The sequence below is a fragment of the Acinetobacter gyllenbergii CIP 110306 = MTCC 11365 genome, assembly GCF_000413855.1.
Classification (GTDB): Bacteria; Pseudomonadota; Gammaproteobacteria; order Pseudomonadales; family Moraxellaceae; genus Acinetobacter; species Acinetobacter gyllenbergii.
Genome location: NZ_ATGG01000027.1, coordinates 1 through 57,671, shown reverse-complemented (window position 1 = coordinate 57,671; position 57,671 = coordinate 1). Strand labels below are relative to the sequence as shown.

General features: G+C 40.3%; 54 protein-coding genes and 2 pseudogenes (1 of these 56 running past the window's edge). 17 read left to right on the top strand and 39 right to left on the bottom strand.

The features are described from left to right. A protein-coding gene (locus F957_RS04600) for an NUDIX hydrolase (protein ID WP_016542052.1) crosses the window boundary here: on the top strand, positions 1-159 show its end. Its footprint begins 462 nt before the window's first position; 159 of the gene's 621 nt are visible here — the last part of the coding sequence; its start codon lies off the left edge, out of view; the stop codon is at positions 157-159. A gap of 180 nt (positions 160-339) precedes the next feature. Continuing rightward, positions 340-1,161, top strand: coding sequence for an SDR family NAD(P)-dependent oxidoreductase (locus F957_RS04605; RefSeq protein WP_016542051.1), 822 nt, complete (start codon positions 340-342; stop codon positions 1,159-1,161). A gap of 93 nt (positions 1,162-1,254) precedes the next feature. On the opposite strand, the gene F957_RS04610 is transcribed toward F957_RS04605, so the two are convergent. The 4 genes from F957_RS04610 to F957_RS04625 form a co-directional block, all read right to left on the bottom strand. Next, on the bottom strand, positions 1,255-1,830 hold the full coding sequence (locus F957_RS04610; RefSeq protein ID WP_016542050.1) for a hypothetical protein: 576 nt from the start codon (positions 1,828-1,830) through the stop codon (positions 1,255-1,257). Positions 1,831-2,046: 216 nt separating this feature from the next. Further along, positions 2,047-3,501, bottom strand: coding sequence for an NAD(P)(+) transhydrogenase (Re/Si-specific) subunit beta (locus tag F957_RS04615; RefSeq protein ID WP_005291783.1), 1,455 nt, complete (start codon positions 3,499-3,501; stop codon positions 2,047-2,049). A 3-nt stretch (positions 3,502-3,504) separates the two neighbouring features. Continuing rightward, the gene (locus F957_RS04620; RefSeq protein WP_005051598.1) at positions 3,505-3,828 is read right to left on the bottom strand and encodes a proton-translocating transhydrogenase family protein; all 324 of its coding nucleotides are present in this window, start codon (positions 3,826-3,828) and stop codon (positions 3,505-3,507) included. Positions 3,829-3,840: 12 nt separating this feature from the next. Further along, positions 3,841-4,968: a Re/Si-specific NAD(P)(+) transhydrogenase subunit alpha gene (locus tag F957_RS04625; protein ID WP_016542049.1), complete on the bottom strand. Its 1,128-nt coding sequence runs from the start codon at positions 4,966-4,968 to the stop codon at positions 3,841-3,843. A gap of 866 nt (positions 4,969-5,834) precedes the next feature. On the opposite strand from F957_RS04625, the gene F957_RS04630 reads away from it, so the two are divergent. Next, entirely contained in the window at positions 5,835-6,242 is a 408-nt protein-coding gene (locus tag F957_RS04630) for a RidA family protein (RefSeq protein ID WP_016542048.1), read from the top strand. Between the two features lie 19 nt (positions 6,243-6,261). Then, positions 6,262-7,455 (top strand): MFS transporter, encoded by a 1,194-nt coding sequence (locus tag F957_RS04635; RefSeq protein ID WP_016542047.1) that lies wholly within the window; start codon positions 6,262-6,264, stop codon positions 7,453-7,455. Between the two features lie 111 nt (positions 7,456-7,566). On the opposite strand, the gene F957_RS04640 is transcribed toward F957_RS04635, so the two are convergent. The 14 genes from F957_RS04640 to F957_RS04710 form a co-directional block, all read right to left on the bottom strand. Continuing rightward, positions 7,567-7,851: a hypothetical protein gene (locus F957_RS04640; protein WP_016660517.1), complete on the bottom strand. Its 285-nt coding sequence runs from the start codon at positions 7,849-7,851 to the stop codon at positions 7,567-7,569. 769 nt (positions 7,852-8,620) lie between these two features. Continuing rightward, positions 8,621-12,232 carry a transporter substrate-binding domain-containing protein gene (locus tag F957_RS04650; RefSeq protein ID WP_016660515.1) on the bottom strand — a complete coding sequence of 1,204 codons (3,612 nt, stop codon included), beginning with the start codon at positions 12,230-12,232 and terminating at the stop codon, positions 8,621-8,623. 8 nt (positions 12,233-12,240) lie between these two features. Continuing rightward, on the bottom strand, positions 12,241-12,876 hold the full coding sequence (locus F957_RS04655) for a response regulator (RefSeq protein WP_016542045.1): 636 nt from the start codon (positions 12,874-12,876) through the stop codon (positions 12,241-12,243). A gap of 1,301 nt (positions 12,877-14,177) precedes the next feature. Next, the gene (locus F957_RS04660) at positions 14,178-15,365 is read right to left on the bottom strand and encodes an MFS transporter (protein ID WP_016542044.1); all 1,188 of its coding nucleotides are present in this window, start codon (positions 15,363-15,365) and stop codon (positions 14,178-14,180) included. Positions 15,366-15,441: 76 nt separating this feature from the next. Beyond that, positions 15,442-16,509: an ArsO family NAD(P)H-dependent flavin-containing monooxygenase gene (locus F957_RS04665; RefSeq protein WP_016542043.1), complete on the bottom strand. Its 1,068-nt coding sequence runs from the start codon at positions 16,507-16,509 to the stop codon at positions 15,442-15,444. 101 nt (positions 16,510-16,610) lie between these two features. Beyond that, on the bottom strand, positions 16,611-17,564 hold the full coding sequence (gene trxB, locus F957_RS04670) for a thioredoxin-disulfide reductase (protein WP_016542042.1): 954 nt from the start codon (positions 17,562-17,564) through the stop codon (positions 16,611-16,613). 17 nt (positions 17,565-17,581) lie between these two features. After that, the gene (arsH, locus tag F957_RS04675) at positions 17,582-18,286 is read right to left on the bottom strand and encodes an arsenical resistance protein ArsH (protein ID WP_000174605.1); all 705 of its coding nucleotides are present in this window, start codon (positions 18,284-18,286) and stop codon (positions 17,582-17,584) included. 5 nt (positions 18,287-18,291) lie between these two features. Further along, a complete protein-coding gene (arsB, locus tag F957_RS04680) occupies positions 18,292-19,335 on the bottom strand; it encodes an ACR3 family arsenite efflux transporter (RefSeq protein WP_005206994.1) in 1,044 nt (347 codons plus the stop codon). 7 nt (positions 19,336-19,342) lie between these two features. Then, a complete protein-coding gene (locus tag F957_RS04685; protein ID WP_005206993.1) occupies positions 19,343-19,816 on the bottom strand; it encodes an arsenate reductase ArsC in 474 nt (157 codons plus the stop codon). Between the two features lie 6 nt (positions 19,817-19,822). Next, positions 19,823-20,143, bottom strand: coding sequence for a metalloregulator ArsR/SmtB family transcription factor (locus F957_RS04690; RefSeq protein WP_005206992.1), 321 nt, complete (start codon positions 20,141-20,143; stop codon positions 19,823-19,825). Between the two features lie 60 nt (positions 20,144-20,203). Then, entirely contained in the window at positions 20,204-20,638 is a 435-nt protein-coding gene (arsC, locus tag F957_RS04695) for an arsenate reductase (glutaredoxin) (RefSeq protein ID WP_004699732.1), read from the bottom strand. Positions 20,639-20,852: 214 nt separating this feature from the next. Beyond that, positions 20,853-22,682: a ferrous iron transporter B gene (gene feoB / locus F957_RS04700; protein ID WP_016164803.1), complete on the bottom strand. Its 1,830-nt coding sequence runs from the start codon at positions 22,680-22,682 to the stop codon at positions 20,853-20,855. Further along, complete coding sequence (locus tag F957_RS04705; RefSeq protein WP_007481186.1) at positions 22,672-22,929, bottom strand: FeoA family protein; 258 nt, start codon at positions 22,927-22,929, stop codon at positions 22,672-22,674. The genes feoB and F957_RS04705 overlap by 11 nt, the downstream gene beginning before the upstream one ends. Before the next feature lie 10 nt (positions 22,930-22,939). After that, positions 22,940-24,235: a cation transporter gene (locus tag F957_RS04710; protein ID WP_016660513.1), complete on the bottom strand. Its 1,296-nt coding sequence runs from the start codon at positions 24,233-24,235 to the stop codon at positions 22,940-22,942. An 86-nt stretch (positions 24,236-24,321) separates the two neighbouring features. Here F957_RS04710 and cadR point away from each other — a divergent pair, with 86 nt between their 5' ends. Further along, entirely contained in the window at positions 24,322-24,714 is a 393-nt protein-coding gene (gene cadR / locus F957_RS04715) for a Cd(II)/Pb(II)-responsive transcriptional regulator (protein WP_004655749.1), read from the top strand. A gap of 135 nt (positions 24,715-24,849) precedes the next feature. On the opposite strand, the pseudogene F957_RS04720 reads toward cadR, so the two are convergent. From F957_RS04720 to F957_RS04730, 3 genes and pseudogenes are all read right to left on the bottom strand, one after another. Then, positions 24,850-25,648: pseudogene (locus tag F957_RS04720) on the bottom strand (recombination directionality factor); the annotation flags it as partial. 130 nt (positions 25,649-25,778) lie between these two features. Beyond that, positions 25,779-26,930, bottom strand: coding sequence for a YqaJ viral recombinase family nuclease (locus F957_RS04725; protein WP_016542036.1), 1,152 nt, complete (start codon positions 26,928-26,930; stop codon positions 25,779-25,781). Between the two features lie 122 nt (positions 26,931-27,052). After that, on the bottom strand, positions 27,053-28,102 hold the full coding sequence (locus F957_RS04730) for a DUF932 domain-containing protein (protein ID WP_016542035.1): 1,050 nt from the start codon (positions 28,100-28,102) through the stop codon (positions 27,053-27,055). A gap of 800 nt (positions 28,103-28,902) precedes the next feature. On the opposite strand from F957_RS04730, the gene F957_RS04735 reads away from it, so the two are divergent. Together F957_RS04735 and F957_RS04740 are read left to right on the top strand one after the other, a co-directional pair. Then, positions 28,903-29,538 carry a DUF805 domain-containing protein gene (locus F957_RS04735; RefSeq protein WP_016542033.1) on the top strand — a complete coding sequence of 212 codons (636 nt, stop codon included), beginning with the start codon at positions 28,903-28,905 and terminating at the stop codon, positions 29,536-29,538. A gap of 88 nt (positions 29,539-29,626) precedes the next feature. Next, on the top strand, positions 29,627-30,361 hold the full coding sequence (locus tag F957_RS04740) for a hypothetical protein (RefSeq protein WP_016542032.1): 735 nt from the start codon (positions 29,627-29,629) through the stop codon (positions 30,359-30,361). Positions 30,362-30,461: 100 nt separating this feature from the next. Here F957_RS04740 and F957_RS04745 read toward each other — a convergent pair whose 3' ends face one another. Beyond that, the gene (locus F957_RS04745) at positions 30,462-30,734 is read right to left on the bottom strand and encodes a hypothetical protein (RefSeq protein ID WP_016542031.1); all 273 of its coding nucleotides are present in this window, start codon (positions 30,732-30,734) and stop codon (positions 30,462-30,464) included. Between the two features lie 97 nt (positions 30,735-30,831). Beyond that, on the bottom strand, positions 30,832-31,710 hold the full coding sequence (locus tag F957_RS04750; protein WP_016542030.1) for a YagK/YfjJ domain-containing protein: 879 nt from the start codon (positions 31,708-31,710) through the stop codon (positions 30,832-30,834). Between the two features lie 626 nt (positions 31,711-32,336). Here F957_RS04750 and F957_RS04755 point away from each other — a divergent pair. Continuing rightward, on the top strand, positions 32,337-33,185 hold the full coding sequence (locus tag F957_RS04755) for a hypothetical protein (protein ID WP_228129645.1): 849 nt from the start codon (positions 32,337-32,339) through the stop codon (positions 33,183-33,185). A 98-nt stretch (positions 33,186-33,283) separates the two neighbouring features. Here F957_RS04755 and F957_RS04760 read toward each other — a convergent pair whose 3' ends face one another. After that, positions 33,284-34,255: a hypothetical protein gene (locus F957_RS04760; protein ID WP_016542028.1), complete on the bottom strand. Its 972-nt coding sequence runs from the start codon at positions 34,253-34,255 to the stop codon at positions 33,284-33,286. A 208-nt stretch (positions 34,256-34,463) separates the two neighbouring features. Here F957_RS04760 and F957_RS04765 point away from each other — a divergent pair, with 208 nt between their 5' ends. The 3 genes from F957_RS04765 to F957_RS04775 are packed head-to-tail and all read left to right on the top strand — an operon-like array spanning position 34,464 to position 35,321. Next, a complete protein-coding gene (locus tag F957_RS04765) occupies positions 34,464-34,754 on the top strand; it encodes a pyocin activator PrtN family protein (protein WP_016660511.1) in 291 nt (96 codons plus the stop codon). Positions 34,755-34,773: 19 nt separating this feature from the next. Further along, complete coding sequence (locus F957_RS04770; protein ID WP_016542027.1) at positions 34,774-35,052, top strand: helix-turn-helix transcriptional regulator; 279 nt, start codon at positions 34,774-34,776, stop codon at positions 35,050-35,052. After that, a complete protein-coding gene (locus F957_RS04775; RefSeq protein ID WP_005206962.1) occupies positions 35,049-35,321 on the top strand; it encodes a pyocin activator PrtN family protein in 273 nt (90 codons plus the stop codon). The genes F957_RS04770 and F957_RS04775 overlap by 4 nt, the downstream gene beginning before the upstream one ends. Here the strand turns inward: F957_RS04775 and F957_RS04780 are convergent. Next, positions 35,305-36,453, bottom strand: coding sequence for a tyrosine-type recombinase/integrase (locus F957_RS04780; protein ID WP_016542026.1), 1,149 nt, complete (start codon positions 36,451-36,453; stop codon positions 35,305-35,307). The genes F957_RS04775 and F957_RS04780 overlap by 17 nt on opposite strands. A gap of 133 nt (positions 36,454-36,586) precedes the next feature. Here F957_RS04780 and dusA point away from each other — a divergent pair, with 133 nt between their 5' ends. Continuing rightward, entirely contained in the window at positions 36,587-37,603 is a 1,017-nt protein-coding gene (dusA, locus tag F957_RS04785; RefSeq protein ID WP_016542025.1) for a tRNA dihydrouridine(20/20a) synthase DusA, read from the top strand. A gap of 176 nt (positions 37,604-37,779) precedes the next feature. Here the strand turns inward: dusA and F957_RS04790 are convergent, their stop codons facing one another. Further along, entirely contained in the window at positions 37,780-38,259 is a 480-nt protein-coding gene (locus tag F957_RS04790) for a copper resistance protein NlpE N-terminal domain-containing protein (protein ID WP_016542024.1), read from the bottom strand. Between the two features lie 671 nt (positions 38,260-38,930). Here F957_RS04790 and F957_RS04795 point away from each other — a divergent pair. Continuing rightward, positions 38,931-39,410, top strand: coding sequence for a CHAP domain-containing protein (locus tag F957_RS04795; protein ID WP_016542022.1), 480 nt, complete (start codon positions 38,931-38,933; stop codon positions 39,408-39,410). A gap of 16 nt (positions 39,411-39,426) precedes the next feature. Here F957_RS04795 and F957_RS04800 read toward each other — a convergent pair whose 3' ends face one another. From F957_RS04800 to F957_RS04830, 7 genes are all read right to left on the bottom strand, one after another. Then, positions 39,427-40,191: a tRNA threonylcarbamoyladenosine dehydratase gene (locus F957_RS04800; RefSeq protein WP_016542021.1), complete on the bottom strand. Its 765-nt coding sequence runs from the start codon at positions 40,189-40,191 to the stop codon at positions 39,427-39,429. A 61-nt stretch (positions 40,192-40,252) separates the two neighbouring features. Beyond that, complete coding sequence (locus F957_RS04805) at positions 40,253-41,440, bottom strand: MFS transporter (RefSeq protein ID WP_016542020.1); 1,188 nt, start codon at positions 41,438-41,440, stop codon at positions 40,253-40,255. A gap of 110 nt (positions 41,441-41,550) precedes the next feature. After that, positions 41,551-44,307, bottom strand: a complete 2,757-nt coding sequence (gene acnA / locus F957_RS04810; RefSeq protein ID WP_016542019.1) for an aconitate hydratase AcnA — start codon at positions 44,305-44,307, stop codon at positions 41,551-41,553. 126 nt (positions 44,308-44,433) lie between these two features. After that, positions 44,434-45,249, bottom strand: coding sequence for a TatD family hydrolase (locus tag F957_RS04815; protein WP_016542018.1), 816 nt, complete (start codon positions 45,247-45,249; stop codon positions 44,434-44,436). Beyond that, a complete protein-coding gene (locus F957_RS04820) occupies positions 45,249-46,166 on the bottom strand; it encodes an RsiV family protein (protein ID WP_016542017.1) in 918 nt (305 codons plus the stop codon). Before F957_RS04820 ends, F957_RS04815 begins: the two co-directional genes overlap by 1 nt. Before the next feature lie 119 nt (positions 46,167-46,285). Next, the gene (locus F957_RS04825) at positions 46,286-47,113 is read right to left on the bottom strand and encodes a hypothetical protein (protein WP_016542015.1); all 828 of its coding nucleotides are present in this window, start codon (positions 47,111-47,113) and stop codon (positions 46,286-46,288) included. A gap of 69 nt (positions 47,114-47,182) precedes the next feature. Further along, positions 47,183-48,772: a peptide chain release factor 3 gene (locus tag F957_RS04830; RefSeq protein WP_016542014.1), complete on the bottom strand. Its 1,590-nt coding sequence runs from the start codon at positions 48,770-48,772 to the stop codon at positions 47,183-47,185. 273 nt (positions 48,773-49,045) lie between these two features. Between F957_RS04830 and F957_RS21805 the strand changes: the two genes are divergently transcribed. Together F957_RS21805 and F957_RS04840 are read left to right on the top strand one after the other, a co-directional pair. Further along, positions 49,046-49,279, top strand: a complete 234-nt coding sequence (locus F957_RS21805) for a hypothetical protein (RefSeq protein ID WP_016542013.1) — start codon at positions 49,046-49,048, stop codon at positions 49,277-49,279. A 122-nt stretch (positions 49,280-49,401) separates the two neighbouring features. Further along, positions 49,402-50,094 (top strand): alpha/beta fold hydrolase, encoded by a 693-nt coding sequence (locus F957_RS04840; RefSeq protein ID WP_016660510.1) that lies wholly within the window; start codon positions 49,402-49,404, stop codon positions 50,092-50,094. Between the two features lie 16 nt (positions 50,095-50,110). Here the strand turns inward: F957_RS04840 and F957_RS04845 are convergent. Then, a pseudogene (locus tag F957_RS04845) lies at positions 50,111-50,998 on the bottom strand (methylenetetrahydrofolate reductase C-terminal domain-containing protein); the annotation flags it as partial. Positions 50,999-51,047: 49 nt separating this feature from the next. Here F957_RS04845 and F957_RS0120640 point away from each other — a divergent pair. Then, positions 51,048-51,233: a class I SAM-dependent methyltransferase gene (locus F957_RS0120640; RefSeq protein ID WP_016542010.1), complete on the top strand. Its 186-nt coding sequence runs from the start codon at positions 51,048-51,050 to the stop codon at positions 51,231-51,233. A gap of 76 nt (positions 51,234-51,309) precedes the next feature. On the opposite strand, the gene F957_RS04850 is transcribed toward F957_RS0120640, so the two are convergent. Next, positions 51,310-52,272 (bottom strand): bifunctional helix-turn-helix transcriptional regulator/GNAT family N-acetyltransferase, encoded by a 963-nt coding sequence (locus F957_RS04850; protein WP_228129646.1) that lies wholly within the window; start codon positions 52,270-52,272, stop codon positions 51,310-51,312. Between the two features lie 214 nt (positions 52,273-52,486). Here F957_RS04850 and F957_RS04855 point away from each other — a divergent pair, with 214 nt between their 5' ends. Further along, positions 52,487-52,870 carry a carboxymuconolactone decarboxylase family protein gene (locus tag F957_RS04855; RefSeq protein ID WP_004804368.1) on the top strand — a complete coding sequence of 128 codons (384 nt, stop codon included), beginning with the start codon at positions 52,487-52,489 and terminating at the stop codon, positions 52,868-52,870. Between the two features lie 117 nt (positions 52,871-52,987). On the opposite strand, the gene F957_RS04860 is transcribed toward F957_RS04855, so the two are convergent. The 4 genes from F957_RS04860 to F957_RS04875 form a co-directional block, all read right to left on the bottom strand. Next, complete coding sequence (locus F957_RS04860) at positions 52,988-53,872, bottom strand: LysR family transcriptional regulator (RefSeq protein ID WP_016542008.1); 885 nt, start codon at positions 53,870-53,872, stop codon at positions 52,988-52,990. A 21-nt stretch (positions 53,873-53,893) separates the two neighbouring features. After that, positions 53,894-54,619 carry a helix-turn-helix domain-containing protein gene (locus F957_RS04865; RefSeq protein WP_016542007.1) on the bottom strand — a complete coding sequence of 242 codons (726 nt, stop codon included), beginning with the start codon at positions 54,617-54,619 and terminating at the stop codon, positions 53,894-53,896. Between the two features lie 191 nt (positions 54,620-54,810). After that, entirely contained in the window at positions 54,811-55,200 is a 390-nt protein-coding gene (locus tag F957_RS04870; protein ID WP_016542006.1) for an outer membrane protein assembly factor BamE, read from the bottom strand. Positions 55,201-55,263: 63 nt separating this feature from the next. After that, a partial coding sequence (locus tag F957_RS04875) for a YadA-like family protein (RefSeq protein ID WP_016660509.1) occupies positions 55,264-57,671 on the bottom strand: 2,408 nt, incomplete at its 5' end.

The following is a 57,671-nucleotide window of genomic DNA, read 5'->3' as shown; positions in this document are numbered from 1 at the left end:
ATTGGTGGTGAACTCAAGCCAAGCATCGAAACCTCTGAGGTGGCTTTCTTTGGCAAGGATGAATTACCTCCAATTTCGACGGCGCGTGTTACAGAAGCACAAATCCACCAATTTTTTGAGTTATTACAAGGACTACCCGAGAACACTTATTTTGACTAAGCCCTAACTCAACAAGCTCATAAAAAACAAAAACTTAAAAAATGACACTTGTATCATCTAAAGATGAGCAAATACCAGTCATCTCCCATCTTTAAATTTGACATGACAAATTGTCAAAATTGCAGCACTATACAGATTCTTGCAATCCCACTAAGAAATAGCATAACTGGAGTACAGGAAGTGAAAATACTGATTACAGGTGCCAATACAGGCATTGGTTTTGCCACAGCAGAACAGTTGGTTAAACAAGGGCAACACGTCATTCTAGCCTGCCGAAATCCACAGAAAGCGCAACAAGCACAAAACAAATTACGTGCACTCGCTCAAGGTCAAGTTGACCTCATCTCCCTCGACCTCAGCAGCCTTGAACTCACCCGAAAAGCCGCAGATGAAATTGCAGATCGTTATGGCAATCTGGATGTGTTGATCAACAATGCAGGCTTATTTGCCAAAACAAAACAACTGACTGCGGATGGTTTTGAGCAACAGTTTGGCGTCAATTATTTGGGTCATTTTTTATTAACCCAAAAATTACTTCCTGTTTTAAAACAATCGCCTCAAGCACGTATTGTCCATTTGGCTTCGATTGCACATTGGGTCGGTTCAATAAAACCCAATAAATTCCGCGCAGAAGGCTTTTACAATCCGTTGTTTTATTATGGACAATCCAAGCTTGCCAATTTACTGCTCAGCAATGCATTGGCAGAACAACTCGCTGATAGCTCAATCACCAATAATGCCCTACACCCTGGGGGTGTCGCTTCGGATATTTATCGCGATCTGCCTAAGCCTGTCTATGCGGCAATGAAACTAGGTCTCGTCCCAACCTCTGTTCCTGCAAACCTGATTACCCAAATGGCAATTGGCGATGAATGGAAAAACCGCAATGGAGAATATGTCAGCGCCCATATGCCGGATTGGAAATCTTCACATGCCAAAAATCAGCAATTGGCACGTGATCTTTATCAACAATCTATGCAACTGGTCGAAAAGTTTCTTTAAAGAATAAGCCAAATAAAAAGCCACCCGAGGGTGGCTTTTACAATCCTGATTAGGGTCAGATTAGTGACCACCACCATTGATTGCTTTAGAGTTTTAATCATTAATTCTATATTTTTCAATTACAGCCTGTTCTAACTCACGAGTTACACTACCTGTAGTTCTATAAATATCTTCATGCTCCATAAAATGCAAATTCCAATATCCCAACTCTTTATCGTCTTTGTCGTACTCTTTATGGGATTCAGGAGGGGGTAGATCAAAATTAGCAATTCGATAAAAATACAAGTTTCCATTTCTGTCGAAATGATTGGTTCTACCGCCCTTTAGATCATATTCATCTACATCTCTAGCCATCAATACAAATTGATTATTGATTAAAATATAATGATCCACGGTGGAACCAACGCTATTCTTTACTTCTCGACCTGAATACTGCTCAGTATAAGCCACTAAGTTATATTTTTCTCCAGCGTAGAGAGAGGTGGTGATAACTCGATTTAAACGATTAATTATGCTTATTTCTTCATAGATAAAATTATTATCTTTATCTAAGCAGGTAATTTTGGAAGACACCCAAATAGATCGTTCCATACCAACATCTAAATCATTCAATATAATCTTTTTTATTGGATAATCTTCGTGTGCTTCTTGAACTGTGACTTCAATCATGATGCAAAGATATGCATGAGTGCATTATTATCAGTATTTTTAGTCTATAAGTTATTTTTATTTTTTCAAGCAATAAAAATCTTACCCCTATTAACCTAAATCAATTCAGAGTAATCGCATCACTTTATTCTTAGATAAATTCAACGTTACGACAACATAATATCTTTATAAAAAAGCCACCCGAGGGTGGCTTTTACAATCTTGATTGAGGTCAGTTTAGTGACCACCACCATTGATTGCTTTGGTCATATCTTCCACAACTTTCTTGGCATCACCGAAGATCATCATGGTTTTTTCATTGTAGAACAAGTCATTGTCTAAGCCAGCATAACCTGTTGCCATAGAACGTTTGATCACCATGATGGTACGTGCTTTATGCGCTTCAAGAATCGGCATACCATAAATCGGTGAGGTCGGATCATCTTTCGCCGCAGGGTTAACCACGTCGTTTGCACCAATCACCAGTACCACATCTGTTGCAGGGAAATCTGAGTTAATCTCATCCATTTCCAAGATGTCTTCATAGGCAACATCTGCTTCTGCTAACAATACGTTCATGTGACCAGGCATACGACCAGCAACTGGGTGAATTGCGAAGCGAACTTTTACGCCCTGCTCTTTCAAGATTTCACACAATTCTTTCACCGCATTCTGTGCACGACCTTGCGCCATACCATAACCTGGTACAATCACAACGCTGTCTGCATTTGACATCAGGAAGCCTGCGTCATCTGCTGAACCAGAACGATGGTTACGTTGAACTTGCTCACCCTTATCTGCCGATGCAACTGCTGCACCACCCATTGCACCACCAAACAAAACGTTGATGATTGAACGGTTCATCGCCTTACACATGATGTAAGAAAGAATCGCACCAGAAGAACCTACAAGCGAACCTGCAACGATCAACATATTGTTTTCAAGTGTGAAACCAATACCTGCCGCAGCCCAACCAGAGAATGAGTTCAAAAGTGATACCACAACTGGCATATCACCACCACCGACTGGTGCAATCCATACCCAGCCAAATGCAAGTGCAAGTGCTGTCATTGCCCAGAATGCAGTCATATTATTCGTTAAGAAGAACATGATGCCTGCTGCAAGCATTGCAATAAAGATAAGCGCTTGAACAGGTTTAACCCATGCACCAGAAATGGTTTTTGCCCATTTCTTCGCAGCTAATTTACCGTAAGCAAATACAGATGCAGTAAATGTGATCGCACCCACGAAGCAGCCAACAAACAATTCAAATAAATGAACCTTACTCATATGAGCATGTTGTACGCCAGCAGCAGTTAAAGCAGCTTCATTTTCAGCAAATAATGCCGTCAATTGGTTGTTATGCAAAATTGCAGCAATTGCAATTAATACCGCAGCCAAACCGACCAATGAGTGCATCAATGCAACTGTTTCAGGCATTTGCGTCATTGGAACTGTTCTCGCACGAGCGATACCAACAATACCACCTAATACCATTGCACCAACGATCATCCAAACCACAGGATGTTCTGCAACAAAGAACGTTGTTGCTACAGCAATCGCCATAGCGATCATACCGTAACGGTTACCTGCAATCGCAGTCTTAGGACCTGACAAACCACGTAAGGTTAAGATAAAAAGGACGGCACCGATCAGGTAGAACCATTCCGCATAGTCTCGAATAAATTCCATCGATTAGCCCTCTTTTTTCTTTTGCTTTGGCTTGAACATTTCAAGCATACGCGCAGTTACAGCAAAGCCACCAAAGATATTGATACTTGCCAAGAACACAGCAATCGCACCAAGGACACTGACTACGTTTACGCTTTGAAATGCAACATTTGCATCTAATCCAATCACTGGCATACCCACAGTTTGGATCATTGCCCCAACAACAATAATTGAAGACAACGCATTGGTTACTGCCATAAGTGGTGTATGTAACGCAGGTGTTACACCCCAAACCACGTAATAACCCACGAAGATGGCAAGGACGAAAATTGTAATCGTTTCAACCATGAGAACTCTCCCTTAACCGCGCTTGAGCAGTACTTGACCGCCATGTGTCACAAGTAACGCTTTTTGGATTTCTTCTTCTTGATTGATCGCAAAAGCTTTATCTTTGTCGAATAATGTCTCAAGGAAGTTAAAAACGTTACGTGCATACAATGCAGATGCTTCAGTTGCAACTGTGCCTGGAATATTTGGAATACCCAAAATCTTCACGCCATTTTCAGTTGTGACTGTTTCGCCTTCTTTAGAACCTTCAACGTTACCGCCCGTTTCAACTGCCATATCTAAAATGACAGAACCCGGTTTCATTTTGGCAACGGTTTCAGCTTTAATTAAACGTGGAGCATTACGACCTGGAATCAATGCAGTGGTGATTACGATGTCAGCATTTGATACCGCTTTATCTACAATCGCAGCTTGATCTTTAATGTATTGCTCACCCGGCTGCCAACCATAGCCGCTTTTCGCAGCTTCAGCAGCACGTTGTTTTTCTTCATCGGACATTGGCACATCAAGCCATTTACCGCCTAAAGACTCAACCTGCTCTTTAGCTGTTGGACGTAAGTCAGTTGCTTCAACCACTGCACCCAAACGTTTTGCAGTCGCAATCGCTTGAAGACCCGCAACACCAACACCCATAATCACAACACGCGCAGGTTTCACAGTACCTGCAGCCGTCATTAACATTGGGAACATACGTTGATATTCAGCCGCAGCTAACAATACAGACTTATAACCCGCCAAGTTTGCTTGAGAAGAAAGTACGTCCATGTTTTGTGCGCGTGATAGCGTACGTGGCAGTAATTCCAACGCAAAAGCAGACACTTGCTGAGTTGCAAACTGGTCTAATTCTGGATTGCGGTAAGGGTCAAACATTGCAATTACAGTCGTATTTGCCGCAAGCTTTTGAATTTCATCGCCTTTAGGGGCACGTACCTTCAAAATAATTTGGCTGCCTGTATAAGCATCGTCCGTAATGGTTGCGCCAACTTGTTCATAAGCACTGTCAATGTACGCAGCTTTAACACCAGCACCACGTTGAATGACAATACTATGACCTGCGTTAATCAACTTCTTAACTGTCTCTGGTGTTGCCGCTACGCGACTTTCACCGAGGATAGTTTCGGTTGGGATTCCGATCTGCATGAGCGTTCCTCAAGCTAGTTTTTCTTAAGTAAACATCGCAAATAGCAATGTTTCCCCCAGGAGTATTCTTTGTAGAAATTTGGATTCTAATGGAACTTTTTTAAATTTCCACCCAATATTTATTTAATAAATACCTATATTTTGAACTGATGATTCACATTTATATTTAGAGCTTGTATGATCCGCAGGTTTGCCTTTTGATCGAACAAGGCAGATCTTTCATCTCTTCTTCATATACAAATCTGACCGCTTACGCACTGAATCGGTTCATTTCTATACTGTGCCCTTCCTGATTTGGACGATCACAGCGGTATCTATTCAACATCTCTACTTCTCATCCTGATCATCAGGAGCGTTTAACCAAATCCATTTTCATCGACATTGGTTATTTCTTTGACGCTCTACCGATGTATTGGTTGAATCGGCATCATAATCATGCAGTTGTGGCGAGGGATTGGCTTCTCTTCACTTTATATTGGTCTTTTCGGCGAGTTTTTATCAAACAATTTATAACAAGCCGTCAAGAGAGCTTATAAAGGGAGGTTTCTCTTTATCAATAAATCTGAATTGAATGAAGTAAGTTGCTCAGAAAAATTTAAAAGAATGAAAAAAACTTAAATAGGCATTTTTTCAAGTGATATTTGTATGGTTTTGTCTAGCAAAAGCCGCTTTATTGCACAATATTGGTGCAAATATTAGACACCCACTCAATTCATCGCTTCAATTTAATTTTTAAAAAAACCAAATCCGCAGAAATCGCTCATTTATTCTGACTTCTGCTGGCTTTAAGTTCAAAATATTCTTGACCTCAAGTTAGATTGAGCTTTGATACTGAGGCATCTCCACCTTCAATGTGATCTGTCACGATGAAACCGACCTTTAAAATGATCAATCCCAGTGAACTTTATGATCCACGCAGTAATGGCTATAGTCATGTGAGCATTGTTCCACCCAATATGCGGATCATTCATATTGCAGGTCAGGGGGGTGAAAATAAAAATGGTGAGCTCTCTAAAGATTTTGACCAACAGGTACAACAAGTCTTCTATAATATTCAACACGCTTTAACTTCAGCCCAAGCACAGCTATCAGACATTGCCGTTTTACGGATACTGGTGGTTGATCATAATGCGGAGAAACTTCACATCTTGGCTCAAACCATACAACATTTATGGCCGCAGCATGCCTTTCCTGTCTGTACCCTTATTCCTGTATCACACTTGGCATTAACAGGGATGCAAATTGAAGTTGAAGCAACCGCCTATACCGCATAAACCAGTAATAGAGAAAATTATGTCTGCCCCTCAAGATATTAGTCAAAATAAAACCTTACTTTGGTTTATGGCTGCAGCATGTGGTTTATGTGCGGGTGCCAACTATTATAGTCAGCCTTTGATTCACTCGATTCAGCAGTATTTTGCAGTGACCGAAGGTCAAGCGGCGTTTACGGTAACTTTTGCGCAAGTCTCTTATGCCCTTGGCCTGCTGTTTATTGTCCCAATGGGCGATGTGGTAAACAAAACCAAATTCATTCCTTTGCTCATGGTATTTTGTGCTGTAGGTTTATTTATTAGTGCTTTCTCGGTCAACCTACCCATGCTTTGGCTCGGTACCGTCATGGCAGGACTATTCTCTGTGGCAGCGCAGGTATTAATTCCGCTTGCCACCATGACGGTGAAACCCGAAAAGACGGGGGAGGTCATTGGTTTCTTGATGAGCGGATTACTGGTGGGTATTTTACTTTCCACCAGTCTTGCAGGCTTGTTTTCTAATCTATTCCATTGGAAAGTCATTTATGTGGTCAGTGGCGTGCTCATGCTGGTCTTGGCCTATGCATTGAAAAGCCGCTTACCTTATGCCATGCGCATGAAAATGAATTATGGCCAAGTATTTGTCTCGATGGCGCAATTGCTCAAACAAGAGAAACGCTTAGTCTTACGCGCGCTTGCAGGTGGTTTTGCTTTCGCTGCGGTCAGTATTTTGTATTCAACAATTGCGCTACTGTTGACCTCAGCACACCAACTTCAGGATCTTTTAATTGGTATGGTGCCTTTGGTCGGGATCTTTGGTGCGCTATCTACACAATATATCGGTAAATATGCAGATCAGGGCTATACCAGCCAATTGACTTGGATAGGTTGTGGCTTATTTATTCTGAGTTGGATCTGCTTCTATTTTGGACAAACATTTTTATTCAGTTATATTCTCGGCTTTGCCTTGATTCAGTTGGCATTGGCCTTAGTGCATACCAGCAATCAGAGTGTGATTTTCCGTTTACGTCCTGATGCGAAGTCTCGTATCAATGCCATTTATATGACCGCCTACTTTACTGGTGGTGCTTGTGGTTCAGCTCTTGGTATTTTTGCTTGGAATCATGGTGGTTGGAGTATGACTTGTTTAGCGGGAATCAGTCTGGTCTTTGCTTGTATGTTGTTTAGTTGCTTCGACTATTTTTTGACGAAGAAAAACCAGATGTCTACCACTTAAAGATTCCCCCTCATTTCTACATATATATACTGTAGAAATGAGGACTATTTGCACTTCTGCTGAGATCAATAAGCATCAATATATTTTTAATTTCCTTATATACAATCCAAATCAACACTCACAAGTACCAAACATATTATAAATAAAATGCATTGGGGCACACTCGGGATAAACATCGATTTTTAATACTTTAAATATTTGTCCGTTCCCTAAAACTGTAAAAAAATTTCCACGCCGACTTAAAACAACGCCTTTAATTACATTGTGCTCCACTTGTTCAAAAAAACGATTGATATGGTTTTTATTTTTATAAAAATAAACCCGTTGCCCAGCCTTAACCATTTTGGGGTTCACTTTTTGATATAAACCACATTCTTTACAAACCCACTTTTCCATTATTGCATCTCGAAATTTTGACTATGAATTTCTAAACGGCGCTAATGTGCGACCCAAAGCAATAGACTCGATTTTTAGATCACGTCTACCCCACACCGCTTTGAGCAATATTATGTATAGGTCAAACAAAGGGATATATCATCAAGCGATATAAATGATGTAATGCAACAATGATTTCCATGTAGGGAAGTGACTACAAACGAAAATAATCATCAACAATTAGAATGATCATTTTTTTAATTTTAATCTGTCATCCATCCCCTACAAATAATTACTGCTTAGATTCAAAATAAAGACCCAAATCTGACAAGTTAATTATCTACTTCCGATAAAGAAAATACCCCTTTTCTACTACCATGCACTCCAAAATTAAAAGCCATAATCCATTCAGTGATTAACTCATTGGGTTATTATTTGGAAGTCTTATTATGCCCAGAATAGCACTCGCCCTTAGCTTAATCTTATATTTTTTGATGACGTCATTTATCTTTGCAAGCTCTACAGGGGATATTTATTTTTATGGTGCAATTATCGAGGAATCTCATTGTCAGGTGTCGCAAATAAATCACAAAATACAATTAGACTGTTCAAGAACAGACAAAACCGTGTCTGAGTCTCAGGTTTTATCTGATTCACAACTAAAATATTTAGACGAAGATAAAAATCTAGCAGTTATGTTCCTCACCTATCATTAACTACGTTCTCTATTGATTTCTCATAGATACACTGTGTGAATCAATTCAGCTGCATAGCTAAATCAACATTTAAATCAACCGTCAATCGTTTTTTCTTTGGCAAGAAAATCATCTATTGCATTGTTGAGCTGCATGATAAGCTCTAACACTGAGCTAGATCTTTGATAAAGCAATTCAAAATCTGAGGTATTTTCAGCATAACTTTCCAGTTCACGACAATGTTGCTCAACATCTGATGCACCTAAAACCTGTGCCGCGCCAGCCATACGATGGAAACATCGAGCTAAACCAGTATTATCTTGCTTCTCGAGGAGTAAACGAGCCTGTTGCATATCTTTGATATTTTCATTGCGTGTCATCAGCAACAACTGTTGCAACAACACAGTATTATCATTCACTAACTGACGTAAAACACTTAAATCAACCAGACTCGCTAATTGCTTCGGCGCTGGTTTATGTTGAACAACATGCCGAAATACTTTATTTAAAAGTGCTTCTAATTGAGAGAGCTGCAAGGGTTTAAACAGACAATCGTCCATCCCCGCTGCCAAATAACGTGCACGCTCTTCGGCTTGAGCATTTGCGGTGAGCCCAAAGATTGTCACGGGCCTGTTTGCCTCCTGACGCAACAAATGTGTCAAAGTCATTCCATCCATAACTGGCATATTGCAATCAGTAATCACTAAATCAAAATTATGTTTACGCCATAACTGTAAAGCTTGTTCTCCATTCTCAGCCTCCATCACAAAATGCCCTAAGCGTGTGAGCTGAGATTTGAGTAATAATCGATTAGCGGGATGGTCATCTACAGCAAGAATACTCAACGGTTGCATACGATCTGCGACCGCTGTAATACTCTCAACGGGTGCAGGTTGAAATTGGCGGTGTTCAACTGGAAGATGCACGGTAATATGCGTTCCTTTTCCTTGTTCGCTGTGTAGCGTGATGACGCCACCCATCATTTTGACCAGTTGCATGCATATTGCCAGCCCCAACCCTGTACCCACTTGCATTTTCCCAGCATCAGATTGTTTATAAGGCGTAAATATTTGTCCTTGATCTTCTTCTGCAATCCCGACACCCGTGTCGGAAACAACCAACTCCAAAATCATATGCTGATCTTTCTTACGTAAGCATTTCATCCCGATCTCAATCGAACCGTGCTCGGTAAATTTGATCGCATTGCTAATTAAATTAGAAAGCACTTGATGCAAACGCATCGGATCAATAAATATTTCATCTGGATGCCGAACATCAATATGACTAGATAGGGTTAGATTCTTTTGTCTTGCTAATCCTTCAAATACGCGAACGATAGGTTGTACTAATTCATCAAAATCAGTCCATTTAGGTGCTAATTCAAGTTCTCCTGACTCAATTTTAGCCATATCCAAAATTTCACCAATTAAATCCATAAGCGATTTGGCTGACTCATAGGCGACTTGTACGGCTTCCATATCATTTTTGCTAAACGTTTTATTGGTCACTGTCAGTTCAAGTAAACCAATAATGGCACTGATTGGCGTACGGATCTCATGGCTCATTGTCGCCAAAAATGTACTCTTAGCCCGACTTGCCTGTTCCGCCCTTTCTCGTGCAGACGACAGTTCGAGTAAAAGTGCCTCATGCTCAGTAATATCCTGCCAACTACAGATAAACCCAACAATTTCTCCATTTATCCCCATGTATGGAACTGCCTGATGGATGATTACACTCATCTCATCACCATTCTTAATGGTATAACGATGTCTTAATAACGGTGATCCATACGGATCATTAAGCATCTCTTTTAGGGTCGAATATACAATCGCAAGCGGGTGTAAAGATGAAGTCAGTGCCAATTTGTCTAAATGCTTCTGGTCGAATTTAAAAAAATCCTCCCAAGCCTGATTGCGACTTAGAATATTTCCTTCTCGATCAACCACATAAACTGGAACCAGCATACTATTAAATAATGTTTCTCTAAACTCGACCTGTTCCTTTAACTTCAATTGTGCTTTTTTTCGGGTACTCATTTTTTGTCGTAAGTAGTAATTCCAACTTAACGAAATTAGAACTAAAGCAACAAAGATCCCTGCCAGCCAATAAAACTCCCGACGATATACGGTCCATGTATTCAATTTAACTGTAGGTGCTCCTTGCCACTTGTATGCGATCAACGAAATATCTCGAGGAGAGATATCCGCTAAAGCCTTATTGAGAATACTATAAAGTTCAGGCTCATCCCGTTGTACAGCAAAGGATATATGTGAAAGGTTATCCCCTATTCGAGTGGCAATCTTAAGTTCATGACGGAAATAACGATCAATCATATAATTGGCACCAATCAGATTATGTACAGCGCCATCTACTTTTTTTTCTTTAACCCACTGCATTGCCAAGCTGGCATTCTCAGCTTTTACCAATTTGATCTGCGGATATTCTGTTTTTATCCAATCCCACAAAGCATTACCTGACGTAATTGCCAAACTCTTCACCTCCGATAATCCCTTCGGTGCTGTCGTGCTATTTTGGACAATCAAGACAAAAGGAGGCTGAATGTAAGGACGAGTAAAGATGAGATGCTGATCTCGCTCATCACTGTAACTCATCGCAGCAATCAGATCGCCTTCATTTTGGCTCACCTTCTGAAACATCTCTGCAACGTTATCAGCTTCAACCGCCTTAAAATGTAAGCCTGTGCGTAAGTGAATTAAACGTAGGACATCGGCACTAATTCCATAAAACTGTCCATTTGCATCAAGCATTGTAAATGGTGCATAGAGTGGATTTACAACCACTCGTACTTCACGATGCTGATCTAACCAACGCTGCTCTCGCTCAGTTAATGCCAAGCGTGATTGGAATTGCCATAAATCAGATCCAGAGCTCCATTGGTGTGAAATCGCTTTGCGCTGTGCTGTCGGAATAGCCGCCAAAACCGTATTGACTGTATGCGGTAAAACCGTCTCATCGGTTCGAAATAAAAAATGTGGGCCCGTTTCTTCTGTTGACAAGATTTTAGCGACTGATAACAAATTATCGTAATTGCGCTCAATCAGGTAACTCACCGTAGCAAAGCTACCAATGAAATAATCATTATTCCCAAAAGCCACTGAAGATAATGCATTTGCAGGTGAAGCATAGCGTACCGTCTTCGCCTGAGGATAATATTTTGCCACCCATTCATCAGACAAAGAATCATTCAGCAAAGCAATTCTTATATTCTGAGGTTTTTTTAAATCCGCTGTTAAAACTTCTTCTCGACCAACCAATGCAATAGCGTCAGGTGTAAAAGGAATACTCGCCTTAAAATCAGTTTCATCCGTTATATCATTGGCATAGTCAATCAACATATCGACCTGCCCCTGATCCAATCCTTCAATTGCAGCCGCCCGATCAGGATAACGTAGAACCTGAACGCGTAACCCCAAGGAGTGGGCAATCAGCAACGTATAATCAGCAGCAATTCCTTCAAAAATATCAGGTTCTAATAACAAGGCAAAAGGTGGATGTTTAGGGGCATAGACCGCTACTTTTATTTCTTGTTTTTTTCCTAACCAACGCCAGTCCTTATCACTTAATTCAAATTCAAGCTGGATGGGTGCTTCTCGGCTGAAAACTTTCATCAGCTTTGGGGACTCTGCCCGCACAGTACTGCAAAAAAGGCAGAAAACGACAAAACCAAGTATCCACAGTTTTGGCATATAATTCCTTAGTCCAAATGATTGCGTTGGGCAAAGTCATACAATTCCATCATATTTTTCAACTCAAGCTTTTGCATCATACGACTCTTATAAGTACTCACCGTTTTATCACTAATATGCATGAGCACGCCGATATCAATCACCTTTTCACCTTTGGCTAAATATAGTAGTACTTGTAATTCTTTGGTTGAAAGTTCAGCAATTTTATTCTTTTCAATTTCAGTATCATTTAATGTCGCATCGACAGCGTGAAAACGTGCAAGCGACCGCGGAAAATAGCCATAGCCTCCTCGTAAGGCACGAATCGCATCATGCAGCTCAATAATTTGATTTTTTTTACTAATGAAACCATCGGCACCTGCACTCGCACAGCGTTTGATATAATGATCATCATCCTTGCCACTGAGCATCAACATACCGCCTTGATAACCGTTTTTACGCAAACGCTGAACAACCTCAATACCATTCAAAGAGGGCATATCAATATCGATTACCACCAAATCAGGTCTAAGCTGCTTAATTAAAGAAACGGCATCTAAACCATCACCCGTCTCGGCAACGACGGTCATGCCTTCTTTTTCTAAAAGCATTCGAACCGCGAAACGTGCAACGGGATGATCATCTACAATCAATACATTTTGCATATCGTTCCTTAATATTTATATGATAAATCTTGTCAAAGTATAAATTTATGTAAAAAAAACCAATGAATTACGATACTAATTTTACAGCACCGCTAGATTCTTATTGTATTTCTTTTACTACATCGGTATCCGTTGAAAATCAAATCACAACTCGCTCTCACATAACCCCACAGGGCAAACTCTCCGACAAGCTCCCTTTAAAAAGAGATATAAATCAAATATTTTTAAATATGTATTTGAGATTAAAAATATAGAGGTTAGATCATTTTTATATATAAAACTTTGAATCGTTGACATTAGGTTGCTGAAAACTTACTTCATTTTTAGATTTTTCATTTAATTATAGTAATTTTAGTCAACAAAAATTTTGACTTTTATCAAGCATATTCTCAGAAAACCAACCCAAAGACTAATCAGAAATGGTGGGCTTAGAAGCTCCACTTTAGCCGTTGTATCATAAACATGGAAAGCGTGATGAATATGACCAACAACAATGCACCTGAATAACTTAATACCCCCAATACAGCAAAAATGCTCGATATTGCCGTTATGATGGAGAGCACTGAGCATAAATTCAATGTACTCATTCAACAATCCTTACACAAAATAGAAAATATAAAAGAGTCCATGCTACCGTACTTGCATCTCCTTCAAGAGATGACCGATCTAAAGCATTCAGACTCTAGAAGTATGGTTGAATACAGTATTGATTAATGCCAAGAATGTTAGATTTTTTTGTCAGGTTAAAATTTTAACGCTGTAAGTAAAGCCCTACAGCCCTATGAAGCAGAAACCTAAGCTGCACTTCATTTCTTTCTATCTATATGCGATTGCATATATTCGACATCATTAAGTTCAAATTCACGTCATGATAAAAAGACCAACTCTTAGAACTGATGGCTAAAGAGCACAATGAAACCCAGCCAAAATATAAACTCTTTTAAAATCTATGCGATAAGTATCAGCATTGGTGAATTGATCACAAAACTCGTATAATGCTGCCCTTTCTTTGCTTGTCCACATCCGAGATCTGTTTATGCAATCACTTGAATCATTAAAGCCACGTATTTCCGTCGCGCCGATGATGGATTGGACATATTAAAAAAATAAAACGATACTAATCAAAAAGATAAATCAAAAAACAGAAACCGTGGTGTATATTTGGAGTAATTTTTTATTTTATGTATCCAAACATAACCACTACTGCATACCCGTTGCTGATACTACCTATATCATGCCTCTCCTATCGAAAGATTTAAAAGTTAAGCTTTGAGCCAGATGTTGCTTCCATTCAATTGAGCCTACTCTGTCACTTTCTCAGCCTGATGAACAGGTAGTTTCAGCGTACCAAGCAAGGTGATAAAAACTAAAGCAGTTAAAATTATTAATAAGATATTGATTCCCCACTTTTCAAGAATAAACGCAGAGATGAGAGGTCCGAAAGCCAAAGCAATCATGATAGGCCGCCCCAATAAACCCATTCTAATTGCATACCCCTCCTGCCCAAATAGTGCTAGAGGTAATGTGCCTCGAATAATTGTAAGAATACCATTCCCTGCGCCGTATAAAGCTGCACCAAGCAAAGCTAAGACATATCCATCCACGAACAAAAAAAAGAGACCAAAGAAGCTAATCAATACACCCAAACGACTCGACCAACTAGGATGTAAGTTTCTAAACAAAGAAAACTCCAGCAATCTCGCTATGATCTGCGCGGGACCAATCATCATCCCAATCGCAAGGGCTGTTGATACACTAAAGCCAATTGTTTTTAGCATCGATAATAGATGGACTGAAATTGTCGCCACTACAAAAGATTGTACCGTCAAAATAGCGACCACCAACATAAATAGTCGATTATCTTCTTTGTGTACCGTGGTTTGGTTATTGAGCTCTTTACCATGAGTTTCCGTGCCTTGCTCTTCTCTAGGAAGTAAAAAGTAATGCAACGGTAGACCTAGAAGTAGATGAAACAATGCCAGAATAAAACAACTGATTCTCCAACCGTATAAGCCTTCTAAAAATACAATTAGCGCCCAACCGATGGTACTGGCTAAACCGCCTAATAATGTCACACCAACAATCGCCGTTTTTGCATCTTTACCAAGTAATCGACCCAATGTTGAAAATGCGGCATCATACAGGCCAAATGCCATACCAATACCGAGCATTGTCCACGCAAAATAATAAATAAGTAGATGAGTAGAAAGCCCTAAACATATCAGCCCGACAGCAAAGAATATTGAACCAATAGACAGTGCTTTTCTTCCACCAAATTGCTCGATAAACCGCCCAACTTTTGGAGAACAAATACCTGTAACTATAAATCCCCAAGACAACCCAGCAATCACTAAAGTTAGAGACCATCCTGTGTCTTTGGCAATAAGATTAGCTAGTACTGCGGGTAAATAAAAAGTGGAACTCCACGCAAGAATCTGCGTGAAGCCCATGACAGCAATGAGTTTGTATTTTTTTGAATGAAGTAGCATCACAATAAAGAAATATCCATAAAGTATTGAGGGGCAATGCAAACCTTTCTATACACTGCCTTAAAATGCATAGCTCTTAAACATTAGCCAAATAAGCATCTATTTCATCTACCGTTGCTCTTGCTGTTCTAGAAACCCCAATTAATGTTGCAGATGCCATGCCTGTCCATTCCCCATAGCCAACCAACCAAAGGTTATTTACTTTTATTGAGCGTCCATCATTCACAGCAACTGTCTGATCAGGTTCTACTACATCAAGACTTCTTAAGTGATTCAATGAAGCTTTAAACCCTGTACACCAAATCACAGCATCTACAGCTTGTGTTGAACCATCAGCCCATATAACTGAATTCTCTTCAAATGCAGTAAAAGGTTCTCGGCTATGCAATACGCCACGTTCGCGTGCCTCTTTTACACTGTCAATCATGACAATATCACCTAGACCACCAACGGGCTGATCAATCACATGACCTTCCTGTTGGGCTTTTAAACGTTCAGTTGCCCGAAGAAATAAAACACGCCCATCAACATCATCAGATAAAAATTGAGGTGCTGTTACTGTGACCCAAGTGGTATCTGCAACTTTTGAGACTTCGGCAAGAATTTGTGCCCCTGAGTTACCACCACCAACTACGATCACTTTTTTATTAATAAAAGGCTCTGCATTTACATAGTGTGCTGAATGCGTTTGTAATCCTTCAAATCGTTCATGTCCTTCATAATGCGGAATATAAGGCTGACTCCATGTCCCAGTAGCACTGATCACCGCTTTTGCTCGCCAATATTGATCACCAGCATAAACATCTAAGTAACCAGCTTTTTGTTCGATATGATCGACATGAACTGGTCGAATAATCGTAAATTGATAGCGTTGCTCATATGCCGACAAGTAGTCAATCACTTCATTTCGCGTTGGGTAGGTTTGTTCAGTTGTTGGCATCATCCAACCTGACAACGAGCTCCAAGTATTTGGAGAAAAAAGACGAAGCGATTCCCAAGCATGTGACCACGCACCGCCCGCCTGAGATTGATCATCTAAAATAATAAATGGAATTTTCTTACGTTTGAGGAAATAAGCTGTAGCAAGTGCTGCCTGACCACCACCAATAATGACTACATCGACTTCTGCTTGTAATTGAGTCAAAGCATCTCTCCTATTATTTATTGTCATAATCAAAATTGAACACCCAGCCTGCAACAGACTGGGCGTATTTCATACAATTTTCAAACATTTAAATGAGTCTTTCAATTACTCAATTGATCAAGATACTTTTCAGCATCCAAAGCAGCCATACAGCCTGAGCCTGCCGAGGTAATTGCTTGACGATAAATGCTATCAGCAACGTCACCCGCAGCAAATACACCTGCCACAGAGGTTGCTGTTGCATTTCCTGAAGTGCCACTTTGTACTTGAATGTAGCCATCACGTAGGTTAAGTTGACCGTCAAACATGCCTGTATTCGGTTTGTGACCAATAGCAACAAATAAGCCCTGAACTTCAACATCTTGTGTGCTTCCGTCCGAAGTTGACTTCAAGCGAACTGAAGTAACACCAGTGTTGTCACCTAAAACCTCATCAACTTGATTGTTCCAAAGAATACTAATTTTGCCTTCTTTTTCTTTGGCAATAAGATGATCTTGTAGAATTTTCTCTGAACGTAAACTGTCTCTACGATGAACTAAGGTGACATGTTCAGCAATATTAGAAAGATAAAGCGCTTCTTCAACTGCGGTGTTACCACCACCCACGACCATAACTTTTTGGTTCTTATAGAAAAAACCATCACAAGTTGCACAAGCACTGACACCTTGACCCATGAATTTAGCTTCTGATTCAAGCCCCAAGTATTGTGCTGTCGCACCTGTAGCAATAATCAGTGCATCACAAGTGAATTCTTCCATGTCGCCTTTAAGCACAAATGGACGGACACTTAAATCAACTTCATTGATGTGGTCATACACAATCTCTGTGCCAAAGCGTTCAGCATGGGCTTGCATTCGCTCCATAAGTACAGGACCAGTTAAACCTTCTGAGTCACCCGGCCAGTTATCTACCTCAGTGGTCGTTGTTAATTGACCACCAAGTTGTATACCCGCAATCAATGTGGGTTTTAAGTTTGCGCGTGCTGCATATACAGCAGCACTATAACCTGCAGGTCCTGAACCTAAGATCACTAATTTAGAATGTCTCTTTTGCATTTCTAATCACCTAAAGTTTATAAGCTACGTTGATTGACACGCTTAGATAATTCTTCTGCCGACTCTTTTCGCTCTGAATAACGATCTGTGAGGTACTGACTTTGTCCACGAGTGAGCAAGGTGAACTTATATAGTTCTTCCATTACATCGACAATTCGATCATAGAAGGATGAAGGTTTCATCCTTCCATCTTCTTCAAACTCTAAAAAAGCTTTTGGAATAGATGATTGGTTAGGAATGGTGATCATGCGCATCCAACGGCCTAAAATACGCATCTGGTTTAAGCTGTTGAAGGACTGCGAACCGCCACTAACCTGCATCAATGCCAAAGTTTTTCCTTGCGTTGCTCGAATTGCACCGCCTGCTAATGGTATCCAGTCAATTTGTGATTTAAAAATCGAACTCATTGAGCCATGACGTTCAGGTGAGCACCACACCATCCCTTCTGCCCAAGCGAGTAAATCATGTAACTCTTTCACCTTTGGATGCTCAGTGTCCGCATCTTCAGGTAAGGGTAAACCTTTCGGATGAAAAATTTTTACTTCAGCACCAAACTGCTCCAAGATACGCCCTGCTTCCATCACCGCCAATCGGCTGTATGAACGTTCGCGGTTAGAGCCATACAGCAGCAAAATACGTGGTGGATGATCCAGCTCTTTAGCTTGTACTTTTTCTAAAGTAGGTTGATCCAAAAGATTCATATCTACATTCGGGAGAGTCATAGAAATTACACCTCTTCTTTAAAAAACTTTTTTCTGAGCCATAAAGACACGCTAACTAAAGCAATCAATACTGGCACTTCAACCAACGGACCAATCACTGTGGTAAATGCCACAGGTGAAGCTAAACCAAAGGTTGCAATCGCTACAGCCAGCGCTAACTCAAAGTTATTTCCAGCAGCAGTAAACGAAATTGCTGTTGTTTTAGGGTAGTCATTCCCCATCCATTTGCTCATAAAGAAGCTAATGAAGAACATCACGATAAAGTAAATCGTCAATGGAATGGCAATACGCAAGACATCTAGTGGCAAGCTCACTACATCGTTCCCTTTGAGGCTAAACATCGCCACAATCGTGAATAATAAAGCCAACAAACTCAGTGGACTGATCTTAGGTAAAAAGACATTTTGATACCAATCCAGACCTTTAGCTTTCACTAGAGTGAATCGTGTAATAAAGCCAAGGAAAAATGGAATTCCCAAATACACTAATACCGCATGGGTAATCGTCCAGAAATCGACATTGATCACTTGCCCTGCAACACCAAAATATGGCGGTAAGAAAGTCAGAAATAACCAAGCATAGGTACTAAAAAACAAAATCTGGAAAATACTATTGAATGCCACCAATGCAGCTACATATTGGTTATCACCACAGGCTAAACCATTCCACACCAAAACCATCGCAATACAGCGAGCTAAACCGATCAAGATCAAGCCTGTCATGTACTCTGGATAGCTATGCAAAAAAATAATGGCTAATGCAAACATCAGTACTGGTGCAATCACCCAGTTCTGTACCAAAGACAAAGTTAAAGTTTTTTTATCTTTAAACACTTGTGGTAGCGCTGCATAATCCACTTTGGCTAACGGTGGATACATCATCAGAATCAAACCAATCGCTATTGGAATATTGACAGAATCAATACTCATTTTATCCAAAGCGACGGAGGCTTGCGGAAAGAACACACCTATCGCAATCCCCAGTGCCATTGCGATAAAAATCCATAGAGTGAGGTTACGATCTAGAAAGGATAATCTTTGTTGAGCCATGATGTTCTCATTCAATATGCGAAATTTGATTGATTGCTGCAATCAAATCTGGGCGAGACATATGAGTTGTATCTATTGCCAATAAAGCATCTAAGCGGCGGTTGATATGATCAACAGTAACTTGGAATGCTTTTAATTTTTCTTCTTTCGGCAAATCTAAATGTGAAGGATCAGCCAAGCCCCAATGGGCCTTGATCGCTCCACCCAAATATAGTGGACACGCTTCCTGAGCTGCTGAATCGCAAACAGTAATCACCACGTCAGGTTGATATTGTTCACAATCATCAATGGTTTTGCTCCACAAACCATCTGTTGAAAGACCAAGATTCTCTAAAGTTTCTATGGTCAATGGATGTACTTGCCCTGATGGCTTACTACCTGCACTGTAAGCTATCCACCCTTCAGGCGCGCGGCTGTTAAAAAGAACTTCTGACAGGATGCTACGGCAACTATTTCCAGTACACAAAAAAAGAAATTTCATACTCTGTTACTCACAATAACTATTTATTTGGATATTTTGGGAAGCTTTATTCGCTATGGTTTGACTGCTTACCAAAAGATTCAGAACGTCATGGCACCACATTGGTAATTGCGGATTAATGCTGTAATACACCCATTGGCTTTGTCTTCTGTCCTGTAAGAGACCAGAAGAACGCAATAACGCTAGATGCCTAGAAATCTTTGGCTGACTCAGTTGCAACTTTTCAGTCAAATCACAAACACATAATTCTTTATTCTCAGCGACTAAAGTCACGATATTGAGTCGAGTTTCATCTGATAAGCATTTAAAAAAATTAACTTGGTCCATTCTTAACTCCCATTCACTTATTTGGATATGCGGATAATCACATACAAAAAGTAAAAATTTTTAATTCACTCGTTGACCATTTTCATCAATCACTTTTTCACCATCCTCTTTCGTGAAGGCACCCTTCTGAGGCAATGGTAGAATATCTAAGACAACTTCAGAAGGACGGCTTAAGCGAGTGCCTAATTCAGTAACAACAAATGGTCGATTAATCAATATTGGATGATCAAGCATAAAACTAAGTAACTGCTCATCACTCAAATCACTACGATCAAGGTCTAAATCCCGATAAGGATCTACATTCTGGCGAATGGCCTCTCTTACTGTTAATTTTGCATCCTGAATCAATTTAACTAATTCGTCATGACTAGGTGGTGTAATGAGATATTCAATCACAGTTGGCTCAATCCCTGTATTACGGATCAAAGCCAAAGTGTTGCGAGATGTCCCACAAGCTGGGTTGTGATAAATCGTCACAGTTGATGAAGTTGTCATCGAATTGAGCTCTTTTGATAATTTATAATATCTTTATATTCGAATTACCATATATATGCAATACCATATATTTAATTTTTTAATAATGTCTTAGAAAATAAATAATCACCATCAAAAAAATTTTATCACTATCAATTGAATGGCAATCATACAACTAAATTAAAAGCCTCTTTAGAAGGAGGCTATTGATTTATGTCAATAGCCTCCTTCTAAATTAAAATCGACTTATGACTTGATAAGTTATAAAAGAGAATAGGTAAGCCAACGAAAATAGATAAACAGCCATTACGACTGGTTGTTTCCAACTCCCTGTTTCTCTTCGAATAGTTGCTAGTGTTGCTAAACAATGCGGGGCAAAGATAAACCAAACTAACAATGACATACCTGTCGCTAGCCCCCATCCATCTGGTCCAGATATTTGAGATAATAAGGTCTGGGTAACTGCATCTTCATCACCAGACATTGCATAAATCACTCCTAATGCAGCAATAATCACTTCACGAGCTGCCATTGCAGGAATCAAAGCAATACAAATTTCCCAAGTAAATCCAATCGGAGCAAATATTGGATGGATTAGATGCCCTAACTGTCCAGCAATACTATAATTGATTGGTGGCATTGTTGGATTATCAGGTGGTAATGGAAACGTTACCAAGAACCATAATAAAATAGAAAGTGCGACAATAATTCCACCAACTCTTTTCAAGAATATAGTCGCTCTATCATAAAGTCCCAAAGCTACATTTCGCACATCTGGAATACGGTATGTAGGTAATTCAAAAATGAAAATACTTTCAGTTTTATCTTTTCTTACTAATTTCAGAAATAAAGAAACCAATAAAGCAGATACAATCCCTGACATGTAAAGCCCGAACAGAACTAGACCTTGTAAACTGAGCCAACCATAAACCAACTTGTTTGGAATGAATGCAGCGATCAGCAAAGCATATACAGGTAATCGTGCAGAACACGTCATCAAAGGTGCAATCATAATCGTTGCTAAACGATCTCTCTCAGAGCTAATACTTCTAGTCGCCATGACTCCGGGAATTGCACAAGCAAAGCTTGAAAGTAGTGGAATAAATGAACGCCCACTTAAACCAGCTTTAGACATCAGCTTATCTAACAAAAAAGCAGCTCTAGGTAAGTATCCCGATTCTTCTAAAATTAAAATAAAGAAAAACAAGATCAGAATTTGAGGCATATATGCGAGCACACTACCAGCACCTGCAATTACACCATCAATGATCAAGCTTCTTAAAAGTGGATGAGTGATCAGTGGTCCTATTGCCCCACCAAACCATGCAATCGAATCCTCAACAAAGGAAATTAATGGTTGAGCCCAAATAAAGACAGCCTGAAACATTACAAACATGGTAAAGGTCAATATTAATAATCCAAAAACTGGATGTAAGAATATTTTGTCCAAGAAAGCCGTTCGTTTATCACCATTATCATTTTTCAAGATGACTTGTTTTGTAATATATTTGATTTGGTCAAAGTGACTCAGATCAGAATGATAAGGGGCAACAAACAAATTCTTTTGATCCAATTGTGTCAATAGCCCCTGAATGCCTTTTGTTTTTACAGCTACTGACTCAACAACAGGAATACCTAAAAGCTGAGATAGCTTCGTTGTGTCAATTGCAATCCCACGCTTTCCAACCTCATCCATCATGTTAAGAACAAGTAACATTGGTCGGTTTAAAGCCCTGACTTCAAGTACAAGACTTAAATGAAGATGAAGATTCGTAGCATCGACAACACATACAAAAATATCAGGTATGACTTCGCCTTTTAATTCACCAAAGCATACTGCTCTAGTTACCTCCTCATCTAAACTGCTAGGTTTTAAACTATAAGTCCCGGGCAAATCCAATACTCGAACGGTATCACCAGAAGGTAGTTTAAAAAATCCCTCTTTCCGTTCTACCGTTACCCCAGCATAATTTGCAACTTTTTGACGAGTCCCTGTGAGGGTGTTAAAAAGTGATGTTTTACCGCAATTAGGATTACCAACCAGTGCAATATTTTTAGTTTCCATTGGTAATCTCTACAAAAATTCGTTCTGCTTCATTTTTTCTTAAGGCGAAACGTGAGGTTTCGATTTGAACCAACACAGGATCACCACCAAAAAGCCCTTTCGCAAGCACTTGTAAGGATTCACCTACTCTAAAGCCCAGCAGTTCTAAACGCTCCAGAACAGGATCATTTTTATCTTGATACTGTTCACCCTTTTTAAGATCAATGATTTTTACAGTCTGGTCTTCCTTTACTTGAAATAAATTCATTGTCTGCACCCTATTTCAACGCCAAAATCTTTCGAGCGCCATTCAGTACAAACAGTGAAACAAGAATACCAATAATCAAATCTGGGTAAGCTGAACCAGTCCATGCGACAAGTACACCTGCTAAAATAACCCCCATATTTACTATTACGTCATTAGCTGAAAAGATCCAACTCGCTTTCATATGGGCTCCGCCATCTCTATGCCCAGAAATGAGATACAAGCACGTCACATTGGCAATAAGTGCTAAGAAGCCAATAATGATCATCAAATCTGACTCTGGCTCACTACCGAACATGAAACGTCTGATAACATCAACAATAACGATCAAAGCTAATAAAAGTTGAATCCATCCTGCAAAATGAGCTGCTTTTAATTGGTATTTTGCCGCTTTCCCTACCGCGTAAAGTGCTATACCGTAAACCGCCGCATCAGCAAACATATCAAGAGAGTCCGCAATGAGACCCGTCGATGCAGCAATAATTCCACTTATGAATTCAATAAAAAAAAGAATACCATTAATCGCTAGTAATAATTTTAGGACTTTCGCCTGCTTAGTCGGATCTGGTGTTTCAGGCAATTCCCCAGTGGCTTTTACTGTTTCCACGAGCTTTGCACCAAAACTGAGGGCTTCAAGTTTTGTGGTAATTTCATTAATCCCATTTGTATGGAAAACAACTAACTGTCTTTGTGCCAAATCAAATGATAAACCTTTAACTTCATGCAAGGGAGAAAGAGCCATTCTGACCATTTGCTCTTCTGCCGAACAATCCATCTTTGGAATTAGAAAAGTACTGGCTTCTTGTGCGTGCTCTTTATTTTCATATGCTTCAGTTTTATTTAATTTTGCTCCAAATCCAAGAGCTTCAAGTTTTGCAGTGATTTCATTATTTTCACCATTATGCAGAACTTTTAGGTTTCGGTTTGGCAAATCAAATACCAGCCTCTTAACATCTACTAATGAAGATAAAGTCATCCGAACCATTTGTTCCTCTGCGGAGCAATCCATTTTCGGGATGTTATAGTCACTGATGAAAGTCGCTGTATCTTCACTCCCCCGAATCGGTTCAGGTGAAGTTATCGAATCCGAACCACAACATGAATTCGACTGCGTAGAACACGGCTGGTTACTACCGCAAGTATCTTTTTCATCAGAGTTAGCTCCTTGCTGTAACTCATTACCACAACAAGAGCTTTTACTTACTTCAGTAACTGAATCTTTACCTTTACAAGAATCTGTTTCTGATTCATTTTGTTTTTGCTTGGTATCGTCACAAGAACTTTCTTTATTACAACCGCAACCACTCATTGATGTGCCTATAGTCATATCTTCACTTGTTGCATATTAAAATCCCTATAGCTACTATAGAGTCAAGCTAGTTTTGGTTGATTACCATGTTCTTAAAAATAGGTGAGTTATCTGAGAAGACCTCTTGTTCAGTATTAACAATTAGGTTCTATGAAAAAGAAGGTTTAATCCCACCACCTGAAAGAAATCAGGGCAACTATCGACTGTATTCAGAAAACTATATTGATAGACTAAAATTTATTGTCAATTGCCGAACATTGAACATGAATCTTAGTGAAATCAAAAAATTATTAACTTATAAAGATACGCCTGCCCAAAATTGTTCTGAAGTAAATGAACTTATTGATTCTCATATTAGAGATGTACAAGATAGTATTAGAAACCAACAGAAACTCATTGAGCAGTTGTTAGAAATTCGGAAAACCTGTGACGGTTTATGTACTGCTGATAAATGTGGCGTATTAAAAAATTTAGCTTGAGCTAGTTATAGCGAAGGGAACTTAAAAGTTCCCTTCGCTATTAATTTAGTGCTTTAACACTACGAGATAACTCTTGTTCCATTGTCGTTACACACGATAAAGCACCGCATTGGTGAGGCTCCTCTTTCTCATTTGAATGATAGAACTCCTCAACAATATCCAAGCCCTCTTCACCACCCACCTCAAAACTGGCATTGCCATAACCCTGTCGTGCCACATGATCCAAAGCCTCCTGATAAAACCCTGCTGCCTTACTCTGTTCATCGATCTGCTGAGCTGAGGTGATAGCATCATTTAAGTTCACTCCATCACGTAAAGTTAAGTCCACGTAATAGATTGGCGTACGATAACTCTGAGTTGTACTCTTACCTCTTAAAGTCAGTTGCAAAGGTAAGCATGAGAGTAAGTCACCTGATGCTGCATGGTAATAACGAAGCCGCGCTGCCAAAGTTCGAATACTATTAAAACCTGTGGTTCTAAAGATGAATGTACCGAACTCATCCGATTCATCTAAATTGACGTAGAGTCTGCCATAAGGCTTGCACAGCCCACCCTGTGCCAATGGGCATAGATCAGGTGATGGGCATGGGTGTTGCTCAATGCCATTTTGTCCGAGTCGCTGACAAGTTTCCCCATTACCTGAGCAGATTAAGCGTCCTGTTTGTCTGTCAAACAAACTGTATTCAGCCCGTAGATTCAATTCTGGATCGTTAAAGATCATCCTGACTGGAATGCTTCTAAGTTTTTGGTTTTGTGCCTTGGCACGTAGTTGTTCATCAAATGGATGTTTGACCCATCCATCCTTATTCTGGATTTGGCTAGTAATGGTAAATTGGTCATCTTTTTCAGGGAGACGTTTACCGTTCTTTTCAACAACTTTGCCAATGCTGATACGACCAAGTACAGGTGGTGTGATGGCTAAGCCTTTAATCATGATGATCTCCTCAATATAGATGTATAAATAAAATTTTGGGCATAAAAAATCCCATACCTGTGAGGTATGGGATTAATTGATTTGATATGTTTGCTGGAGGAAATAAATGATGGATTAAGATAGATCTGCCTTATCCACCATTCGCATAAATCTGAAATCTTCGTGTTCCTGATTTAGTTTGAGGGAATTGCTGTAAATATTCAGGGTGCTGTTTCAGCAAAGCTTTACTATCTAAAGTGATCGAGTCCTGTGACTTTTTCCAAGTAACTGAGCCACCTGTAAACACTGCCCGTTCCGCATCTTTCATCATCATTTGTAGTTGATGTTTAAGTTCATCAAAATACAGTTGGTGCTGTTCAACCTTGTGTCTCTCCTCAAGCAATTGGTTAAATAGGTAGTTGGCTTGTTCATTTTGGGTCAGGTCTTCCACCAATAAAGGAATCTGTTCTGGGTAAAGTTGCTGCAAGGCTTTGGCTGCTGAGTCGGATGCATCTACACTTGGAGGGATACCCGATTCCACACATTGCCAGAAATGCCGTTCAGCATTGATGATGTGCTGGATCACGGTTTCATTGCGAGTCACTTTATAGATTTTGGTTTCATGTCCACAGATCAAGGCACAGATATGAGCGGCTTGTTTACCTGTCACAGCCAATTGATGTTGTACTTGGCATAAGACATAAAGCGGTACACCATCCCGCCAAAGCTTAGAGCCGTACTCGCCTACAGTTTTGCATTCCAGAATTTGTACTTCATCACAGCCAACGACGGCATAATCCAGATTGGCGAGCATAAAGTGTTTATCGTCATCTGGATGCTGAAGTACTGCGTTGACTCGACGCACCTTATTGTTGGTGTGCATGCTGTAATATTCGGCAACAAGCGGTTCAAGTTGTTTGCCCCAGTACAAGGGTGCATAGCCTGCGCTTTCATCTTCGATGTTTTGTTGCATCCGTCCTGTTTTAATCATCCAAAGTTCTAGCATCGACATATAGGGATTTAGTCCACAAGCGGTTGCTGCATCACTACTACCAATACCCTGTTTTCTAACTTCCAGCCATTGCTGGTAATTCATCAGTTTGGTACTGGCGAGTCGTTTGGCTGTGGGTGGTTTGGATTTTCGTGGTGGCTTGTTTGCTGATATAAGTGATTGGCTGTTGGATGGGTTACGTTTAGTTCGGGTTCCCACTTCAACCTGTTGAGTCGGTTGGCTTAAATTAGGTAAATAGGGCAGTAGCGGTGGATTATTTAGGGTGTTTTGAATCTGGGTATTCGAGTTCATGATTATTCCTGCATATTATAAAAGTTAGGTAAAATTTGAATTGACGGCATAAAAAAGCTGCATCTTTGAATGCAGCTCAATAAAATTAAATTGGTGGGTATGTTCTGCTTAGGCTAAATCGTTTAAGCAACGAGTCTAAGGGCTTGTTCTAAAGCTCTCTGCTTGATGGCTGCACCTGCGCCAAACCAAGCTGAATCTAAACGATGATCTGCGCTCATAGCACGTCTTTCGTGATCGACGAACTCCGTCATAGAACAAAGCAATCCATAAGCAGTATCCTTAGCAGAACTGAGTTCAGCCCCTCGCCCATGTCCGTTAAACATGGTCATCACTTTAGACATAGCCCGTCCATTGGGTTCAGTTTTATTGTCTGCTTTGGATGGGCTTGTTTGAGTGGGCATGGCAACATTTCGATAAAATTGAATAATACTTTCATCCTGTTCAGCCATACTGAGGTTGGTATTGTTAAACACTGCATCAAAATAGGCTGCTGCTTCCTGCTGTGTCACTTTACGCTGACTGAGTTGCTTCATTTCATACATGTGTTCATCCCATGCACGTACTGAAATACCGAGTTGTTGTTTTACTTTCTCCGCATCAAACTTGGTGCTGTGTGGAACTTTGACCACACCAACATTGCCTTGTTGTCCCTTCAAGGCAATGGCTAAAGTGTTGTTACACACCACACGGATCGAGGTAAACTGTGCTGTAGTTGCTAGCGTGCCATCACAAGCAGTCGCCAATAAAATGTAGCCATTGCTGACATCTTTGCCCTTAAGTGCTGTAGTCTGTCCTGTTTTAGCCAATGCCCAGAATTTCTTTCCACCTTTGAGGATGCCTGCGGTTTCCAGTTCAAAGCCCGATTGTTCAGTCAGGTCTTTGTAGAAATGTAGGATTTCCATCGGCTGTACTTCCTGAAAGCGTTGGCTGACTACTGATAAAGGTGCATGGGTATCCGAGCGATACAAAACCCGTTGCTCTTCAAACGGTAAAATGATGCTTTGCCCACGTTCATTTTGTGCCATATAGCTGACATCGGAGGATTCAATCCGCCAATCCATACCAGCTTGTTGTGCCCACACTTCTAATGGTTGATTTTGGGTCAGTTGATTACCTAAACCATGCCAAGGTGTTTGCCCAACGAATGCCATTGTTTCGACTAAATGTGCCATAAACTTTTCCTTGAATAGATCAATCTTGAATTGTTTCAATTTCAGATTTTGTGCATAAAAAAAGGCCTGCTGGGGAAGCAGGCCAAAATGGGAAATCGATAAGATGCATGTGAATACATTCACTCACTTAGATGGTATATATCTGAAATTTATTTAAAATCTTTTGACTCATCATTTGGTTTTTCTGAATCAGTAAATTGACGTGATCTTTTGCAGGGATTATCATTCATTTGCTGGCCTACATTGCCAGTCGGTTTTAGCAGACCGCTTACCCAAAGCACACTAAAAAGTTTATCTTTTTGGTGGGCGACCCTGTGTGTCCTCCCTCTGCGGCGGAACGGGAGGGGGACACCTTCGGGTGTGCTGATCTTTTTGGGTATCAGTCTGCTAACCCCTTTTCGTTTCGCCACCATTATTTAGCAGTGATGCGGTGAAACTTCTTTATACCCAAAGGAGTCAACCATGACTAATCTCTATTCTTATCTCTGGGCATCAGCCCTATCCTTCGTTGATAAAATCCGAAACACTAAATTATTGAGCTATCAGGTTTTTAATATTAAAGCGCTCAATTTATAACAAGACGTTTGGTACATCACAATTTCAGCTTTCAGCCCTATCTATTGATTCAGGTCAGATTTGTGCTGCCATAAAAAAGAGATTCACTGTCTATGTGAATAAGAAGAAAAGCTGCTTTGTGTTGTGAGGTGGAGCATGTTTGAACACTGATGGTAAATAACAATCAAGATCAATTTACCTGTAGGTCCACACATCTCTCCAATACATAAAATAAGGACACGAAGATGAAAGGCAAGATTTTAGATTTCACGATTCAAACCAATATGGGCATTATTCTGGGTAATGACCAAAAACGTTATAACTTTGTAGGTAGTGAATGGAAAGAACAGCACGCACCTATTCGGGGTAATGAAGTCGACTTTGATGTAAATGCTGAAGGTCAAGCTACAGGTATCTACCTTGAATTCATGACTACACCTACAACCGCCACCCAAACTAAAGCATCTGCCCCCTCACCAACTACTTTCAATAGCAATCAAGAAAACTCAACAAAAGCAACTACCAACAAAGTTGAAAGTATCCTTACAGACTATCAACAAGCCATTTTGACCTGCTTTAAGAAGTTTGCAGATTTTAAAGGCCGTGCCAGACGGAGCGAGTTCTGGTACTTCGAGCTATTTTGTGTACTGATGAGTCTAGCCTTTAGCTTTATCAGTGAAGATGCGGCAACCATTGCCATGATAGTCACATTCATTCCAAATATTGCGGTTAGTGTCAGACGTTTACATGACATTGGGCGTTCAGGTTGGTGGATGTTAATTGCCCTTGTGCCAATTGTAGGAATCCTTTTACTGCTGTTCTGGGCTGCCCAAGAAGGTGAATTTACTGCAAATGCCTATGGTGAATCACCCAAAGCCTAATCAATAAAAATCATTCCACTGTATCTAAATAAGAATCTGTACATCTATGTCTGCATAGCCAATGAATGTATATGTTTTAGGAATCATCATGAATAAAAAAATCATCATTACCTTAATGGCAGCTTGTTTAATGCAAGCCTGCACTAAAAATGAATCTACAGAAAAAGCATCATCAAATAGCGCTCAAACAGAGGCTATTAGCGCCAAGACATCTGATTCACAACAGTTCATCGACCAAGGCAAAAATGACATTGCAACCTATGGTAAAGAGACCTTGCAATACCTTCTTGATCAAAAATACCCTGATCGCTATACAGCCTTTTCAGTCGATAATGTTAAATTCCTACGTCAGCAAACTGAAGAGCTTTTTCTTTATACATGGAACATCCGTTTTTTAGATAATCAATCGGATGATGTCTATGGTTGTGATAGCCAACAACTTTCATGGAGCAAGCAAGCCACTGACATTGAATCTACTTTAAATGATGAGTGCTTTAATATCATTGAGCGGGGTAATACTCCTGCAAATCAAAATGAAACCACTTCGACAATTCCTGCAACCTCTCCAGTTAAAATTGCCTTAGAACAGAATCCACACCACTCTTTTATAACAATGATCAAAGTTCAATCACTCGTTGATGACGTATCCATTTCAAATGTCATAGTTAATCGTGGCAACTGTCCTTTATTGCAAAAAATAAATAATCCGATACGGCTTGGTTTTGGACAAATGATGTCAGTGGATACAAGCAACTGTGGTAGAAATAAAATTATTGAAGTGGTTATATCTACAAATCAAGGAGACTGGAAGTTTGGATCATAAGTATTGGAACATTTGAAATACTTCGATGCATGAGTTTAAATATTGTTAGCATGATGCATGGTTTAGGGAGGCGTTGCCTCCCTATTTTATATACTCTCCCTTAATAAAAAGAGTGCCCACAATGCTGACATTGAAAGCAAGACTGCACAGTTTGAGTTGAAGCAGAACCAAATACTGAACCTAACAAACCACCGACCACGGCCCCTGCTATCCCTCCAATGAGAGGCGACACAGGTAATGTTTTTGATAATGCTGCACCCATCGTGGCAAATGATGCTGATGATGCCAAGCTTGGGGTACCAGCCTGTGAATTACTGTTTTGTACAATACGGATCACATGCTCTGAATGGCAATACGGACAATTGATTTGCATAAGATACCTCTGGAATAAGAAAGACTTAGTACGATGCTAAGCCAATAAAGAGAAGATGTTTCTCATCTAGATGGTACATATCTGTTTATGATTTCAATTAACGCTGTGACATGCCAAAGGTACGCATCCTCCTAGAGGTCTTCACTCTAAGGTATTGCTCTTTTTCAGGTTTTGCTAAATAAGAAATTGTTGAACGCATCTTACTGGCTTGATAAGGCACATTGCTATAAATCACTCCTATGCCAACAATGTCCTGTACTTCATATTGTTTTAAGTATCGAGGATCATGACAGTTAAAATAGCTTCCATCTCCTCCTGTAATATCTTCCCAGAGCTCACCTATGGCCTTAGCTATATTCCATGCACTTGTGCGCTTACGCTCATCAAAAACTAATGCCACATGGCAATGGTAGCCTTTTCTTTCCCCCTGCTCTAAAGCCCATACCATCAGCAATATGTCATCTCCGTAAATAGAACGATTGATTCGTTTTCTCAATTTTTCTAAATCATGATCAACCTGCTCGATATCAGGATTTACTGTATAGGCTAAATCCACCCGTACAACTAACAATGCAGAATACTCCCTCTGCAACTCACATAACCGATCCTCTAACTTATTGGTATTTAACCTTTCGTTATAACGATGCTGCCGCATTTCATTGAAGTGGTCAGCTCTAGCTTGATTGAAATACCTTTGCCAGTCTCTAAATGAAGTTTGCTTTAAACGATTGTAAAGAGATGATGATGTTTCATATTTCAGATCGTAGTCATGTAGCAGACTACAAAAGAGATCGATTAAGCATGTGTAGCTAAAGTCAGGGTTATAGACGTGATGGAAGTCTAAAAGAAGGTCTGTGAAGTTTTCATAGAATGATCGTGGTTGTCGTGTTGAATCCATACCTGATAGAACAAACCTTTCAATTTCTATCAATAGTGATGCTTCATTAATTTGATTTTGGTTAGGTTCTACTTTCATGCTCACTTACCTGTAGTTTAGGACTACATGAAGTGGCTGATGTGTAATTAATTACTTAAAGGCTTGAATATCATTATTGAATGAATAAGAGGTATATAAGGATATGCTTGTTAAGTACTATGTTAGTATTATTAACTAAGTCATTACACCTACTCTATAATGTGTTCCGTTAGTATGGTTTTACAGTTCTGATCGGTTTTTTAATATCAACAAGTGTGATAAACAGTTAGTCTGATACTCAGATTGGACTATTTGTTTAATGTCAAGTTATCCGATGCTATAATAGCTTATACTGGGTACATTCAATCTCATTTAAATTAAACAGGGTCAGTCGCAACTTGGTAAATTTGTCTTTCCCTCCTTGAATTTGATTTTGAGTGGCGTCCTAAAGCAAAGTTATAGGCACTGCCACCCATATCAACATTATTGGAAGCTTATAAGAAAATCGTCAGAAATCAACTGCAATCTACCCAGAAACGTGCCTAAAACTCCTTCTACATTTAGCTAAACTACGTGTAAAGCTTACTGCAAGGAGATCCACCATGTACCACAACTCTGCTTACAAAGAACTAAAATCGTTCCTTAAATTATCTACTGACGAGGATATGATCTGGGTTCTACATGTAATGAATAAAGATAATGAGGAGCATCATCATAACCTTCGTATTAATGATATGGACGACCAGTTAATCCGATCCACCATTGATATCTTGAACACATTAAAAAATACTGAGGAGATCAGACAACGGGTCTTAGACAATTATGTCAATATTAATGAGGGAGACATTTTTCATTTTATAGACAGTTTAAAAAGGTTCAGGGACGCTCTGAATATACGAGGGAGAGATCATTCAAACTACAAATCGAACAAGCGTTTATTATATTTCGCCCTTCACTCAATGTCCTTGGATAGAGAACTTTCATGGCATACCGTATCCACGATCCAAGATGATTATTTTAAGTTTCTCTACGTGCTGTTCATCTCACCTTCATATTCACGATCCAACCGGCTGCTTGAGGGTATAGAGGAACGCTTCAGTAAAATGCTCAGCAAGAAGCCATTGCACTTTAAAAACTTCGATACTGATAGTTTTTATCTATGGGCTAAAGGCTATATGGATCAAGACAAGGAAAACGCCAGAGTACACAATAGTAGAAACTATAAACCATTGAATCCAAAAGATTATGGCATTGCCATCAATGCTATCTTTGACAGTCTACTCGATAAAGATGCCAACATCTATAAAGCGATCAAAACTCAAATATCAAATGCTTGGCACCAAAAAACCTTTAGAGAAAAAAACAAGGGCCGAAAGCATCATTACCATCTGACTGATAAAGCTTTTCGTAGCTTAGAAATATTGGCGGAGAAGCGTGATATGACCAAAGAAAAAATGATTGAAGATCTAATCAATGAACGCTACACCAATGAGTGCATGGATCGTAACGGCAACCACCTTTATTCGCTACGCTAAGTGTCTCAGTGCATAAACTCCATGGATGGGACATCCCATCCATGATCTGCTTAAATGAGATCGCTCATCTTCAAAAATCTAGTATGAGTAATGATTTATCAACTGGGCTCAATACATTGTTCTTTTATAGTCTTCTCAAGCCTCAAAGCCTTCATTAATACATCGTCAAGAGAAGTAGTGTTGTAGGGCAATATGTTATCTAACGACTCAAAAGGATAACCGTGATTTAACCCATCCTCAAGCTGTTGCATCAAAGTTGATAGCTTAACAATTTCTTCTTCAATCTTCCTTAACTCAGATGCTGTTAATGTTTCATTCAACTGCTGTTGCTTCAACTTCAATATTCTGACCCTGCTTATCTCTCGTTTTAAATGGATCCATCCTTCATCAAATATTTGAAACTGGCGCATAACTTCATCAATGTTATGATTGACCGCCTGTGATACATTTTTATATTTACTGCCATCTTTTGTTTGTTCGATCAATAAGTTAAAGAATATACACTTTTTGGCTTTTACGATTTTCTGATACTCACCCTGACTACTTCGACCTTTAGCTATTCTTTGTTTTAACGATGGATTCTTAATCCCATAGACAAGCGTATCTAAACCAATATAGTTGTGAAGTATCTCTTTGTAAGTTTTAAGTTTTTCTTTATCATCAAGTTTGTGCAACTCCTTTCTCAATGTTGCAAGCTGATCCAGAATACCAGTCAGATCGCTTACTGAGTAGCCATATTCCTTTATAAAATCATATCGTGGGTCTTTATTACTCTCACCCATTGCCTGATAGATGTCGTTATATTCTTCCTCAGTAAAACGGAACTGTTCTTGAAAACACTGTGAACCAAGATCTTTCTTACCCGTCACAGTGACTTTAATATCGGTAGCTAGTTTCAGCAAGTCTTGAACTGTCCTTGGATTAGATTTTTCGTCCACAGCACATGTGACATGCAACCCAAGATGATCAAGGCCATTACTTAAATAGTCTTCTAGCCAAACAATTCTTAGATATTGGTTCAGCAACTCTGCTTCCAACTCATCAATCAAGTCATTTTTAAAAACTGTCATACCAACCTTTTTTCATTTTAAGTCAGTGATCATAAACACTTACGACGGCTGTTGATTTTACAATTTTTATAGATTTTCAAAAAATTATTTTTTACAGCTGTTGATTCCTTAACTATACCAACCCCCATGTGAATAATTAGAAACGTGATCACACACTCCAATGCAATATTAAACGCTCTAGTACTTAGGGCGCGAAAGGAAATAGAACATGGTTACCGATTTAAAAACCTTTGACTACTTATTTTTAAAGTACCGATCAATATACATAAAACTCGATGTTGTTGTTGAGGAATACTACCCGAACCTTTGCAAAGAAAAAATGATGATAAGAGCTCGTCTACAGAAGTTTCCATTTACCTGCTTCAGAATAGACGAAAGCCAAAAAGGTGCAATTTTTGTAAATATACATGAACTCGCTGAAGCTCTGGATGATATTTATTCTAAGAACTACGCAATCTTCAAAAACTCAACAAGCAAAGCCATTAAGTCAACAAGTTGAACATATGCAGGAAAACAAAATGCTAGAAGCTCGTTATCGTGTCAAGGATTTGGTGAACTATACTGAACGTCAAGCAAAGGACTATGTGGATCGTAGTGGACATAGACGCAGACTTTCATACAGGCCTGCTAGCAAAGGCTTGTTGAATATAGCAGAATCCACTTTTTGGAAAATGGTTCGTAGTGGAGATTTTCCTAAACCCACCTATTTAACATCGAGCATACCAACTTGGGCAGAAAGTCAAATCAGTATTTGGCTTAAGGCAAGAAGTAAAAAGGTGGAGGTTAATTTTAAATGAGCACATTCCAGATGAGTATGAACGAATACTTGTTTATAAAATATCGCTCCATAACAGTTGAGCTTATGATAATCGTCAAAGACTATTATCCACATTTAAGTAAAGCCGAAGCATTGAGAAAGGCAAATAACTGTGAGTTTCCTTTTTCAGTATTTAAACTGGATAAAAGTAAACGTGCCCCATTTCTAGTGCACGTTAAGGACCTAGCCAACTTTTTAGATAAACAATACTCTGAAGCCTCGAAAGATTTTGCTACGTTTCATCAATGAGGCGTAGCACCTCCTCAAACTGCATTACATTTCTTCTAGCCTTTACCGAAACATATCGTTGGAGGCTACTCCAAGAATCATGCAAACTTACTTTTTGAATTTCAGGAATCGTAAAGCTTTGTTCTGCAAGTCTAGTACATCCTTCATGTCTTAAATCATGAAAGCGCAGATCTTCAATCCCTAGCATTTTGCAAGCCTCTCTAAACTCTTTCCCCAAACTCTTGGCATTCAGAGGTAAGAGTAAATTTTCATTGTGACCTAATTTAAGCATTCTGCTACGAACCTCATGATCCATTAAATGGTCAATCATCGTTTTGCAGGGTTCTAAGACATCAAATGACTTGTGGTTTCCTTTTGAGCCATTAGGATTTTTCAAATCATGAACTTTCCAAGATGAATGATGCTGATCATAATCATCTAAGCTTAAACGGGTTAATTCCGCTTCACGTCTACAAGAAAAGATGGCAAACCAGATAACTAAATGCATCGGGTACTTCGTTCCATACCTATTAATTTTCCAACGCTCAACAAAATACTTTGTTAAAGCTATTAATTCCTCATTTGTTGGTAACCTATCTCTCTTGTTACTAGAAGAGATTTGACGAGTTTTTCTCAATTGTGCCGTAGCTTTATCAAAACTGTTTAAATCAATATCTATATCCCACATCACGGCGGCATGAGCCAAGACACCACGAATATGCAGCAGCTCATGTTGCTGTGTACTTGTTGCAATTGGATCTAAATCTAAGTGAGGAACCCCAGCTTTTCTTAATGCAACATGATCTGCCAAATGTACTGACTTTATTTTTGTGATAATATTGCGTGCTATCGGAAATTTCTTAATTAAGAGTAGAGAATAGCGTTTCGTCCTTCCGTACTCGCTCCCAACTTCTTCCAAATATTTATCAATGGCATCTGCCAAAGTTAGGTCTATAAGTTTTTCTTTGCCTAACAGAATGTCTGGATTTTCTTGAATCTCAACTTCTCTTTTCTTAAGCCAGTTTTCCGCCATTTTCTTTGAATGGAACGTTTTGCTTTCAGAATAGACAGGATATCCCTTTCGATTAATACGGATAGCGGCACGGTAACTCACACTACCATCTGCCCCTTTTCTAACTGTAACAGACCCCATAATTTACACCGTGAACTATTTTTTCCATTATGGTGTAAGATTTGGTGTAAATGCAAACAGCAAAACCTACATTCACAGGTGTTACCATGCGTTTACGCAGATTCAAATACTAGATTTAAGGGTATGATTTTAAATGACTATTAGCAAAAACCTTGAAACCATTAGTAATCCAAGAATCAGTGTGGCACCAATGATGGATTGGACCACCAAGGACTATCGTTTCTTTGCACGCCTGTTTAACCCAAATGTGGTGCTCTATACCGAAATGGTGACCACGGGTGCGATTATTTATGGCGGTGCCAATCGTCACCTAGACTTCAATCAACAAGAACAGCCAATTGTGCTGCAACTCGGTGGTTCTAATCCGCAAGAACTAGCAACTTGTACCAAAATGGCAGAAGACTGGGGTTATAACGAAGTCAATTTAAATGTCGGCTGCCCAAGTGATCGCGTACAGAATAATAAAATTGGCGCCTGCTTAATGGCGGAACCCAATCTGGTGGCTGAATGTATTCACAGTATGCAAAAAGCAGTGTCGATTCCAGTGACGGTAAAACATCGTATCGGAATTGATGACATGCATTCTTATGAAGAGATGCTGCATTTTGTCGATACAGTTGCTGCAACAGGCTGTACTCACTTTATTGTGCATGCACGTATTGCCATCTTGCAGGGCTTATCTCCAAAAGAGAACCGTGAAGTCCCACCCTTGCGTTATGACGATGTTTATCGCCTTAAACAAGAACGGCCACACCTCACCATTGAAATTAATGGTGGCATCAAGACCTTTGAAGAAACACAGCAACATTTACAGTATGTCGATGGCGTGATGATTGGTCGCGAAGCCTACCATAACCCGTATTTATTGGCGGAGATGGGTCAACTCTGGAATTTGGAAGCACCTGATCGTTTTGAGATCATGCAGCAAATGATGCCTTATATTCATCAACGTGTGGCCGAAGGTGCACCGCTTTCAATTATCACCCGTCATATTCTGGGCTTATTTCAAAACCTACCAGGTGCACGTAAATGGCGTCAGGCGCTGAGTGGTGGTAATGCCAAAACCATCACCGACATTGAGAATGCCATTCAGAATATTCAAGCTGCGATGCAACGCACTGAAGATTATTTAAAAGAGCATCAGAACTAATCTGATACGCTCAGCATAACGTTTTCATTGGGACATAGCGCAAACCGCTATGTTGCATTTGCGTTGAACTTGCTATAAATCCGAACTTCTCATCCCTTGAGCTTTACAACTCGCATTAACCGTTATGCTCAAGCATGGTTTCACAATTTTATCTTTCAGAAACAACCGAAGTTCGTTTAAGCTTTTTTAGCTAACTGAAACTCTTCATAAGAATCAAAAGGCATCTGTGTTTTTGTATCAATGATTTCAGTCAGTTCATCACCTAACATTATCATATTCCGTGTGGGAACACCTTGTAGCTGAATCTTTAACTGATCATTATCCAGAAACTTAAATTGTCCTGCATATATTTTAGCTGGGCGATTATCATTATTATTGGTTTGTTCCAATACAAAGGTTTGATCTGCATTAATTTTAAGATCAATTCCTGTACCCAAACAGCCATCACAACTGGTCACGCATGTCGCACATGGAACGACACCAGAATAATGCCCTACCCATGCCTTGAGCTCAGGATGATTGACTGATTGTTGCTTATTTGAGTGTACATCTGGTGTTTGTGCTTGTGCATTACTTTGATTTTTTGCCTCATTCGACTGTGAACATCCCAAACTGATACTGGCAAAAACAAAGGAAGTCAGCAATGTCTTTTTCATATCCGATTTCCCTCAAACTCAATATTTAAAATTCATTGCAGGTTCGATACTACGCGGCGCATCACTATACGTTCAAGAATGCGACCAAAGCAAGTGCTTCAATACACATGTTCGCCAAAGACGATATTTTTAGATTTAATGTAAAAAACACTACGGCTCAATGGTTCTGTTTTTTATTCAAAATGAGGTGATTTATATTGAAGTGTTCACAACCAAGCGTCGCAATATTGAACTGAATATTTTAAAAACGCTTGTATTCAAAGCAAAGTCTTTGATGTATGGCTGAATGAGTTGCACGATCTAATCGAAATCAGAAAACTTTTCTGGATGGATAATTTCAAGTCACCTTTTAAATATTTTTATAATAAACATAAGCTTGCAATAAAACCACCATTAAACCAAATCAGATCAACCACACTAAATTGCCTAATTTTCAATCAAAAATGAAATATAATCTTACAAATCATTTTATTGAAACTTATTAACCAACAAATTACTGATAATGAAAAAGATTCTTAACTGCTAATTTACCCTAAGTGATCAGTACAACAGATCAAATGTTATATTATTACGTTACATTTCAGTTTTTTTAAGATTTATCGCTTACTATGGGCGCCGTAATAAATTCTGGCACACGTTCAGTTGTTTTGAAAATGCGGTAGAGATGCACAATGATTTATGATGTACCTTCAGTTGATCACAGTATGATTCACCCACCCTCGCAACAGGTGGTTATTCCTTATCGAGAAATGCCGAAGCCTGCATCAGTACCAGCAATTGATGTTGATAAATTCTCTCAGAAATTGGCAAAGCGTGCCTCTTATCGTAGTTCATCACAATGCGCTAAATTTGTCAGAATCGCCCTACAGTCAGCAGGTGCCAATATTGTCCAGCATCCAGTGGCTGCGTCAGACTGGGGCCGCACTCTACAGCAGATTGGTTATCAAAAAATTACACCTGCGTTTAACAACCCGCAACCTGGTGATATTTACATTATCCACCGCACTAAAAAGCATCGCTATGGGCACATTGCTGGCTTTACGGGTTCACAATGGGTTTCTGATTTTAAGCAAACCAGTTATGACGTCTATAAAGACCCAAATGTCACCTATACCTATTACCGTTTAGCGCCGCAATATCCACAGGCTTAATCAATTGAAATCTGATTTAGGTTCGGATTTTATCCAGTTTCTTTAAGACTTCAGCCACCGCCACCATGGCAAAGCTTGAAGTCACCACCACCGCCGAACCATATCCCCCGCAGCGCAGACCCGCACTTGGACAAACATCCGCACTGGAAAATGGGTTATCAATCGAATACACACAAGTGATGCCAAATTTCTCTTTTGGCTTTTTGCAAATCCCCATCGAACGCAGTTGCGTGCGTAACTTTGCCAACATTGGATCTTGTTCGGTTTTGGACAAATCTGCCACCCGAATTTTCAGTGGGTCGAGTTTGCCACCCGCACCACCCGAAACAATCAACGGAATCTTGTTAAAGCGGCAATGCAGCATCAAGGCAAGTTTGGCTTTGACATCATCGATGCAATCCAAAACAATGCTTGGCACTGGATTTAAAATTTCTTTGACATTATCAGGCGTCAGATAGTCATCAATCACATTCACTTTCATGCGTGGATTGATCTGGCGACAACGCTCCGCCATCACTTCAATTTTTTCTTGTCCGAGTGTTGAGCTCATCGCAGGCAATTGACGGTTAATATTTGATGCTGCGACCACATCCATATCGACCAAAGTTAATTCACCAATCCCTGTACGTGCCAGTGCCTCAACCGCCCAACTGCCAACACCACCAATCCCAATCACCATGACATGACTGTGTTCATAATGCGAAAAGGCATTTTCTCCATAAATTTTGGCAACACCAGCAAAACGGCGTTCATATTCATCATTTACAGGAACATCGGTCATCACAGTCGTGGTCTATCTTTTTAATCAAAGCACTATTTTAGCGTGTTTCACTTGTTTTAGGTTAGCCCCGTGAAACTTTAGGGGATGATTGATCTCGACGAATTAAAATAACCAACAGGATAAAAACCATCAGGCTCATGCATAAAGCCAATAGGTTTGCATTGATCCATCCGAGGCTACTTAAAATCGGTGCAGGTAAAAATGCCCCTAAGGTCGCAAATAAGGCAATTCCTGTTTCATTGATGCCTTGGACACGATGTTTTTGCTGCTCGTTAAGACCGGCTAACAAGGTTGATGCACCTGAATAAGCAAAATTCCAGCCGACACCGAGCACGATCAAAGCAATATTAATATAGATCCCCACTTGTCCAAATATTGGAATCAGGGAAGATAGCATCAACAAAGCGAAACCGAGATAAATCGTGCTGTATGTGCCCCAGCGTTGAATCAGTTTAGAGACAAAGAAGGACGGGATAAACATCGCCAATACATGTAGCTGAATCGAGATCGAAGCATAATGAAATGAATGATGCTCCTTTAAATGCAAGGAGGACATAATCATCATCACATTCATAATATAGTAAGCAAAAGCACCGCTGATGACGGCAGAGATAATCAAAGTATTCGGCAATTTGGCACGCTGAATTGGTTCAATCAGCACTTGCTGTATCTGCTGACGTTGGAATTTTTTGTTCCATAGATACAAGATCGGAAAGAGGAACAACGCCAAAACACTAAAAATTAAATAGATCGCAGTGAAATCGGGTAATCCTTGCACCTGTTGAAATTGGATTGCCAACATCGGTGCAATCACCGCAGCAACCACACCACCCGAAATGACCATCGCGGTGGCTTTCGGAATTAAATCTGTCGCCAAACGATCAGAAGCAGCAAAGCGATAAAAATTCGCGGTGGAAATGAATAAACCCAGAGAAAAATGGCTCAGGCATAATAGATAAAACTGTTGCTGCTGTAGAGCCAGATAGCCCCAAATACCCGCCAAGAACAGGCAGACACAACCAAATTGGAAGACCACATGCCGACCAAACTTTTTCATTAAAAAAGAGAAAATAAAAGTGGTCAGCAGCATTGCCAAGAATTGCAAGCCATAAGGCACTGTGGCGAGTGCCTGAGTCGGCGCCAGTTTTAACCCCACAATTGCTGAAACTGTTACTGATAAGACGGCAGCAATTAAGTTAAAGGCCTGAGCCACCAACAGATAATAAACATAGCGGGGTAACTGATTCAAAGCCTTTATCCAATTTAATCGAGCCTGACTACCTTAACGCTGAATGCTTGAAATTCAAACAAAAAAAGATGAAAGACCAGCTTTCATCTTTGATTTAAATGGGTGTTCCGTTATGCGGCAATCAGATTGCGTAATACATAATGCAAAATACCGCCTGCTTTAAAGTATTCCACCTCATTCAAAGTATCGATACGGCATAACACTTTAAACTGCTCTTGACTGCCATCTTCTCGTACAACCTGAATATCCAGCGTCTGATGTGGCTGAATATCATCGGATAAGCCATAAATCGACAATACTTCACGACCAGTGAGGTTCAAGGATTGACGGGTTTGATCATCCACAAACTGCAAAGGCAATACCCCCATACCGACCAGATTCGAACGATGAATCCGTTCAAAACTCTCGGCAATGACGGCTTTGACGCCTAATAAATTAGTGCCTTTTGCTGCCCAGTCTCGTGATGAACCTGTTCCATACTCCTTACCTGCAATAATCAGCAACGGCGTTTGCTGTTGCTGGTAAAGCATGGATGCATCATAGATGGCCAGCTTTTCACCTGTTGGGATGAAAATGGTATTGCCGCCCTCTTCACCATCCAGCATTTCATTCTTAATCCGAATATTGGCAAACGTCCCACGCATCATCACTTCATGATTACCACGGCGAGAACCATAAGAGTTGAAGTCTTTTGGTTCGACCCCTTGCTGCTGTAAATAACGTCCTGCTGGGCTGTCTTTCTTGATATTCCCTGCTGGAGAGATATGATCAGTGGTAACTGAGTCACCCAATACCGCCAAGATTTGTGCCTGCTCAATATTAGTAATGGCTTTTGGAGGTTGATTAATTTCTTCAAAAAATGGCGGATGTCGAATATAGGTCGAGTTGTCTTGCCACGCATAAGTTTGGCTTTGTGGAATCTGAATCGCTTGCCAAGTTGCATCCCCATCAAACACCGCTGCATATTCCTTATGGAACATGTCGGTATTGACCTTCTGCAAGACTTGATCAATTTCAATCTGACTTGGCCAAATATCTTTCAAATAGACATCTTGACCATTTTGATCTTGTCCAATCGGCTGAGTGGTTAAATCAGTCCGAATATTTCCCGCCAAACCATAGGCCACAACAAGTGGTGGTGAGGCCAACCAATTGGTTTTCACTAAAGGATGAACACGCCCTTCAAAGTTACGGTTACCTGAAAGCACCGAAGCCACATTCAGATCATGACATTGAATTGCTTCTTCAATCGGTTCAGGCAAAGGTCCAGAGTTACCAATACAAGTCGTACAACCATAACCGACCAAGTTATAGCCCAACTCATCCAAGTACGGCGTTAAACCTGCCGCAGCCAGATAATCGGTCACGACTTTAGAACCCGGCGCCAATGAACTTTTCACCCACGGTTTACGCTGCAAACCTTTTTCAATGGCTTTTTTCGCCAGTAAACCCGCAGCTAACATCACACTTGGATTCGAGGTATTGGTACATGAAGTAATCGCGGAAATCACCACATCGCCATGATTCAATGGATAAGATTTACCTTCAATGGTGCAAGAAGGTTGTTCATGCGCTAAATTCGCTTTCTTGGCTTCAACAGCCGTACCGCCGCCGCCTTCATTCTCTAAACGTTCTTTGGCTTCTTTGGCGGGTTTGAGATTCAATTCCATCAATGCATTAAAGGTTTTCGGAACATCGCCCAACAAAACCCGATCTTGTGGACGCTTTGGTCCTGCCAGACTGGCTTGCACCGTACTCATATCCAAGCTGAGCGTATCAGTAAAAATTGGCTCATCACCCGTATGACGCCATAAGCCTTGTTCTTTACTATAAGCTTCGACCAAATCAATACGGTCTTGTTTGCGTCCCGTCAATGCTAAATAACCCAGCGTCACTTCATCAATCGGGAAAAATCCACAAGTCGCACCGTATTCTGGTGCCATATTGGCAATGGTGGCACGATCTGCCAAAGGTAAATCTGCCAAACCATCGCCATAGAACTCAACAAATTTTCCAACCACGCCTTTTTGACGCAACATCTGAGTAATGGTTAAGACCAAATCTGTTGCAGTAATGCCTTCCTTTAATTTTCCAGTCAGTTTAAAACCGATCACTTCTGGAATCAGCATTGATACAGGTTGCCCGAGCATTGCTGCCTCGGCCTCAATCCCTCCAACACCCCATCCCAATACACCAAGACCATTGATCATGGTGGTATGCGAATCTGTTCCAACTAAGGTATCTGGAAAGGCAAAAACCTGACCTTCATCATCACCTAACCAGACGGCTTGCGCTAAATATTCTAAATTGACTTGGTGGCAAATCCCTGTACCGGGTGGCACCACACTAAAATTATTAAAGGCAGATTGTCCCCAACGTAGGAATTGATAACGCTCACCATTGCGCTGCATTTCAATTTCAACGTTTTCAGCAAAGGCATTGTCATCGGCAAAATGATCGACCATTACTGAATGGTCAATCACCAAATCCACAGGAGATAAAGGGTTAATCAGGTTGGGATCACCACCTGCCTGTGCCATCGCAGCACGCATCGCCGCCAGATCGACCACTGCAGGAACACCGGTAAAATCCTGCATCAGTACTCGTGCAGGTCGATATTGAATTTCTTGATCTGAACGTTTGCTTTTTTGCCAATCGACCAGCGCTTGAATATGCTCCACTTTTACACTTTTTTGGTCTTCAAAACGGAGTAAATTTTCTAGCAAAACCTTTAAAGACTTCGGTAATCGTTCAATATTACCGAGGGTTTGAGCTGCTCGCGCCAAGCTAAAGATTTGATAGGATGTCGAACCGACGCTGAGTGTTTGTAATGCATTGAAACTATTGATTTTGCTATATCTGGCCATAAGGTCGCCCTCCCAGTATTGGCTGATGTGTTTATTATCAAATTGTTCTTTTAATGTACCTCTGTTTAGAAAAGCATGTGTTCCCTTTTAGTATCTTATTTTTAACGAGATTATTTGCTTATTCTCTTAAAATTTAAGTCGCAACGCAGCCAGTGAGTTTTGCCAAAGTTGTGCAGCCAGCTGTAATTCAGGCTGGTTAAGGGTCTGAGCCAAACTCTCCAGCACATAAGGTAGGTTGACTGGGGTATTACGGGTACGATGCTCAGTCGAAGTTTGGCAACACAAGGGCGTCATGTCTGGACAATCAGTTTCGATCACCAAGTTTTCACTGCCTATCGCTTGTACCACTTGATGCAGTTTTTTGGCATTTGGATTGGTAATTTGTCCTGTCACCCCAATTTTAAAGCCTAATTTCACCAAGGCCTTGGCCTCTTCCACCCCACCACTAAAGGCATGGGCAATGCCACCCAATTTAAATTTTTGTGCTTTTAAAATCGCAATACTTTCTGCATGTGCTTTACGGATATGTAATAACACTGGTTTTTGATATTGTGTTGCCAATACCAATTGTTCAATAAAATAATGCTGCTGTTTGGCAAACTGTTCGGGCTGTTTATGTTGTTTTAAAAAAGTATCTAAACCAATTTCACCCACCGCCACACAGTCATGCTGCTGTAACACGTGCTCAAGTCGCTGTAAATGTTCTGGCTGATGTTGTTCGATATAAAAAGGATGTAAACCAGGGGCCAGATAAGAGCGTGGCACATTTTCCCAATATTGTAATTGTTGATGGGTGTGGGTCAGTTCATCGAATCGTGATTCAACAAAACCGATTAACACTAAAGCATCGACCCCAACCTGTTTTGCTTGTTCAGCCAGATGTTGCCGATCAATATCAAAATCGGCAACATCAAAATGGGTATGGGTATCGAACAGTTGCATTAACTTTGACTTGGCGTACTTGCAGCAGGGGTTGATGCTGCTGCTGGCTTATCTATTTTAGGTAAATACTCAGGCTTTAACACGCCTTGTAATTCGCTAAATGGAATGACTAAACGTGGTAATCCGACCACATAAGGACCAATCTCATATTCACCATATTGCAAAATTAACCCTTGCTCGCCTAACAGGAAATTATCAGTGACTTGGAAAGGCCAAGCCTGTTCATATTCCTTTGGATCCGTTGCAAGTTTAGAATCAACAATCCAGGTTTTAAAGGCCTCATGTGCCAATTTGTCTAAAGTGGCTTTTTGTTTAGGCAACAATAAATCATGTAATTGAATCTGTTTTTGAGTGGTCAAATCAAAGTTGTAATAACGCTGTGAGGTCGAGCCATGCGCTCCCCCCAAATAACTGCTGCTATTTAATACAACGGTTGCCAATGTTCCTTTCGGTTGCAAAATTTTGGGCTTAATCATCAAGCTAATTTGATGGCTACTGCTGAGCGCTTTTAACTCTTCATCGATTTTCACAAAGGCATTGGCATAGGCTTGAGCCTGAGCATCCAAACTCGATTTATCCTCAGCAGTCTTAGGCGTTGAAGTCGCAGAAACATCCGCATCGACCACATCTAAAATCTTACCCAATTGCTCAAGAATTTGCTGATCCAGTAATTGATCAATAAACGGGAAATTACTTTGTAATCGTTCAACCGTAAAATCAGGACAGGTATTGCCTTTACACTCAGGCAAACTCACCTGTAACTTCACGGTTTCACCGCGTAAGATTGGCTCGGCGGGTTGCTGTACCACAGGTGGATCAGCGGGTTTATCCTGTGATTCTTTCGGCTCTGATTTCGGCTGGCAAGCGGCAAGCAGAATTGCACATGCAAGGACGCTAAATTTATAAAATGTTTTCATTTAAAACCTATCAGCATTGTTATTACACAAGATTTTTAAATGCTATCGAAGTTAAAGCAAAACCGCTACAGGCACATGCAATTTCTATACGAAACTTAGAATAGCGGCCTCTGGCTCAATTAAAACATTTGCTGATATATTTCAGCCTGTAGCATTTGTTTGCTTTGTTCCGTAGTCAAATAAATATCTAGTTGTGGTGCATCTTTGCTGATTTCATTGGCACGATAATGCACTCCAATGCCTTCCCCATCAAAGAACCAATCGGCCTGTCCCCAATACAATTTTTTCGGCACTTGCTTTTTGACTTCTGCCGATTGCTTGTCTACCCATGTTTGATAGTGGCTTTGGATAATCTGGTTTAAGGCATTTTGCTGATTTTTCTGAATCACATCCAAAACACTGACACTCTTTTGCAGCTTACGATCCGCCACAAAAAAGTAGAAGCGATCTTTCACCGCAATATCTTCTTGTTGTGTATCCACACCCACTTGCAACAATACATATTGATTTCGTTGCGAGGCAATACGTGTGGTTAGATGCAGTTCATAGGCTTTGTTTTTAGAATATTTATCTTGCCACTCATCTGACTTTTTCACGTAGGCATTAATCGCCTGTTGCAGGGTCAGGTTTTTATTCTGTTCAATTTGTTGCTGAATCACATTGGCCTGATTTTTTGCAATCCATGCATTCAGCCATTCATCTTGGGTTTTGACTGTCTGAATATCGAGATCAATACAGTTCTTCTTTTCACAGAATGGCAAGGCATAATCGGCCTTGGCTTCTTTCATATTTAAGTAAGGCAATACTTCAGCCTTTTCGACCGATGACGCAGCCTGTTCCTTGGTCTGCTCCTTAGTGCTTTCATTTTTATTCGGATGATCACATGCCGTTAAAGCCATTATGCCAATCATCATACTGATAGCTAAAAGTGGTTTTAAAGTGTTCATTGCATCATCCTTTATTTTTAGAGCATTCAATTAAAAACAGCTTCTAATTAGAAGCTGTTTTTGTGCAGTTTAGTGTTCTCGTGTGTTACGGAACTGAATATCTGGCCAACGTTCTTGCATTAACTGTAAGTTTACACGACTTGGTGCAAGATAAGTCAGATGACCACCGCCATCCACTGAAAGCTGGTCATGTGCTTTTTTCTTAAATTCATTCAGAATCTTGTCATCGTCACAATGCACCCAACGAACGGTATGTACACTGACTGGCTCGTAAATACAGTCAACCTTATATTCTTCTTTGAGGCGGTAAGCAACCACATCAAACTGTAGCACACCGACTGCACCGACAATCAGATCATTACTGATTTGTGGCATGAACACTTGGGTCGCACCTTCTTCAGATAACTCTTTCAGGCCTTTTTGCAGCTGCTTCGATTTCAAAGGATCTTTCAAGCGGACACGGCGGAACATTTCAGGTGCGAAGTGTGGAATCCCTGTGAAATGTAGATCTTCACCGCTGGTAAAGGTATCCCCAATCTGAATGGTCCCGTGGTTATGCAAACCAATGATATCACCCGGCCAAGCCTCTTCCAGATGTTCACGCTCGCCCGCAAGGAAGGTTAAGGCATCACTGATACGCACATCTTTACCGATACGCACATGATTCATTTTCAGACCTTTTTCATATTTACCTGAGCAAATACGCATAAAGGCAATACGGTCACGGTGTTTTGGGTCCATATTGGCTTGAATCTTGAAGACAAAGCCAGTGAAGCCTTCTTCATTGGCTTCAACAATACGTTCTTGCGTTGGATGTGCCTTCGGCTCTGGCGCCCAATTAATAAAGGTATCCAAGACATGATCTACTGCAAAGTTACCCAATGCAGTACCGAACAAGACTGGAGTTTGTTTACCTTGCAAGAATAACTCACGGTCAAGTGGCTCATTGGCCATTTGTACCAATTCAAGAGATTCCTCAAAGGATGACCATGCCAACTCACCGACTTTTTCACGAATGTCGGCATGATCATAACCATCACGCACTTCGATATCAGTAATAGTCGAACCAAAACCTGCTTTATAGACATATAGCTTATTTTCAAGCAGGTTGTAGACGCCAGCAAAATCACGTCCCATGCCCAAAGGCCAGGTAATCGGCACACAACGGATATTCAAGACATTTTCGATTTCGTCGAGCAACTCAAGAGGCTCACGAATTTCACGGTCCATTTTGTTGACGAATGAAATGATTGGTGTGTCGCGCATACGACACACTTCCATTAATTTAATGGTTCGTTCTTCGACACCTTTTGCACCATCGATCACCATCAAAGCTGAGTCAACGGCAGTCAAGGTCCGGTAGGTATCTTCCGAGAAGTCTTCATGTCCCGGCGTATCAAGTAAGTTAATGGTGTGCTTTTTATAAGGGAACTGCATCACCGACGTGGTAATCGAGATACCACGTTCTTTTTCCATTTCCATCCAGTCTGAGGTTGCTGAACGGTCAGACTTACGGCTTTTGACCATCCCCGCAACCTGAATCGCCTTCCCCCATAACAACAGTTTTTCTGTCATGGTGGTTTTACCCGCATCGGGGTGGGAAATGATCGCAAAAGTCCTGCGGCTCGCGACTTCTTTAGCTAATTGCTCTTTAAACATAGGGAAAATCTTCAATATGTACACAGTTATGTACACATTTATAAATATGTACTTGAACTGAAAAAGTGGTAATTCAAAATTGGCGCAATTGTAGCAGATTTAGAGAAGATATTGATTGATTGTTGATAGATCTTGAGTTATCCACATCACAGTTAAAATCCACCTTATTTATTAACCTTTTATGACAATCTCATCATCAAAAGCTCACTTTATATTCAGCAGAATTTTTTAACCATATACTCCCTTTGCCTAAAGATTGTTAAGGACATAAGAGTGAGTAAATCAGTACTTTTAGCTGAGCTAAATGCGATGATTGACCATTATTTTATAAGAAATGGCTCTCAACCGACTCAAATCCTACTTGGCTATAAAGCCTATACAGAGCTGATGCAAGATCAAAGTTTTGCAAATGAAATCAAAAACTCAGCCCTTGATCCCAATAAACGTAAGTATAAAAAACTAAAAATTAAAGTGACCAAAGACGATCATCAACTGGAACTCGAGTAACCCGATACCTAACGCTCTAAGCGGAGCATCTAATCAACCCTATCCTAAGCTAACATTCTCCAAGTTGCCCACTCTATTGATTTAGGTAATACTGAATAAAATGAGTAAGACCTCTCAATCCAATGAATCAAAAAAGCATATCCATTGTGCTCATTCCCGGCTTTATGTTAGATGAATCTCTTTGGGATGAACTTGTTCCACTGCTCCCGGAAACATGGAATATCAGGAGAGCCAATTTATTACAGGGCGAGACAATTGCTGAAATTGCTCAGAACATTGCAAAAGATGCGCCTAAGGAATTTATACTCGTCGGGTTTTCATTAGGCGGTTATATTGCCCGATCTTTAACTGAACAATTTCCAGAGAAAGTTTCTAGCTTAATTCTTATTGCCTCATCTTTACGACCCGACACAGAAGAACAAAAACAACAAAAGCTCACCGCGATTCGACTCAGCACCAAAGAAAAATTTCATGGTTTGAGTTCAATTTCTATCGCCAAAACCCTCCATCCAGCGGATGCACAAAATAAGCTGCTCATTAACCGCATTCAAAAAATGGGGATCAACCTTGGTTATGAGGCTTTCGTAAGGCAATCTCTATTAAATAGAAAATGTGGAGATATCAATAAAATAAGCTGCCCAACACTTATTATCTCTGCTGCCCAAGATCAACTCCGCTCAAAAGAAGAAGCACTGGAGCTTACTCATAAAATTCGTGATTCAAAATTAGCAGTAATCGAAAATTCTGGACATATGATCCCCCTTGAGCAGCCTGAACAATTGGCTCAGGTCATTTCAGCATGGATCAACCAATAAGTACGAATGACTCCAATCAGTTGAGATCTGAATTGCTAAACCAGTTTTTCCATGAACTGGTATAGCGGGTTTCAATTGAAATCGCTGGGATCAATTTGCTTCTTAAAACCTCGGTTTGATCTACGCTTTTTGCCAGTCTGGCTTTGACTGAATGGATACATTCACGATCCCCAAACTCACATTGGTCTAAGGTTGTGCCTCCACATGGACCATTGGCGAGACCTTTGGGGCAGGTTTCAGGGCAGATATAAAGCGTGTCATCCAGTCGGCAGTGACCACAGCTTTCGCAACCCACCAACTGTTGTTTGCTCCAATGTTCCATTTTCAATAAAAGATGCTGCGGTCGTGGTTTATTCCAGAAATTGGCTTTAAAAATAAAACGTCCAACGCCTAAGGCAGCCTGAGAAGCAAAAAAAATGTGGTGCATTAAATGCATTTTCTTATATTTAAGAATTTGCATCTGGGAAACAGGTTTTGAAAAAGTGGACAGCTCAGGTTTAAGCTCAAGCCCTGAATCCATTTTCCACAGGTCTTTCCAGGCTTTTTCACAAGCTTCTAAAGACCAGTTTTCAAATTGCTTTAAAAACTGTTCCAGTTTCTGTTGTTCTTGTGGCTTATGACAAGCCGATAAATGCACACCAACATAACCGAGATGTTTACAGATCAGGATCTGCAATGCACAACGCGCGTAGACATTTGCTTCCGCCTGAACAGGATCCACCGCATACTCACGCTCAAGAACATCCACAATATGTGGAGCAATCACCAGTCCAGCGATCTGATTTTTCACCATAAATTGCGCGCGTTTTAAAGTCAGTGGCATTACGCAAGCAATTAAAGGAAATTGTTTATAATTCTGAGAGATAAAGGATTGGCTATGCTGAAGACAATCTAGATCAAATCCAAAATCCTATTTATTTACCATTCTTGCAGGTGAATATATTTTGAAATTAATGCCGAAAGGCACTCATGATTTCAACAAATATATTCGACCCAATGAACTCAGATCTTTTGCAGAAACTGCGGGTTTAACCCAAACCCATACGATTGGCCTACACTACAATCCGATCACTGGATATTTTTGGCTAGCACCAGATATCTCAGTGAACTATATGACGAGTTGTATTAAAAAGGATTGATCCGTCATGCTTCTTTGGGGAAGATAGAGCAAGCTAAATTTACAACGAAGATCTTTGATAAAAACTCATTTGAATATTAATTTGAGATGAAACGAGTAAATTGCTGTTCGGTGACAACACTTCCCCATTGGGTCCCTTCCTCTTCATTTTTTAATGTAAAAGCAAAAGACTCATAAAGTTTACGTGCTGCATCCAACCCCTTAAATGTCCATAATTGGATTGCTGGAAATCGCTGTTCATCGCAGAAAGTAATCGCCTGCTCAAGCAATTTACGTCCAATCCCACTCCCTCGATAAGCCTCATCTAAAATAAACCAGCGTAGATGAGCTTCACCATTTTTCAGATCTTCTCCATCCACAGCCACTGAACCAACAATTTTACCATTTTGGAGTGCAACCCAAATCTGATTACAAGGTTTATCTAGACGGCTAGTAAATTCTGCAAGACCCTTTGCAACCTGACTTTCAAAAAACTGACCAAAGCCAGAATGCTTTGAATAAAAACTTGCATGCATTTCAGTAATACGACCGATAACACCAGAACGATAACCTGAAGCAATTTCAATGGAGTTATTCAGCTCTTCAATTTGCCCCTTACGGCAAATCTGCAAGGCTTGTGCATACGTTGTAAGCCCTTGTACAACGAGTTGTTGCTGGGAAGTACTCAAATGCTCCATGGCCATTTGCACTTGTTGCTGACCATACTGATGAATTTTATTGACCGTCTGCTTTCCTTTAGCGCTCAGAAAAAGTTGTTTTACTCGACTATCTTCTTCTCGCGTAGCTTCTCTAATTTCTCCAGCATCAATTAATTTGCTAATCATTCGACTTACACTTGATTTCTCTAAGCCCAATAGATGTACAAGTTGTCCAGCAGTAGCCCCCCCTTGTACATCTAACTCGAGCAAAGTATGCACAGCTGAAGGAGAATATTCTGTTGCAGCTAATGTCGCTTGCATAAATCCTAATTCACGAACCATTGTTCTAGAGGAGGCTCGAATTTTTTCAATCAATAATGCATCTACGCTCAAGGAAAACACCTGAAATATAGTTGTATAATACAACCATATTTCCCAAGGCTTAAATTGTCAATAAAACTCGTCTATAAAAAATCTCAAACCGCTAATGAAACTTCTGATTAGTTGAGAACATCATAGTCAGTCGCTATGGCTTTAGCTCATACAAAGATTACGTTAGGATGAGAAATATTGAAGGAACAATTCAATCTTTTCTCACTGCTAAAAGAGTAAAAATATGTCACAACAAGATTATGAAAATGGTTTAAAAGTCCGTACTGAAGTGATGGGAGAATCTTTTGTCAAACGTGCACAGGACAATACCGTCCCTTTTACGCAGCCTCTACAAGACTGGATCAACGAACATGCCTGGGGTTCAACATGGCAACGTGAAGGTGTATTACCGCGTAAATACCGTTCTCTGGTGACCATTGCCTTTTTAACAGCCCTAAAAAGCCCTACCGAACTTAAGGGGCATATTCGTGGTGCATTGAACAATGGTGCAACGGTTGAGGAGATCCAAGAAGTGTTATTGCATAGCCTGCCATATTGTGGCGCACCTGCAACACAGGAGGCTTTCCGAGCGGCACTTGAAGTCATCAATGAATATCAAGCTCAATAAACTGTGATTAAAATCAAGATAAAAAAGCCCTAATCAAATTAGGGCTTTTAGCACTTTTATTCATCAAAAATTAGAGCCATTCAGAAATTTTTTTATTCCGAATACAACGCTGGGCAACTAAAAATAATGATTTTTCACAATCTCGATAAATGCATTGCTCTCTTCAATGCTCATCTGTTGCGATTTGACGACACCAACATGTAAATGGACAGGAAAATCATTTAACTGAATGACTTCTAATCCTTCATGCTCTAACATAAATTTATCTAAGAACGACTTTGGATAAACACCCAGACCCTCACCTTTTAAGATACTTTGTAACTGGAGTTCTAATCCAAAAATCTCTTTATTGATATAAAAGCCTAACTTTCTTTCATATAAAAGCTTGGCTAGACTTTCTCTAAAACAACAGCTCTCAGGATGAAGTACCCAACCTCTCTTACTACATTTTTCAAGGCTACTATATTTATAAGCCTCACCCTTTCTGGCAACAACCACAAAGGGTAGCGTCCCGACTTCTAAAAAAGAAATATTGCTGCTAAAACTCAGATTTGATGGAATCATCAATGCGGCTAAGTCAATTTCCCCATCATTGACCTGTTGAATCAGGCTGCAACCCCATCCGCTATAAATATCAATCTCATAATGCGGATTAATTTTTTTTGATTCATTCGTCACAGCATCTAACAAATCGTCAATCAATGCCTGAGCGATACCAATCTTAATCTTTCTTTTCACTCCCTCATGACCTTCACTATGAACGTTTCTCAGTGACTCTAACTGCTTTAAAATAAAACAACTTTTAAAATAAACTTTTTTCCCTAATTGGGTTAATTGTAAAGGTCGCGTACTCCGGTTAAATAAAACCCCTTTCACAATCGCTTCCATATTAAAAATACGTTTTGTCACAGTTGACTGATTCACGCCTAATTTTTCAGAGGCGATGGTAATAGACTGATGATCAGCTACATATATAAAAGTTTTTAAATCCCTAATATCCAAAACTTTATACCTCAGATCGAATTACTTTAAATACTTTCTAAACTGGCAAGGTGAACATCCAGCCCAGCCTCTAAATGCGCGTGTAAAAGCACTGTGCTCCGTATAACCCAATGTATATGCAATATCAGACAAACTCACATCTTCATTTTTTAATAAAAACAAGGCTTTCTCGTGCCTTTTTTGTTTGACTAATAATTTAAACTCTTCGCCTTCATTTCTTATTCTTTTAGATAATACCCTCGGTGTTAAGCGCATTTTTTTGGCGACTTTAACCAGATATGGCTCTCCTTCCGATAAAGTATTACTAATTTGAATATTCACTTTATCAATAAAATCTATCTTATCCTCGCTTTTAAGTGGGCAAGATGCAAAGAATGCCTGCATACACAGTTCATCGAACTTCTTAGAAATCGTTATCGAGTCAAATAAGTCACTATTATATAAAGCATATTTATAGGATTCATCTAAGCTTGGTTCAAATATAAAGTGTGTATTCTCTACCATTAGACGATCTGTTAAACATTTAAATCCATCTATTAGATCTTGGCCGATAAAATCCTGATTTAATATTTCACAGCGATAAACTAAAACAATGCGAAAATGGTCCAAAGATAAACTATTGATTAAAGAAAAAAACTTATCTATATCTAAAAGAAAAAAAATGACTGCATGCTTTAGATCTTTATTTCCGACTTCAATAATATGCAGTCTGATATTTTTTTCACAATGTGAAAAAGTATGAAACATATGATCCATCTCATATTTCAATTCTTAAGAGCTTAACAAACCTTGGTCTTATTTTTTTGACACTTTATATCCTATAAATAATCATTTTAGGAAAATTAAACAAACAAGTCTTTCTTGCCCTGTTTGTTTAATTTAAATTCAAACTAGAATGTGCTGCTTCTTCATCGGTAATAAAATGACTCTGCTCATTGCTAAACGATTCCACTCTGACAAGCATCACCTTTCCAAGATAAGCGTTCTGCTCTATATTTCTGATCAAAATCAATACGTAACTGACAGCGTTTATAGTCTTGTGTATTTGGTACGCGAATATCTAATACATAGTTCCATGTTTTGACCTGCATCAATCCTTCATTGAAATGTGGATTTCCCAGAATGTGGCGGAGCTGATCTTTATTCATCCCCACACCTAAACGCGCAACATCATTTAACTCATAACGTTTAACCAATTTCAGGTAACTCTTATCCACTTCTGGAAAAGTAACGTCCTGTATCTGTTCAACCTCTTGCTTGCTATAGGCGTGGTTCGACCCAACAACGGCAAACAGTGTCGTGATGATGAAAACTGGTAGCTTCTTCATTTTTATTCTCTCTTTATCCTGCTGAAAAAAGGGAGAACCGAGATGGTTCCCCCTGAATTCAAATCAATCAAATACGCCGCTTAGACCGACACGGAAACTTGGATCACCCTGTGAAGCTGCTGCCACACCTGTTGTCAGCGACCAACGCCCATTATCTGCGGTTTTACGAAGTGTGAGGCCCACTGCATTTTCACCACCATGATAAGCAGCCCCAACCGCATAAGTATATTTACCTGAAATATACGGCGCGGTTTCCAATGCCATCGCTGCTGCAACCCCAGCATTGGCCATTTTTTTGACATCATCAATCCGTTGATTGGTATCGTAGAATGCCTGTTGCATTTGATCTCCAAGATTGGTGATTCGATCACCCAAGGCCTGATCTGCATTGTTTAAAGCATTAAGTGCATCTCCCACATTGTTATGTGTATTACCGCCGACCTCATAACTCGGTGCGGTCCAACCAGTACTTGGATCATAGCCTGCTCCGCCACCTAAGGCCTTGCCCACATTTTCATAAGATTGATGCAATTGGCTACCGTTAATTGCATCTTTTGAATCTGCTGCAATTGCACCGTCAGCCACAGCTGTAACTTTCTGATTTCCAGCATTCACCCCTCCTTTGGTGATGCTTGGTCCTCCCGTGATACGAACACCATCTGCTGCAATAGTTGTACCTCCAGCACCACCCACATTGACTTGATTTGCAGCAGCCACACTATCAACCTGAATGTCTTTGGCTAGACCCACCTCAAAGTCCTTACTGCCATCAGCTTTGGTGGTTGGCGTGACTAAAATATTGCCATCTTTATTGCTGACCGTTGATTTGGCTGCAGCAGCCGCACCTCGAACTGAGTTGATCGCATCATCAATGTTGTTTTCACCCGTACCGCCCACATTACTGGTGGTAATTGAACCGTCTGGATTCACGGTGGCATTACCACCAACCACGTTTTTCACGCTGTCAGCAACACCATGTAATTGGCCACCATTCACTGCATCTTTCGAGCCTGCCGCAACCGTACCATCGGCGACACCCGTAACTTTGTTATCACCTGCATCAATGCCTGCTTTCGTCACACTTGGACCGCCTGCGATACGTAGACCATCATCATTGAGCACCGTATCACCCGCAGTCACGCTATCGACTTTAACGTCCTTCGATAAGCCAACTTCATAATCCGTACTGCCATCTGCATTTTGACGGCTGGTCACTGTGACATTTTCATCGCCAGCTGCTTTACTTACCGTGGTTTTTGCTGCTTGAGCCGCTTTACCTACAGCACCAATTGCATCATTGATGTTATCTTGACCAGTTCCGCCAATGTTGCTTGTGCTAATGCTGCCATCAGGATTCACCGTGGTATTACCACCAATCGCTCCTGCAACACTATCCGCAACACCTTTTAACTGGCTGCCATTAATCGCATCTTGTGAATCAGTTGCAATACGTCCTGCTGCAACGCCACGAATCACGGTATTGCCAGCATCAATACCAGCAGCACTGATACTTGGCCCAATGTTATTGCCAGTTGCATCGACAAAACCAATCCCAGCTTGATTGATGACAGTGCCATTCCCAAGCTGATCTTTCAGGGAGATACCTTTGGCGGCATACTCGGCTTGATTGCCCTCAGCATCTTTAACTTGAGTACCTGTTGCATTTAGAACAGTTTCGTTGCCGTCCGCATCCGTTGCAGTGACACGATCAAATTTCACATCTTTTGCAGTGGCAACGTCATAGTTGGTACTGCCATCGGCATTGGTTGATTCAGTTACGACAATATTGTCACCTTCGGTCACTGTGGTTTTTGCTGTCACTGCATTTTTACGTACGGAGTCAATCGCATCATGGATGTTAGCTTCACCCGTATTCCCCACATTGCTGGTGGTCACTGAGCCATTTGGATTCAATATCGTTTCACCACCAATGGAGTTTCTAACACTGTCTGCAACACCATGCAGTTGACCACCATTGATTGCTTCACTTGAACCTGCGGCAACCGTTCCATCTGCAACACCACTGATTTTTCCTGTCGCGCCATCAATCGTGACATCACCGACTTGAACCGAATCAAATGCAACATTATCCGCAGTCGCCACTTCATAAATGGTCTGACCATCTGCACCTGTGCGGCTTTCAACCGTCATATTCTTGCCTGCTTCAACCTCAGTTTTGGCAACAGCAGCGGCACGATCCAATTGCCCTTTATTGACGGCATCACTTGAGGCTGTGCCATCTGCGACATTCGTGATTGGATTACCTGCAGCATCAATCCCTGTTTTGGTGATACTTGGGCCATTGCTGATGGTGATGCCATCGGTATTGATGAGGGTATCGCCTGCCATGACGCTATCCACTTTCAAGTCACGGTTTAAGCCGTATTGAATCGTGTTGCCATCTTTGCTGACAGTGAGGTTCTCTTCACCTTGCACCGTTCCGATATCAACCGTATCGCCTGCTTTGACTG

Coding starts and splice junctions, on each gene's coding strand:
- F957_RS04610 (WP_016542050.1), bottom strand. CDS start 1,830: ATGATTGAAGTCACAGTTCAAGAAGCACACGAAGATTATCCAATAAAA.
- F957_RS04615 (WP_005291783.1), bottom strand. CDS start 3,501: ATGGAATTTATTCGAGACTATGCGGAATGGTTCTACCTGATCGGTGCC.
- F957_RS04620 (WP_005051598.1), bottom strand. CDS start 3,828: ATGGTTGAAACGATTACAATTTTCGTCCTTGCCATCTTCGTGGGTTAT.
- F957_RS04625 (WP_016542049.1), bottom strand. CDS start 4,968: ATGCAGATCGGAATCCCAACCGAAACTATCCTCGGTGAAAGTCGCGTA.
- F957_RS04630 (WP_016542048.1), top strand. CDS start 5,835: ATGAAACCGACCTTTAAAATGATCAATCCCAGTGAACTTTATGATCCA.
- F957_RS04635 (WP_016542047.1), top strand. CDS start 6,262: ATGTCTGCCCCTCAAGATATTAGTCAAAATAAAACCTTACTTTGGTTT.
- F957_RS04640 (WP_016660517.1), bottom strand. CDS start 7,851: ATGGAAAAGTGGGTTTGTAAAGAATGTGGTTTATATCAAAAAGTGAAC.
- F957_RS04650 (WP_016660515.1), bottom strand. CDS start 12,232: ATGCCAAAACTGTGGATACTTGGTTTTGTCGTTTTCTGCCTTTTTTGC.
- F957_RS04655 (WP_016542045.1), bottom strand. CDS start 12,876: ATGCAAAATGTATTGATTGTAGATGATCATCCCGTTGCACGTTTCGCG.
- F957_RS04660 (WP_016542044.1), bottom strand. CDS start 15,365: ATGCTACTTCATTCAAAAAAATACAAACTCATTGCTGTCATGGGCTTC.
- trxB (WP_016542042.1), bottom strand. CDS start 17,564: ATGCAAAAGAGACATTCTAAATTAGTGATCTTAGGTTCAGGACCTGCA.
- arsH (WP_000174605.1), bottom strand. CDS start 18,286: ATGACTCTCCCGAATGTAGATATGAATCTTTTGGATCAACCTACTTTA.
- arsB (WP_005206994.1), bottom strand. CDS start 19,335: ATGGCTCAACAAAGATTATCCTTTCTAGATCGTAACCTCACTCTATGG.
- F957_RS04685 (WP_005206993.1), bottom strand. CDS start 19,816: ATGAAATTTCTTTTTTTGTGTACTGGAAATAGTTGCCGTAGCATCCTG.
- F957_RS04690 (WP_005206992.1), bottom strand. CDS start 20,143: ATGGACCAAGTTAATTTTTTTAAATGCTTATCAGATGAAACTCGACTC.
- arsC (WP_004699732.1), bottom strand. CDS start 20,638: ATGACAACTTCATCAACTGTGACGATTTATCACAACCCAGCTTGTGGG.
- feoB (WP_016164803.1), bottom strand. CDS start 22,682: ATGGAAACTAAAAATATTGCACTGGTTGGTAATCCTAATTGCGGTAAA.
- F957_RS04705 (WP_007481186.1), bottom strand. CDS start 22,929: ATGAATTTATTTCAAGTAAAGGAAGACCAGACTGTAAAAATCATTGAT.
- F957_RS04710 (WP_016660513.1), bottom strand. CDS start 24,235: ATGAGTGGTTGCGGTTGTAATAAAGAAAGTTCTTGTGACGATACCAAG.
- cadR (WP_004655749.1), top strand. CDS start 24,322: ATGTTCTTAAAAATAGGTGAGTTATCTGAGAAGACCTCTTGTTCAGTA.
- F957_RS04725 (WP_016542036.1), bottom strand. CDS start 26,930: ATGAACTCGAATACCCAGATTCAAAACACCCTAAATAATCCACCGCTA.
- F957_RS04730 (WP_016542035.1), bottom strand. CDS start 28,102: ATGGCACATTTAGTCGAAACAATGGCATTCGTTGGGCAAACACCTTGG.
- F957_RS04735 (WP_016542033.1), top strand. CDS start 28,903: ATGAAAGGCAAGATTTTAGATTTCACGATTCAAACCAATATGGGCATT.
- F957_RS04740 (WP_016542032.1), top strand. CDS start 29,627: ATGAATAAAAAAATCATCATTACCTTAATGGCAGCTTGTTTAATGCAA.
- F957_RS04745 (WP_016542031.1), bottom strand. CDS start 30,734: ATGCAAATCAATTGTCCGTATTGCCATTCAGAGCATGTGATCCGTATT.
- F957_RS04750 (WP_016542030.1), bottom strand. CDS start 31,710: ATGAAAGTAGAACCTAACCAAAATCAAATTAATGAAGCATCACTATTG.
- F957_RS04755 (WP_228129645.1), top strand. CDS start 32,337: ATGAATAAAGATAATGAGGAGCATCATCATAACCTTCGTATTAATGAT.
- F957_RS04760 (WP_016542028.1), bottom strand. CDS start 34,255: ATGACAGTTTTTAAAAATGACTTGATTGATGAGTTGGAAGCAGAGTTG.
- F957_RS04765 (WP_016660511.1), top strand. CDS start 34,464: ATGGTTACCGATTTAAAAACCTTTGACTACTTATTTTTAAAGTACCGA.
- F957_RS04770 (WP_016542027.1), top strand. CDS start 34,774: ATGCTAGAAGCTCGTTATCGTGTCAAGGATTTGGTGAACTATACTGAA.
- F957_RS04775 (WP_005206962.1), top strand. CDS start 35,049: ATGAGCACATTCCAGATGAGTATGAACGAATACTTGTTTATAAAATAT.
- F957_RS04780 (WP_016542026.1), bottom strand. CDS start 36,453: ATGGGGTCTGTTACAGTTAGAAAAGGGGCAGATGGTAGTGTGAGTTAC.
- dusA (WP_016542025.1), top strand. CDS start 36,587: ATGACTATTAGCAAAAACCTTGAAACCATTAGTAATCCAAGAATCAGT.
- F957_RS04790 (WP_016542024.1), bottom strand. CDS start 38,259: ATGAAAAAGACATTGCTGACTTCCTTTGTTTTTGCCAGTATCAGTTTG.
- F957_RS04795 (WP_016542022.1), top strand. CDS start 38,931: ATGATTTATGATGTACCTTCAGTTGATCACAGTATGATTCACCCACCC.
- F957_RS04800 (WP_016542021.1), bottom strand. CDS start 40,191: ATGACCGATGTTCCTGTAAATGATGAATATGAACGCCGTTTTGCTGGT.
- acnA (WP_016542019.1), bottom strand. CDS start 44,307: ATGGCCAGATATAGCAAAATCAATAGTTTCAATGCATTACAAACACTC.
- F957_RS04815 (WP_016542018.1), bottom strand. CDS start 45,249: ATGCAACTGTTCGATACCCATACCCATTTTGATGTTGCCGATTTTGAT.
- F957_RS04820 (WP_016542017.1), bottom strand. CDS start 46,166: ATGAAAACATTTTATAAATTTAGCGTCCTTGCATGTGCAATTCTGCTT.
- F957_RS04825 (WP_016542015.1), bottom strand. CDS start 47,113: ATGAACACTTTAAAACCACTTTTAGCTATCAGTATGATGATTGGCATA.
- F957_RS04830 (WP_016542014.1), bottom strand. CDS start 48,772: ATGTTTAAAGAGCAATTAGCTAAAGAAGTCGCGAGCCGCAGGACTTTT.
- F957_RS04840 (WP_016660510.1), top strand. CDS start 49,402: ATGAATCAAAAAAGCATATCCATTGTGCTCATTCCCGGCTTTATGTTA.
- F957_RS0120640 (WP_016542010.1), top strand. CDS start 51,048: ATGCCGAAAGGCACTCATGATTTCAACAAATATATTCGACCCAATGAA.
- F957_RS04855 (WP_004804368.1), top strand. CDS start 52,487: ATGTCACAACAAGATTATGAAAATGGTTTAAAAGTCCGTACTGAAGTG.
- F957_RS04865 (WP_016542007.1), bottom strand. CDS start 54,619: ATGTTTCATACTTTTTCACATTGTGAAAAAAATATCAGACTGCATATT.
- F957_RS04870 (WP_016542006.1), bottom strand. CDS start 55,200: ATGAAGAAGCTACCAGTTTTCATCATCACGACACTGTTTGCCGTTGTT.